The organism is Cyclobacterium plantarum (assembly GCF_011290685.1).
Taxonomy (GTDB): domain Bacteria; phylum Bacteroidota; class Bacteroidia; order Cytophagales; family Cyclobacteriaceae; genus Cyclobacterium; species Cyclobacterium plantarum.
Genome location: NZ_JAANYN010000011.1, coordinates 57,672 through 115,342 on the forward strand (window position 1 = coordinate 57,672; position 57,671 = coordinate 115,342).

Genomic DNA, 57,671 nt, shown 5'->3' on the forward strand with positions numbered 1-57,671 from the left:
TGAAGCGGCAGGTGCTCAATAGGCTGGGAGAAATGCGAATGATTGCCTCCTCAGAAATTAATCAGTCCGAAAAAGAGCTTTCAAGGGCAGAATTGGCCGATTTGATAGTACTGTTCAGGCGATGAAAAAAAGTGCTTCAGCGTTAAAAATAAAGTGAAAAAAGATGATGACGACGGCGATAAATTTCTCTTCTCTAACCCTGTTGGAAGTTGGGTTGATCCTATTCCAGCCCACAACCTCCTACGTTGAAGAGAGCTTTAGCCATTATGCTACCGAGGTTTCTCAGGAAAATGTTCCAAAAGAAACCAATTTGAAACTGGATGAAGACTTGGCAGGCTATATCAATGCCCAGGCCAGGTTGGATGAGGCAGATCAGGTAATCCTCCTTGCAGATTCTATCATCGTTACGGAGCGGATAACCCTAAGGGAAGTGGATGTGATCTTCGTTTCCAATTATTTCAGTACCGATGGAAACCAGGTAAGTGTACTTCCGGCGCCTACCCCTTCAAATCGAAGCGGGGTATCTGGAAAAAGTGGTAAAGAAGTCCAAATAATAGCTAATCATATCGGCGAAGCAGCATTTCACTTGCCCGGTATGGACGGGACCGCTGGCAGGGATGGAAGCAAGGGAAAAAACGGGGATAAAAGTGAAGTCAAGAATCGTGGAGATGTAAGTATGGGAACCGCAGGAGAAGACGGGCAAGACGGAGGAAGTGGTGGTAAAGGAGGCCAATTGATTCTTCATTCCCAGAATACCGATTATCCGGTACAATTGACCGCACCAGGAGGAGACGGTAAGGCAGGAGGATTCGGAGGGACGGGAGGTACCACCTTTATTCGGGTATTTACCCAAACACCCGGGAAACCAAAAAAGCCCGACCCCAACCTACCTGGCCGCGGAGGGAATGTACAGATTCAAAGCCAAAATAACCAACAAAAAATAAAGGCCAGGCAGGAAGAGGATGGCAAAAATGGAAAAAGGGGAAGAAATGGATTGGATGGAGAAAAGGAAACAAAAATACTGTCCGACAGCCAATTTGAGGCCGCGGCTCGAGAACATTACCTCCGAGACTGGCAAAAATTAGACCGGACAGGCTGGCAAATCATTTTCAGGGAAGAATAAAAAATTATCAGCTTTGAGAGAAATGGTAATCCTTCGCTAAAAGGTGTTCTATCCACTGATGTTCTCAATTATTATGGATAACTTATGTCCATGAACAAGTTCCTTTGGCTACCTTTATTGCTTATCCATTGTGCTGTCTATTCTCAGGTAAGCAATGAGGATGTCTTTGTCAAAGGGATTTACGGCAACCCGGAAAGGGTACTCAAAGCAGGCTACGCTTTTGATAAGTTGGGAGTGAATGCCGTATTCGTCAGAAGGGCATCTTTAAATCAGGAATTTTACCAACAGGCCAAAGCTCAGGGATGCCGGATATTTGTGGAATTTCCCACCCTGAATGGAAAGGGCTATATCGAAGCGCATCCCAAAGCCTGGCCCATCAATGAAAAGGGAGAGCAGGCTGCTCCGGCCGATTGGTTTATGGGGGTTTGTCCTACAGATCCGGATTTCCAGGCCTACAGGGCCGAACAGCTCCGGGAAACCCTTGACAGTTATCTGGTGGATGGGGTGTTTTTGGATTACCTGCATTGGCATGCCCAATTTGAAACGGACCAACCGATACTGCCTGAGACGTGTTTTTGCGACCGTTGTACCGGTCAATTTGAAAAGGCCCATAACCTCCAAATTCCAGTGGAGGATATAGCAAACAGGGCCCAATGGATCCTGGCCAATCAGGAAACTGCCTGGAGGAACTGGCGAAACGGTATTTTGAATGGGTGGGTGACCGAAATGGGTAAAATCCTGAAGGAAAACCAACCCGATGCACTTTTAGGAGCTTTTTATTGTGCCTGGTTTCCGGAAGACCATAGAGGGGCTTTGTTCAACACCCTGGGCATTGATGTGTCTTCTTTGGCCAAGCGGGTGGATGTATTGGCTCCCATGCTTTTTCACCAGATGTATGGCAGGCCCGTAAATTGGCTGGGCGAGTACCTGGAATGGCTGGTCAAAGCTATCGATTCATCGGAGGCATTGGTCTGGCCCATTGTCCAGGCCCACGACAAACCCGGATTAGTTAGCCCCGAGGAATTTGGAAAAGCCTTGCAGGAAGGTTCCCGTGCACCTGCTTCTGGCATCATGATGTTTTCTGAGCAGTCGCTTTTGGAAAATCCTGCAAAATTAAAGGTGATGCAGGACTATTACCGGAACAAAGGGTCTCAGTAGGAAGTGAAATTAAAAAAAGTAGGGTTAGACCGGTACTTTTTTGTGACCGTTGTACCGATAACTTGATGAGGAAAATCCTAGGAATTTAAAGCTGAGGAAGAAATTAAACAATGATAAAAATACAAATACCAAACAGGGGTTTTTCGTCATTTTTCCTGTACATTGAACGAAAATTACTTTAAAACACCTAATTTTATTCCACTTTTTTTTATACTTGGAAAATTATTCTAATTATCCGGAGGGCATGAAACGTAGGCCAATCCAATAAACACTTTTCCCTTGTAATGAATGGAACCGATCACTTTTATAGATGCTGAAATTGATCCTGTAACCCATAAAATATTTGATTTGGGGGCAGTTGATGAAAAAGGTGCCTTATTTCATGATCCTTCAATTAATGCCTTTATTTCATTTATTCAAAATTCCAGATTCATCTGTGGCCATAATATCTTCAAACACGACATTGCCTACTTCAAAAAAGCAGGCCGCCTTTTCTGGCTTAAAGAAAATCAGGTAATCGATACCCTTTACTTTTCACCTTTATTATTTCCATCCAGGCCCTATCATGCTTTGCTCAAAGATGATAAGCTGCAGACAGATGAGCTGAACAATCCCTTAAGTGATGCCCTGAAAGCAAAGGACCTGTTTTATGACGAAGTAACTGCCTTCCAAAAACTGGACCCCTTAATTCAGGACTTGTATTATTTACTTTTAAAAGATCAAAAATATTTTGCAGCTTTCTTTCACTTCCTTTCCTTCAGCAAGCAAAATAATGATGTCGAAAAAATAATCCGGCAGGTATGCTATTCAAAAATTTGTGAAAATAGCAGCCTGACAAAGTTAATTTCGGAATACCCTATCGAATTGGCATATTGTCTGGCATTGATACAGGCGAAAAACAGATTTTCGATCACGCCCCCTTGGGTACTCAAAAATTATCCGGAGGTACATCGAATCATGTTCTTACTCAGAAGTAAACCGTGCCTGAGGGGTTGCGCCTACTGCAACCAAACTTTGGATATCCATCGGGGCTTAAAGAGGTACTTTGGTTATGATGCCTATAGAGAGTTCGGGGGGGAGCCCTTGCAGGAAAGGGCTGTTCAAGCAGCAATTGACAATAGGTCCATTCTCGCTGTATTTCCTACAGGTGGGGGAAAATCCATTACTTTTCAGGTTCCTGCACTGATGTCAGGAGAAAGCACCAAGGGCTTAACAGTGGTAATCTCACCCCTGCAATCCCTGATGAAGGATCAGGTGGATAATTTGGATAAATCCGGCATAACCGAAGCAGTGACCATCAATGGTCTATTGGATCCTATCGAAAGGGCCAATTCCTTTGAGCGCGTGGAGGATGGTTCTGCCTCACTTCTGTACATTTCTCCGGAATCCCTTCGCTCCAAAACGATCGAACGGCTACTCCTGGGAAGGAATGTGGTGCGCTTTGTCATAGATGAAGCCCACTGCTTTTCTTCCTGGGGACAGGACTTTCGGGTAGACTATTTGTATATCGGTGATTTTATCAAAAACCTCCAGGACAAAAAACACCTGGAGGATGGTATACCCGTTTCCTGTTTTACGGCTACGGCAAAACGGCAGGTCATTCGGGATATTCGTGACTATTTCCGGGAAAAACTGTCTCTGGACCTCGTTCTGTTTCAATCCCTTTCTTCGCGGACCAATCTTCACTACAAAGTATATCCCAGGCAAAGTGAAGAAGAAAAATACCAAACGCTCAGGGATCTGATCGAAGAAAAAAATTGTCCGACCATTGTCTACGTTGCCCGCACAAGAAGGGCATATTTACTGGCCCAAAGGCTTAGTTATGATGGCCTTTCTGCCCGTCCCTACCATGGGAGGATGGAAAAAACAGAAAAATCAGCCAATCAGGACGCATTCATCAGGGGAGAAATTCCCACAATGGTGGCAACCTCTGCTTTTGGGATGGGGGTAGATAAAAAAGATGTGGGCATGGTGATTCATTACGACATTTCTGATTCCCTGGAAAATTATGTACAGGAAGCCGGTCGGGCGGGAAGGGATGAACAAATAACAGCTGATTGTTATGTTTTATTTGATGAAGATGACTTGAGCAAACATTTCATTCTGCTCAATCAAACAAAACTTAGCCTGAAGGAAATACAGCAAATATGGAAAGCCATCAAGGACATCACCCGGTTCCGTACCGTTGCCTCCCAATCTGCACTGGAAATTGCCAGGAAGGCTGGCTGGGATGATAACATTCGCGAATTGGAAACCAGGGTTACCACTGCCATAGCAGCCCTGGAAGATGCCGGCTATCTCAAAAGGGGCCAAAATATGCCCCGGATATTTGCGAATAGCATCCTTTCCAAAAATGCCAACGAGGCCATTGAAAAAATCAATGCTTCAGACAGATTCCGGGAAAAGGAAAAGGAGGGAGGGATACGCATCATCAAAAAGTTGTTTTCCAGTAAAAGCAGAAAGGAAAGCCAGGACGAAGTAGGTGAATCGAGAGTTGATTATATCTCCGAACATTTGGGTATTGTAAAAGAAGAAGTAATCAATATCATCAACCTGCTTCGGGAAGAAAACATCCTGGCCGATGCCAAGGACCTTCAGGCTTTTATCAAAAAAGGGGAAAATAAAAACCGTTCACTGGACATTTTGGAATCTTTCGGAAAGCTGGAGAATTTCTTGTTGAATGAATTGGAAGAAACCGAAAAAACCTTTCACCTGAAGGCATTGAATGAAGGTGCTGAAGCAGCGGAATGCAAAGATGTTTCTCCTCAGAAAATAAAAACAATTCTGAATTTCTGGGTGATCAAGCACTGGATAAAAAAGAAGCAACACTATACTTCCAAAAATCACCTGGCCCTCATTTGCATACAGTCGGTAGAGGTCCTGAAAGATAAATTGAGACAGCGGCATGAGCTCAGCAGGTTCATTATTGATTACCTGTTTGACAAAAGCAATCTGGTAGTGGAAAAAGGCTCAAAAGAAGGGCAGGAGACACTGGTGGAGTTTTCTGTACAGGAATTGAAAAAGCAATTCGAAACTGCTCCGGGTCTTTTTCATAAAGAGGTTTCCAGTTTGGATGTGGAAGATGCCCTGTTTTATCTTTCCAGAATTGACGCCATAAAGATTGAGGGGGGCTTTTTAGTGATTTACAACCGGCTGAATATCGAACGACTGGAACAGGACAATAAAAGGCGTTATAAAATCGAAGATTATCAAAAACTGCAAAATTTTTACCAAAGTAAAGTAGAGCAAATCCACATTGTAGGCGAGTATGCCAAAAAAATGATTGTGGATTACAAAGATGCGCTACAGTTTGTTGAAGATTATTTTCAACTGAATTACCCCATCTTTTTGCGGAAGTATTTCAAGGGAAGCAGACAGAAGGAGATCAAAAAAAACATCACTCCTGCCAAATTCCGGCAACTTTTTGGACAGCTTTCCCCTGCCCAACTGAGCATTATAAATGACAATAAAAACCAATATATAGCGGTAACCGCTGGCCCCGGAAGCGGCAAAACCAGGGTATTGGTGCACAAACTGGCCTCCCTGGTACTTATGGAAGACATAAAGTACGATCAGCTGTTGATGTTGACTTTTTCAAGAGCAGCAGCCACAGAGTTTAAGCAAAGACTTTTTGACCTGCTCGGAAATGCAGCCAATTATATCGCCATCAAAACCTTCCATTCCTTTTGCTTTGACCTTTTGGGAAAGGTGGGAAACCTGGAAAAATCCGACCAGATCCTCCCATTGACAGTTAATAAAATTAAAAAAGGAGAGGTGGAGCCCAGTGGGATAAGTAAAGCCGTTTTGGTGATTGATGAAGCTCAGGACATGGATAAGGAAGAATTTGCCTTGATTCAGGCCCTGATGGAAGAAAATGAAGAAATGAGGGTGATCGCTGTGGGAGACGATGACCAAAACATCTACGAATTCCGGGGCTCAAGCGGAAAATATCTTGAAAATTTTATCAAGTCCAAAATGGCCGTTCAATATGAATTGATTGAAAACTACCGGAGTAAACCCAATTTGGTGGCATTCACCAATGGTTTTGTCAAAAAAATACAAGCCCGGTTGAAGCAGACACCAATTATTGCGACGCAATCTGATCCCGGGAAAATTCAACTGGTTAAATACCAAAGTGATCAACTGGTACTTCCTTTGGCAAAAACCCTTCAGGAAACGGGATTGTCTGGAAGCACTTGCGTCTTGACAAGGACCAATGAGGAAGCCCTTCAAATAGCGGGCTCACTGACCAACAGCGGAATACCATGCCGGCTTATTCAAAGCAACGACGGCTTTAACTTATTCCAGCTTTTTGAAATCCGGTATTTCTTTGACCTGTTGGATTTAAGGGATGACACTTTTCTTATCGATGATCAGACATGGGGCGAGGCCAAAAGGAGCTGGGATAAAAAATTCAGCTCAAGTGCAAAGTTTTCTATCATAAAGCAACTGTTCCATGATTTTGAAAGAAGCCATCCGGTAAAAAAATACTTATCCGATCTGTTGGTTTTCATCCGGGAATCCAGATTAGAGGATTTCTACAAGGAGTATGGGGATGTAATTTTTGTTTCCACCATTCACAAAGCGAAAGGGAAAGAGTTTGACCATGTATTTTTGATGCTGTCCAATTTTAATCCCCGGACAGACGCCATGAAGCGGCTGCTGTATGTGGGCATGACCCGTGCGAAAAATTTTCTTGGGGTACACCTGAACGCAGACTTTCTGGACGACATTCACGTAGAAAGATTGGAAAAAATCAATGATCCCAGTATTTATGGTCCACCAAAAAAATTGTCCATGCAATTGTCATTCAAAGATGTTTGGCTGGATTATTACCTAAAGCGACAAAATTTTCTGGTAACGCTGCAGAGTGGTGACCCTCTCCGGGTAAATGGGAATCAATGTTTGAATTCCGCAGGGAAACCCGTATTGACCTTTTCCAAATTGTTTGTTGCCCAATTGGAAAACCTGGCCAAAATGGGTTACCTACTGGATTCCGGAAAAGTAAATCACCTGGTTTACTGGAAAAAGGAAGGCTTGGAAAAGGAAGCCCTGATTATTTTACCTGAATTGATTTTGATTAAAGCAAATTAATATTATCCTGTAATTTTCAACCAAGGTCATTTTTTTTGGAAAGATCTTTTTTTACCTTTAATGACGGATTTTATTAATTTGATCATGAATGAGGGATAATTATTGTTTAAAACAACGATTGGATTTTACAATTTCCAGACCAAACAACAGGCGCTATCTTTAGTTGAATTTTGATAACAAGAGCATCAATAAAAATCAAGAAAAAACAATTTGAAAATACTATTAACAGGTGCAACCGGTTACATTGCCCAACGTTTACTGCCCGTACTCCTCCAGGAGGGCCATCAGGTGGTCTGTTGTGTCAGGGACAAAAACAGGTTCAATATCCACCAATTTCCCTCAGCTAACCTTTCGGTAGTGGAAGCCGATTTTTTAGACGAAAAAAGCCTGACAAATATCCCGGATGATATTGACATGGCCTATTACCTCATCCATTCCATGTCTTCTTCAGGTGGCAAGTTTGAAGAAATGGAGGCTACTTGCGCAGAAAACTTTAAAAACCGCATCGAGGAAACCAAAGCCCAACAAGTCATTTATCTCAGTGGCATAGACAATGAGGAAGAATTGTCCAAACACCTTTCTTCCCGAAAGAATGTGGAAAGCATTTTATCGGATGGCAAATTTGCGCTGACCACTTTGAAAGCAGGTATTATTGTAGGTTCTGGCAGTGCATCCTTTGAAATCATCCGGGACCTGGTAGAGAAATTGCCAGTCATGATTGCCCCCCAATGGCTAAAAACCAGGTGTCAGCCCATTGCCATCAGGAATGTGGTGGAATTTCTGAAAGGGGTCATCCTCAGAAAAGAGACCTACAACCAAAGCTTTGATATCGGAGGGCCGGATATCCTGAACTACAAAGAAATGCTATTGCACTTTGCAAGAATCAGGGGCTTGAAGCGTCGCATTATGGTGGTACCGGTCATGACCCCAAGGATTTCATCCTATTGGCTGTATTTTGTGACATCCACCTCCTATGCCCTGGCCCAAAACCTGGTGGATAGCATGAAGATTGAAGTGATCTGTTCGCCCAATGACCTGGCATCCTCACTGGGCATCAAATTGATCGGATATGATGATGCCATCAGGCTGGCTTTCGATAAAATTGAGCAAAACCAGGTTTTATCCAGTTGGAAGGATGCCCAAACTTCCGATCTGCTGCATAAAGGCCTGACGAAGTACATGGAGGTACCGGTAAACGGCTGCTATGTGGAAGTCCGCAGACTTCCCATTGAAAATGAGGAGCAGGTCTTAACGAATATTTGGAAAATCGGCGGTAAGCAGGGTTGGTATTATGGCAACTGGCTCTGGGAGATCAGGGGGTTTTTAGATCAATTGGTGGGTGGTGTAGGGATGCGCAGGGGAAGAAAGAGTGAAACTGAAATTTCAGCGGGAGAATCCCTGGACTTTTGGCGGGTACTCATCGCCAGTAAATCCGAAAAGCGGCTCCTGCTCTATGCAGAAATGAAATTACCTGGGGAAGCCTGGCTGGAATTTAAAATTGAAAAGGGCGAGTTGGTGCAGACAGCCACCTTCAGGCCCCTGGGTTTGTGGGGCAGGGTTTATTGGTATTCGGTTTTTCCCTTTCATGGCTTCATTTTCGGGGGAATGATCAGGAATATTGCAAGTTCACATTCCTGAAACCATAATACATTCTACGTAACGATACCATCAAGAGCACTTTTTTCTTTTCGGGAGCTTAATGGTGCTAATCAATCCTATTCTGTTTTTATAGCCAATAAAAACTTACTTACCGAAAATGTTTGGTTTTGAAATTAAAAGGGTACATTTATTAGGTATCAAATCCTTGATAATCAAAACTTATGAATAAAACAGCCCTGATTACCGGTGCATCCGATGGCATTGGTTTGGAACTCGCAAAAATTCATGCTTCGAAAGGAGATGATCTCGTCCTGGTGGCAAGAACCATATCGAAATTAAATGAACTTAAGTCCGAGTTGGAAACTGGGTTTGGCATCAAGGTCTATACCATCCAAAAAGACCTGTCAGTTCCCAATGCTGCCAGGGAGGTATACGATGAGGTGGCAAAACAAAAAATTTCCATACATTACCTGATCAATAATGCTGGTTTTGGTGATTTTGGGCCCTTCCATGAAAGTGACTGGGACAAACAAGCGCAGATGATCAACCTGAACATCCTGTCCCTGACCCAATTGACAAAATTGTACCTTGAGGATATGATCCGGCAGGGAGGGGGAAAGATTATGAACCTGGCCTCCACAGCTGCTTTTCAGCCTGGTCCCTTGATGGCTGTCTATTTTGCCACTAAGGCCTATGTGCTCCATTTTTCTGAAGCTATAAATAATGAAGTAAAAGAAAAAGGGATAACGGTAACGGCCCTTTGTCCCGGACCTACGGAGAGCGGCTTTAAAGCCGGTGCCAAAATGGAAGAGAGTAGTCTTATGAAAGGCAAGAAACTTCCGAGTTCTAAAGAAGTGGCAGAATTTGCCTATAGGAAAATGATGCAGGGTAAACCAGTGGCCATACACGGCATAAAAAATTATATTCAATCAAATGCCGTGAGATTCGCTCCCAGGGCACTTTCGGTTAAAATAGCCAGGGCTGTGATCAAAAAAAATTAAGGGCTTTAAATTGTTGGTTTGTTAAGCTGCTTTTATTGTTAAGATTATCTAATTAGCATGAATTGGAGACCAATTTATTTGGAAAAAATAGGTTTGTTTTTTTCAGCCGTTTCTTTATGCTAAACGTATATTGCTACAATTTGACAATTGATTTAAATTAAACCTTAAGTTGTCAGAGAAACTTTTAAACAGCCATAAAACAAAAAGATGAAAACAAAAGTCCCTTTGAAAAAGGGCTCAACAGAAAGGACCGGAAAAACCAAGGGCCCAGTAAAAAATTTGGAGTATCACTTGCACCCCGAATGGTGGAAAAGAATTTTTAATGCCACCTATCTGAAAACAGATGCGGATGTAGTGGAAGATGAGAACATCACGAAATCGGAAATTGACCTTTTCCATGAACTGCTGGACATCAGGGAGGGCAATAGCCTACTTGATCTGGCTTGCGGGCAGGGTAGGCACTTGCTGGAACTCAGCAACCGTGGGTCCTTCCAACTTTTTGGCCTTGACCGGTCCAGGTACCTGACCCAAAGGGCGAAATCTATTGCCCGAAAAAAAGGTGTTTCGATTCAATTCAAAGAAGGTGATGCCAGAAAATTGCCCTATGCCAGTGACTCCTTTGATTTCGTCACCATATTGGGAAACAGTTTTGGCTATTTTGAAACGGCTGAAGATGATGTTAAAATTCTCAAGGAAGTATTCAGGGTATTGAAACCCGGAGGTCGCCTGTTGATGGATGTAGCAGACGGATCTTTTCTGAGAGATAACTTTACCCCCAGAAGCTGGGAATGGATCGATAAAAAGCATTTTGTCTGCAGGGAGCGCTCTCTGGCCACAGACAATGAAAGGCTAATTTCCAGAGAAGTAGTCACCAACACAGAAAAAGGAGTGATTGTAGATCAGTTTTATGCTGAAAGACTTTATACCAGGGAAATCCTGGCGGATCTGATAGGTAAAGTAGGGTTTAAGGAACTGAATTTTCATGGGAATATCGAAGTAGCCTCTCTGCGCAACCAGGATCTGGGCATGATGGCCAACCGCTTTATCCTTACCACCACTGCTGTAAAGGAATGGTCGCCCAAGAAAAAGAAAAAAGCAATAAAGAATGTGGTCGTGATCATGGGTGATCCGGCTTTAAATGACATTATCAAACCCGATGCAAAATTTGACGGCGATGATTTTGAAACCATAGAAAAACTCAAAATCGGGCTTAGTAAACTGGAGAATTTTAAATTCAGTTTTCTGAATGGCCACCACACACTGATCAATGATTTACAAAAATTAAAGGACAAAACAGATTTGGTCTTTAACCTTTGCGATGAAGGCTTTGGCAATGATGCCAGAAAGGAATTGCATATTCCAGCATTATTGGAAATGATGAATTTACCCTATACCGGATCCAATCCACAAACGCTGGCCTATTGTTATGATAAATCCCTGATCCGCGGTATTGCCACAGAAATAGGTGTGCCGGTGGCCAATGCCTTTGTCATCACAGCAGAGGACAACCTCTTTGAGCTGAATATTCCTTTTCCAGTTATCGCCAAGCCTAATTTTGGAGATTCCAGTTTTGGGATTACCCAAAAGAACGTGGCCAATACCATTGAAGATTTGGCGGATGCCATTCTCCGGATCCGCGAACAATTCGGGTACGACAAACCCATTCTGGTGGAAGAATTTTTGACAGGTGCCGAAGTATCTGTGGGCATCATCGGCAATTCGGATAACTACCTGGTACTTCCCATCATTGAAGAGGATTATTCTGAATTACCTGAGGGCTTACCGAAAATTTGCGGCTACGAAGCCAAATGGCTGACAGACTCTCCGTATATGCAGACCCTCAGGTCCATACGGGCCTCCCTGCCGCTGTCCCTGGAACAGGAGCTGATCAACCACAGTTTGAAGTTGTTTCAACGCCTGGACTGCAAAGACTATTGCCGTTTCGATTGGCGGCTCAACAGTTTGGATGAACCCAAAATGCTGGAAGTAAACCCCAATCCAGGCTGGTGCTGGGATGGTCACCTGGCCAAAATGAGCAGCATTGGCGGTATGGATTACACCCAGATGCTGGAAGCCATATTGAATGCGGCCGATACCCGATACCATCCCATAAATGAGCCGCAGCTGTCCTAATGATTAAGGTTGCAGGTGTTTGTGGAGAAAGTTTACGGTCGCCTCATTCACCTGCACCATATTCGAAAATTTCATCCAATGGTGCGTATCTCCGGGGATGACCAGATAATCATAGGGTTTTCCCAGTTCATCAAACCTGCGGGCTAAATCAGCACTATGGTAGAACCCCACATTACGATCATCATCAGAATGGATAAACAAAACCGGGGAAGTCCATTGATCCAAATCGGCAATTGGGGATGATTCCCAGGCGATCTGTTTGGCCTCTGCGTAGTCCGGTGCCACTTCAATACCCTCTGGCAGCTCATACCTGTGATCCATATCGTGCACGCCGCTGATGTCTACTCCCACTTTGAATAAACCGGAATCCCTTGCCAAAGCCATGGCAGTAAGGTAGCCCCCGTAAGAACCCCCGTAGATGCCTATCCGCTCCGGGTCTACCAGATCCAGACCGGACAGGTACTCTCCGGCTGCTTTGATGTCCTGGTACTCGGCAGCACCCTGGTAATAGGTGCCGGAGGGGCGGTGGAACTCATAGCCATAGCCAATACCCAACCGATAATTTACCGATAGCACCACAAAACCCATTTCCACCAATTTTTGGTTGATGGCATAGGTATTGGAATAATAATCCATGTAGCTCCAGCCCAGCAACATTTGTCGCTGTGGTCCCCCATGCACAAAGACTACGGCTGGTTTGGTTGATCTGTTTGCTGGCGGTTCAAAAAGTTGTCCATAGACGGTGGTGCCGTCCGCAGCTGTGAATTGCACATGCTTTGGGCTGATCAGCTCAGCCTCTGGAAAATCATCAGGAATCAGTTCTTCTCCCAACAATTTCACCGTCTCTTCCCTCAAAATGGCTGGAAGAAGCGGACGTTTGGGGGTGGCCGAGAAGTAGGCAATTTCATCTTCCCTTCCTGTAAAGACCGGATAGGCTTCAATTCCCTCTCCGGAGGTTTTCCAGGCAAATTTTCCTGTAGTCAAATCAACCGTAGCCAGATGCCTTCTGTCCAGATCATCCGGTAGATCTCCTCCATTGGCGGCAAAGACCAGGCTTTGGCCGTCGGGGTGCAAGCTGAGTTGCTCCACCATAAAATCACCCGGTGTAAGTAAGGTAGACGTATTGTTTCGAAGATCCCGGGAATAAAGGTGGGGCCAGCCGTCTTCATAAGACAGGTACACCAATTGCTCCTGAACGGGCCAATGCAGGTTAAATCCTCCCTGGGTGGAGGGTATGGATCCCCGTAGGGTTTCAGGTGCTTTCCACTGCATGGCTGCTTTTCCGGAGACCACATCTGCTGTCCAAATTTCCCAGGGAGCATGGTGCTTTTCCAATAAGGGCAAAGCTGCCCCGGATCCACCAAGCGTACGCACAAAAGCAATGGATTTTCCATCTGGCGACCAACGTGGAGACTGATCCCGTTGAAAAGAGGGAGCAAGCCATTTCACCGGGGTTTGGGCATCAGTATATATGCCAATCAGGGAATGAGTTCCCCTGTTGGCCACAAAGGCCAGTTGCTTGCCATCAGGAGAATAACGCAACTCCCCGAGGCTGCCCCTGTTCTGGATGATGGCATGTGGTGCTTCTTCTGCATCCAGGTCCTTCCACCAGATAGCTCCATTTTTATTAAATGCCAGTTGATGGCCTGTTCCCCAGACAGGATCATCCCCTTCAGTAAGCATTTCTGTCTTTCCTGTGGCCAGTTCTATTGTCCATATGGCTACATTGGTCATCAGAGGCATATTATTCGTATTTACCGGCCGGGAGGCATTGCCCCCTCCATGGTCACCTCCCCTAACGAATACCAGGTATTCCCCGTCTTCACTGAACTGCAAACTGCTGATTTCCTGACCGTCATCTTCCATAAAATCAGTAATTCGCTCGGGCTGGTAGTCCGGTGCCTCGGCAAAATATACGTTTCGCCTGCCCTGCTCATTCATGGCCCAGGCGATGCTGGATTGGGTAGCGTTGGCAGTCAGTCCGGAGGGAAAGGAGAATTTGGAGACATCCAGGGTACTGAAGTCCTGGGCAAACCCTGGCGATAAGGGGAGCAGCAAACAAATAAGTAAAGCGAATGATGGGAAGAATTTTCGTTTCAACATGGTAAGCTCAGGTTTCAGTAATTTTGATGGATGAAGTAAAGCACTTTTTGCAATTCCTCTTTTTGTACATTGGAGCTGCCGGTATAATTGTTAAAAAAAGTACTGAAGATTAGCGTTTTGCCTGATTTTGTGATCAGGTAGCCACTGAGCGCAGAACTCATGCTCAGGGTACCGGTTTTGGCATAAATATAGGCTGGCTCGCCAGGATCGGCAGGATACCAATTCCGGATGGTACCCGATTCCCCACCAGCGGGGAAGTAGGCCTTAATTTTTTCCATGGGAACCTCTTTCAAGATTTTATCCAGGAGGCGAACCACCGATCTGGGGGTAAACATATTTTGTGGCGACAATCCCGAACCGTCTACCCATTGGGGTTCGTCTGGAAGGTCCTGTAGCAGGCTGTCTTTGGCATAATCGATAGCGGCAGCCATATCAACGGAATCAAAAAGGGCATCCGCAACCATTACCATCAACTGTTCGGCCAGGAAGTTATCACTGATCTTCATCATCTGGGCGTATATGGAATCGGCCTTCGCCGTCGGAAGTTTATGGGGTTTGGCGGCTGGAACGGTCCTTCCATCGATCAGGCTTATTTTGCGGCCCACGGCTTCCTGCAGCAGGTTTCTGGCCAGGTGGGAAGAGGTAATAAAGGGCTTGTCCGTTTCAAAGGATAAATCAGTTGTTTCCGGATTCAGGGCATAAAAATAGATGTTTTTCTCTATGTCTCTTTGAATGGCGTATTTTTCCGGAACCGTTTCGGTTTGCCGGGATAGGGGCAAAAATGTCGTGTTGGGATAAGCTTTGGCCAGCGGGTCTTCTGCTGTTTTGGCGTAACGCAGCACATTGCCATAAATAGGCAATGGTGATCGCTCGGCTGCAAAATAATAGGGGTACCAGTTCCAGGTCCAACCACGTCCATACCGGGAAATCTGATCAAAATTATCCACCATATACAAGTCTTCCGGCCGTTTTTGTAAAAAATGAATGACGGTACTGTCCTGTAAGTCCGGATGCAACAGGGATGGGTCTCCTGTTCCCCAGAACAGCAGAGAATCTCCTTTTTCGATATAGTTCAGTCCGTTTACCCGCTCATCTCCCAGCACCTTGTAGCTGGTATAAAAAGTGAAAATCTTGGTATTGGAGGCCGGAATAAAGTACTTTTTTTCGTTAAGGCTCACCAGGGTTTTTTCCTTTACCGGGTCGTAGAGCATAAAGCCCATATGCCCCTTTTCAAAGACTTCGGAGTCATAGACGGATTTTTTTACTTTTTGTACCGTACAGGAACAAAACAGCAGGAGAAATAGCCAGTAGATTTGCTTCATGGTTTAAATTTAACCTTGGTTGGGGAATAAAAAAGGGATTACCTAAAAAAAGTACACCAAAAATAGCCCAGATTTACACAGAATAAAGAATTGAAACTGGGTGAAGTATGCCACTTCAGCCTCCTATCTTCGGTGCTGTAATCAGTTAATCGTAGGTAAAAAGCCATTTGCAATGGCTAAACCCGTATGTTTTATATTACGATTTTCTTTACTGCATTTCTGTAGGATCCGGCATTTCCATGACCAGTAATGCTTTATTGAGTTATGGTGTTGCTGCAGGTTTGGATGGCAACTGGGTGTAGAATTATTCTACATCCTTTTTATCCAAGTGAAATCTACACCAGGCATTTTCAATGCCGGTTAATCTGAAATGACCGTAGAATCATTCCGCTTCTGTTTACGGGAATCGATTGGCCATTGCAAATGGCCTGATGGGAAGTTTAATCTGTTTGTATCCTGAAAGATAATTGGGCGAAGTTGCAAACTTCGACCAGCCTGTAACTTCGCCCAGCAAAAACCCACATTTTAAATATTCGATCAGGTAGGTATACCAGACATTTGCAATGCTTGTAAATAGGGGAAGAATATAAATCCATCCATGGCTGGACTTATACACTCTTCCCTAAACTTAATCCGGCAAAAATCGGGACAATACTCCTATAACCTTCATTATCTGAATCAAGAAAAAATAGGTAGTTTATCCTACTCCTAAAGAATCCCCTTTCAGGTTTATGATCCTGGAATCTTACTTTTTTGGTTAAAATATAACCCTTTTACCTTGTTTTAAATCGTGGAAAATGACTATTTTTCCTTGATTAAGTTGTTGAAAGCAATGCCAAACCACATAAATATAATCGCCTGCCTATTTATCTTTGTTTTCCTGACACCCCCATGGACACTTTTTGGGCAAGAGAATGACAGGGAATGGCCAGCCTATGGAGGGGATCCGGGAGGCATGCGGCATGCAGCCCTGTCCCGGATAAGTCCCGAGAATGTCAATCGGCTGAAGGTGGCCTGGACCTACCGTACCGGTGAACTGGAATACTACCGGAATAACGATGCGGCAGAAAAAGCCGCTTTTGAAGCCACTCCCCTAATGGTGGAGGGAGTTTTGTACCTGAGTACCCCCAGTAATAGGGTCATTGCGCTGGATGCCGCGACCGGTGCCGAAAAGTGGACATTCGATCCCGAAGTGAACCTGAAAGACGATTATTCAGAAATCACTTCGCGGGGTGTATCCACCTGGCCGGGATCGGATGTAGCAAGGAAAGATTTGGAACGGAGAATATACCTGGCCACCATCGATGGCCGATTGATTGCCTTATCGGCGGCTACCGGCAAGCCCATTTCCGATTTCGGAAAAAATGGCTCCATTGACCTGCGAAAGGGCATCGGTCCCATCAGTGTCACCTCTCCACCTGCAATCATTGGGAACACACTTATCACCGGCTCTTCCATGGGGGATAACCAACGATTGGATTATGAAAGGGGAGTAGTAAGGGCCTTTGATGTTTTGACAGGAAAGCTGAAATGGAGCTGGGACCCTATACCCCGTAGGACGGGAGATCCGGCAAAGGCTACCTGGAAAGGAAAAAAAGCGGCACAGACCGGGGCTGCCAATGCCTGGTCCATTCTTTCGGTTGATCCGGATAGGGATCTGGTGTTTATCCCCACTACAAGTCCCAGTCCGGATTATTACGGGGGAGAACGCATCGGTAAGAACGAATACGCAAATTCAATCGTAGCCCTCCGCGGCAGTACTGGTGAGTTGGTTTGGCATTTCCAGACTGTTCACCACGATCTTTGGGATTACGACAACGCTGCCCAACCGGCTTTGATATCGGTAGAGCGGGATGGTGTGGAGGTTCCGGCAGTGGCGGTCGGTACCAAGATGGGACATATTTTCCTCTTGCATCGGGAGACCGGAAAATCCTTGTTTCCGGTAGAGGAACGGCCAGTTCCCCCAAGTGTGGTGCCCGGAGAGCAAGCCTATCCTACCCAGCCCTTTCCTGTTTTACCACGGCCGGTAGGCCCGCAGCACACTGGTGTATCGGATGCCTGGGGCTTGACCGAAGCTGATAGGAAAATGGCAGAAAAGCGTATGGCTTCCCTACGCAACGAGGGGCCTTTCACCCCTCCCAGCCTGCAAGGTACCATGGTGGCCCCGTCCAATGCCGGTGGAGTGCATTGGGGAGGAGTTTCCTACGATCCTGAACGAAACCTGTTGATCACCAACATCAATCGCCTGGTAGCTGTTGTCCGCCTGATCCCCCGGGAAAAACTTCAGGAAGAAGAAGGAAAGAATGAGGCCCTATTGCGGGCAGAAACCGGACTGCAGGAAGGAACCCCATATGTGCTGAAAAGGGATTACCTGTTTGCGAGAAACGAAAGCGGACTGCAAATGCAGACAAAACCGCCCTGGGGAACCTTGCTGGCCATTGACATGAATTCGGGTGAACTCAAATGGGAGGTGCCGCTTGGCTATATGTACGACCCTCAAACTTATCCGGAATCAGTGAATTGGGGGTCTATAAACTTCGGAGGTGCCTTGACCACGGCTGGCGGGCTAACCTTTGTGGCCGCTTCATTGGATGGTTTTTTCAGGGCTTTCGATACGGAAACGGGTGAACTGCTCTGGCAAAATCAACTTCCTGCAGGTGGCCAATCAACGCCCATGTCCTATCTGCTGGCTGGAAAACAATATGTGGTGATCTCAGCCGGAGGGCATGGCAAGCTGGGTACTCCGCTGGGGGATTATGTAGTGGCTTATGCCTTGGAGTAGGCGGTTTCGTATGTAGGTTTAATCACACCCGGTCGCAAGGAAAAAAAGCGCACCACAGATAGCCCGGATTAGCACAGATAAATCAACGAAAAAAGGACAATCCTGTAGCATAAATTAGCAAAGAGTAGAAAAAATCTGTGGGAAAACCAGCAGTACCACAAAAATGGCCAATAGGGAAAGACCATTAAGTCAGTATCGTTTTTATTTTTGGGATCCGCTTGGCCATTACAAATGGCCCTTTGACAATCATTTTCTGTTTACATCCTCAAAAATAACAGTGGCGAAGTTGCAAACTTCGCCCAGCATCGCCCAGCCTATGCCTAACCCTGTTGGCGCGCATTTTCTGTTTACAGCTTCGAGAATATCTAGGGGTGCACTACAGATAGCGCAGATTAACACAGATAAATATAATGCTACTGGGTGTAGAATTTTTCTACATCCCTTTTATCCAGGTAATACGTACACCAGGCATTTGTAATGCCGGTTTTCCTGGAATAAATGTAATTGATTTACATTTTTATCGGTGAACCGGTATTGCCATTACAAATGGCCTTTTTGTAAGCATTATTTGTTCACACCATCGAAAATAAAAGGGCGAAGTTGCAAACTTCGCCCAGCAAAAAAGAGGAGTTCATTTGTACTACTGATCCCACCAGATCCTGTCCAGCAGGGTCACCTCCGGTACATTTTGGCCATTTCTGCTGACTTCATTGTCCGGATAAGGCAATCTGCGAATAAACTGATTGTTTAAGTCCGTATTGAGATTAGCGGGTAAGGTCATGTCTTTGTAGCCATAATCAAACCGCCTGGCGTCGTTCCAGGTTTCCGGATGCAGGAATAGGGCCACCCATTTTTCTTTCATGATATCATCCAGGGTCAGGGAGCCCGCACCCATGCTTACACCTGGGTCGGATAAATAAGCTTCCTTTTCTGACTCAGGCACTTCCAGCATGTCCATATGGGCTTCAATACCTGCCAAATAGGCCGCATAGGCCCGGTTGGGATCGCTACCCAGGCTCACTTCCGCCTCAATAAACTTTTGCTCTGCAAAAGTAGCGATCAAAAGGGGGGAAAGCTCTGAGGTGTAATACTGACCGGGTATCAAGGTAGAACGGGCTCCTTGTTCCGGCGCATCGCCCCTGCCTGCGCCATTGGGTACACCGATAAATTCCCCATCATCGGTTGTGCCGATCATCAGTGGCAGTCTGGGATCCACTACCGGGTAGGAAGTGCCATCCAAGGCCTCAACAAATTGAGTGGAGATCCAACCGCCCAATAGCAGGCTTTCATTATTGATGGCAATCTGCGCCCAGGGATTAAAACGTTGTTCAAAGAATTCCACATAGGCATCGTCTTCATTTCCTTCAAAACCGTTGTCTATGGCGGAAAGCAATTCATTGGCATTGGCATTTGGAGTATGCAGCATAAACCTGGCTTTGAGTACATTCCCAAATTTTATCCAGCTTTCTACATCCCCTTGAAAAATAAAATCATCATCGCCTATAGAAATAGCAGTGGTTCCAGACAGGTTCTGAATTCCCTGGTCCAGGAGGCTTAGAACTTCCGCATAAAGCTGTTCATCATCATCATAAGCAGGCGTAACAGCACTGAAGTCAAAACCCTCAGAATAAGGCACATCTCCAAAAATATCCACCGTCATTCCCAGGTTCAGGGCCATTAATATTTGGCCGGCGCCCAGGTAATGTCCTGCATCCGACTCTTCAGCTTTGCTGACTAAGTCGGTCAGATCGGTCATGACATTGTACAGGTTAAACCAGGTCCCGCTATAGTTGAGTGGCTCCATGACATCTGACGCACTGGCCGGATTGGGTGAGGCCAGGTACTGTACATAGTTAGAGGTAATGCTTCCGACACGTTGTACATTCAATGCGGTTTCATAAGTGGCATTGGTCATCAGGCCCGTGATAGGGGCATCCTGAGGATTATTTGGGTTTTCGTTCACATCGAGGAAATCTTCACAGGAAGATGCCCCCAGTAGCAGTAAAAGACCAAATATTCGGTTATATATCGATTTCATAATGGCTGAAAATTAAAGTCCAAGATTCAAATTAAAGAATACGCTCTGTACACCCGGGAAGCCCAGACCGGTAAAGCCTACCGCATTGCCTCCCGCACCGGCAGAAAACGATTCCGGATCAAATCCATCCCAGGGTGTATACAGGATGATATTATTGGCTGCTACCGAAACCCTCGCAGACCTGAATGGTGTATTACCCAAAATATTCGGGCTTAAATTATAGGCCAGGGTCAGGTTTCTCAACTTGATAAAGCTGGCATCTGACACAAAGTTCTCACTGGTGGTCCTGTAATGGTTTCTCCAATAGCCTGCTCCGTAGTCCACTCCATCAGGGCCTTCACCTTGCCCAAGCCACACTTCCTGCGTATTTGGCGAACCATCGGCCAGCACGCCTTCAAATACCCTGAAATCTTCCCTGGCCTCGGTGAATTCATTCTTTCCAAAAGCGGAGAGGAAATTGTTAAACTGATTGTATTGCTCTACACCTGTTCGGAAATCTACCAAAAACGATAACTCAAAACCTTTGTAGGTAAAATCATTCCTGATACCACCTATCCATTTCGGAACGGCATTTCCAAGCACCAATTGGGTTCCGGTTCGTACAGGGAAACCATTGGCACCAATGATAACAGGCAGACTTCGGTCCAGAAACAGGTTGTCCGGATCAGCTCCAAACCTTTGGTAGGAGCTGCCGAAAATATTGCCATAAGCTTCTCCTTCTATCAACTTCATAGTTACAGTGGAACCCACATAACCAAACTGGCTGCCGACCACAATCTCATCAATTCCCTCTCTGATGGATTTGATTTCGTTGTCGTTGATGGATAGATTGGCACTGATGTTCCAGGAAAAATCCTGGCTTTGAACCGGAGTACCTCCCAGAATAAACTCAAATCCGCTGTTTTCTATCTCTCCCGCATTGGTAATGTAAGAAGAATAACCTGTGGCATCAGAAATCGGAACCGGAATGATTTGGTCTCTTGCATTTGATTTGTAATAGGTGACATCAAAATTGGCCCGGTTATTCAGGAAGGCTGTCTGCAGGCCAAATTCCAGGGAGGTAGTTTGTTCCGGTCTCAGGTTAGGATCTCCAAATACCGAATTTCTGGTAAATCCCACTTGCCCATTTAGAGGGAAAATATCAGGGGAGGCATAAGTCGCACCCAGGATATGTGGATCGGTATCTTTACCTACCTGTGCCCAGGATGCCCGTAATTTACCAAAAGTGACCCAGGAAGGCAATGTCATGTTTTCACTGAAAACATAGCCCAGGTTTACAGATGGGTAAAAGAAGGAGTTATTGTCCTTGGGTAAGGTAGAGGAAATGTCATTCCTTCCGGTAATATTAAGAAAAAGGAAGTTTTTATAATCCACCATCAGGTCACCGTAAAAGCCAACCAGCCTTCTTAATCGTTTACGTTGACTGGCAAAAATCTGGGTGGTATTGTTCAGGTTATAAAACTCAGGGATCACAAAATTTTCTCCCCGGGCCGTCACTTCGTCAAATCGCCTTTCAAATATATCATTTCCTAACCTCAAGCTGGTATTCCAATCGGAATTGAATTGCTTTTTCAGGGTAATGAAGAAGTTGGAAGTAAGGTCTCTGCTATTGATCCGTGTTTCTTCCAAAAGACCGGTGGAGCTCAATGCCACTTCACCGTCTATTCCCTTTGGTCCGGGAGTGATTTCCGTACGGGTATCGCTGTAGAAATCATTTCCAAGCCGGTAGGAGAATGACAGCCAGTCTGTAGGGTGGTAGTTGAGGTTGATATTACCGATAACCCTGTTCACATCGTCTTCGTAGGTAGCAAAGCGGGCATCGTAAATGGGGTTGGTATTGCCATAGGTACGCATGGTACCATCCTCGTTGATGTAATCACGGACATCGGTTGTTTCGGACCAGTACATCATGCGTTCCATAAAACGGTCATGCGGCACGCGGTTTCCTCCTGTATTGGAGAAATTAATAGAGCCGGAAAAATCAAATTTATCACTTGCTTTTACCGATCCGGAAAGCTTTGCCGTGGTCCTGTCCCAGGTGGAAAAGGGTATGATCCCTTCCTGTGTAAGGTTGCCAAAGGAGCCATAGAAAGTAGCGACTTCATTTCCTCCGGAAATACTCACACTGTTGTCAATCTGCACCCCCGTGTTGAAAGCCCTGTTCCAGTTGTCCTGGTACCTGTGATCAGGTACTGTCTGCTGCACCTCGCTGATGGGTGCCCCCCAGGAGGGCCAGAAACTGTTAGGTTGGTATTCCCCACTAAATCCCTGCCCGTATTCATCCTGAAGTTTAGGAAGGCGGTTTAGTTCTTCAAAGCCCACCGATCCGTTGTAATTGACCCTGATCTGACCTTCTTTCCCCTTTTTGGTGGTAATGATGACTGCACCGTTTGCGGCACGCACCCCGTATAAGGCGGTGGCCGCAGCTCCTTTCAGTACGGACATGGATTCAATGTCATTCGGGTTGACATCAGCCATCCGGTTGGATAGGCCCCTGGGGGTGCCTGAGGATTCAATGGTGGAGTTATCCACTGGGACACCATCCACCACAAAGAGGGGCTGGTTATCCGCACCCGGGTCCAGGGAGTTAATGCCCCTGATGATGATTCGGGCAGATTGGCCCGGGGCACCTCCCGAATTGGTAACCTGAACACCGGCCACCTGGCCTTGCAGCGCATTGACCAGATTGGGCTGCTTCATTTTGGTGATCGCTTCCGAATCTATGCTTTGAGCCGCATATCCCAGGGATTTTTTTTCCTGGGATATACCAAAGGCCGTCACAATGAATTCATCCAAATCCCCGGCCTCAGGGCTCAATGCAACATTCAGGGTTTGATTGTTGCCTACCTGACGGGATTGGGAAGCAAAACCTATAAATGAATACACCAAAACCGCATTGGGGCCGGGAACATCGATGGAATAATTGCCGTCAATGTCCGATACCGTCCCTGTGGTGGTACCCTCTATCACTATGCTGACCCCCGGAAGAATTCCTCCATCCTCCGTGGAAGTCACTTTTCCGCTAACGCTCCTTTGCTGGGCCATTAAAGGCAGTTGCAGCAAAAGCAAACAGATTAGCAATAAATAATGTGTAAAATTTCTATTCATAGGAATATGGTTTATAAGATGAACAATGCTTGATTAAGTTTCTTGAGTTTTATGCTTTACTTGTCTGAAAGACCTTAAAGGACCGGATTTTCAAGTGTTTTTTTAACCCGTATTCCAAGAATTAAAACTATAGTGCCGGTATTTGGTTTTGATTTTCATGAAATTAAAAAATTAAGTTAAACATAAAAAAAATAATTTAGTCCAATTTGATTCAAATTTTTTTCTGTTATTTATAGAAAGCTTCGGTATCAGAAAGTAAAAATCCGAATATTTACTGTAGCTATTGAATTAACACAAAATGTTAATTGGATAATTTAAGGATATTGCATGAAATCGTCAAAGATTCCCCGTCCGACTGGCGTCAGCCGGGCGGGCATGTGGCTTATTAAAAACAAATTATAAACACGTGAAAGAATACCAAAAAATTACACATACCAACACTTTACAGGTTATCCCCTGGAATGATCTGGATGCTAAGCGTAAGGATTTGATCCAACTGGCCACCAAAGCAGTTGACCTGGCTTATGCTCCCTATTCTAATTTTCGGGTTGGTGCAGCAGTAGTTTTGGAAAATGGGCAAACCTTTTGGGCCAACAATCAGGAAAACATCTGTTTTCCGGTGGGGATATGTGCAGAGCGACTTTTGCTGGGTTATACCCATGCCAACCACCCCGATCAGAAACCGGAAATCCTGGCCATTGTGGCAAAAAAAGCGGATAATAGTGGATTAGCCACCGTCACCCCTTGCGGACTTTGCAGGCAAAGCATCAGTGAATACGAAATGAAATTCAAAAAGCCCATCGAAATACTGATGTACCGGCCGGATGGAACGGTACTTCAGGCCGATGGAATAGATGCCTTGCTGCCCTTTAAATTTGAAGACCTGAATCAGTAATGGTCCGGCAAAATATTACCTACCAACAGCAGCACTTGTACCACCTGAGCCATCAGCCATCTGGAGAAGAGAACTCCCTTTGGCTGGTTTTTCATGGATACGGGCAATTGGGGAATTTTTTTCTCAGGAAATTTTCAGCACTATTTCACCCCACGACCCTGATTGCGGCTCCTGAAGGTCTCAACCGCTTTTATCTGAAGGGTTTTTCCGGAAGAGTGGGTGCCAACTGGATGACCAAACATGAGCGGGAGAACGATATGGCGAATGCCAACAACTACCTGAATGCCCTGATGAAAAACCTGCGGCAACAACTTCCCCTACTCCAATCCATACATGTTTTGGGCTTTTCTCAAGGAGCTGCCACCATGAGCCGTTGGATCTGTCAGGCAGGACTGGATTTGGACAAGGTCGTTTTCTGGGGAGGCGCTCCTGCCCATGACCTGGATCCAAATTTACTTCAAAAGACCTTAGCCAATTGCCGGGTAATCGCAGCATTGGGAGAAGAAGATCCATTTCTGAAAACCGAAAATTTTCAGGTGCAAATGAAACAACTTACCGTTCCTGGCATAGCTCAGTTACAAATCAAATATTATCCCGGAGGACATGAACTGGAGACTGGGTTGCTCAAAGAAATATTTTTGATGTAATTTTGCCCCATGAAGATTTTATATCAACTGGGGATGTTGCTGATGGATGGGCTGATGAAGCTGGGCAGCCATTGGTCACCCAGGTTGAAACAGGGGGTATCGGGAAGAGAAGGCTTGTTTGAAAAACTGGAGGCATTTAGAAAAAAACATCCGAGTCCACTGGTCTGGTTTCATGTGGCCTCCCTTGGGGAATACGAACAGGCGAAACCGGTAATTGCTGCCTTCAAGGAGAAATATCCCTTTTGGGCAGTAGCCGTTTCCTTTTTCAGCCCTTCAGGCTATGAACAGGCGATCAGAAAAAAACAGTTGTGGGTGGATCACATTACCTATATTCCCACCGACACCCCTTCCCATGCCAAAAGATTTGTGAAAATCCTTTCACCGGATATGGCTGTTTTTATCAAATATGACCTTTGGGCGAATCATATAAGAGAATTGAAAAAGCAGGCTATTCCGCTCTTTCTGGTGGCGGCAGCTTTCAGAGCGGAACAGGTCTATTTTAAATGGTATGGTGGTTTTTTCCGAAACCTGCTTTGCCAATTCGACCATATTTTTACCCAGAACAGCCTGTCCAAAGATCTTTTGGAAAAAATCAATTGTACCCGGGTAAGTGTCACGGGAGACCCAAGGTTTGATAACGTGGCCCGGATCAGCACTCAGCCCAAGTCTTTTCCGGATATCCGGGAGGGAATCAACGCTCCTGTTATGGTGCTGGGGAGTGTATGGCAGGAAGACATGGACCTGCTGATTCCCTGGATCAACCAGTCGGCCGATATTCAATTTATCCTTGCCCCGCATGACATTCAGGGGCCTATGATTCAGCGTTGGCAACAAGCCATCCAAAAACGCTGCATCAGGTATTCGGCATATAAAAGTGATTGGCAGGTACTGATCATCGATAATATTGGTATGCTTTCCTCCCTCTACCAATTTGGCCGATGGGCATATGTGGGAGGAGCTTTTGGTAAAGGCCTTCACAATATTCTGGAGCCGCTGGCTTTTGGCATACCGGTCATGTTTGGAGAGCTGAAACAAGTATCCAGGTTTCCGGAGGCAGGCATCAGCGAAACATATGGCTGTGGCTTTCCAGTAAAAAATAATGCAATGTTGGCTGAAACCATGAACCAACTGATGCAGCCTGAACCCTATCAAAAGGCCTGCCAGGCTGCCAGAAAGCTACTATTGGCCAACCTGGGCAGTGCAGAAAAAACCATCGAGACCATCAAAGAAACAACATGGAAGGAAGGGTAATCAAAACAACAGGATCCTGGTACGAAGTGCAAACCCCGGAAGGCCTGTTAAAAGCCCGGCTGAGGGGCAAATTCAAGCAGGATGAGCTCAAACTCACCAATCCCATTGCGGTGGGAGATTATGTGCTCCTGCAAAAGGAGAAAGACCAGGAAACAGCAGTCATCAGTGAAATCCTTCCCAGGGAAAACTACATCATCAGGAAATCTACCCGGAAGCAGCACTTCTCGCATATACTGGCTTCCAATGTGGATCAGGCTTACCTGGTAGTGACCGTGAGAAACCCCAGGACCTCACTTGGTTTTATTGACCGGTTTTTGGTAAGCACGGAAAGTTTCCGGATTCCAGCCAGCATCATCATCAATAAGTCTGATGAGATCATCAAGGAAAAGGACAAGGAGTATGCAGCGCTGATAAAAGAAATCTACGAGCCTTTGGGCTATCCGGTAATCCTGGTTTCAGCCCTATATGATGAGGAACTGGTTTTGTCACTGGGTGCACAGCTGGACGGCAAGACCACGCTGATGACCGGACATTCCGGAGTGGGCAAATCTACCCTGCTCAACCGGCTGGTGCCAACTGCCCGGCAAAGCACCCAACCGGTATCAAAATCTACATCTAAAGGGACACATACCACTACCTTTGCCGAAATGTTTTCCTTTGGCAAGGAGGGGTACATCGTGGACACGCCCGGCATCAAGGAATTTGGCATATTGGATATTGGTGATGAAGAGCTCTCTCACTACTTTGTGGAATTGAGAAAATACCTGGGCCAATGCAAATACAATAATTGCCAGCATGTCAATGAACCGGGATGCAAGGTATTGGAAGTACTGGAGGAGGGATACATTCATCCCTATCGCTATGAAAGCTACCTGAAGATTTTGTATGAAGAAGATGACCACCGCTAGTTGACGTGGAATCCGGCGAGACGTCAGGACACCGGAAGCCGTAAAAAATCGGCAATCCTTTGAAATCAGTTTCTTTTGAAGTAATTTTCTTTTTTATTTCATCCGGATACTTCTTCGGGTTAAAATCCTAATTGTCCCATGAGTGAAACAAAAACCCTGGTGCTGAACCACAAGCAAATCCAACAGAAAATCGTGCGGATAGCCTATGAAATTTATGAACGCAATGTGGGAGAAACAGCATTGATATTTGCCGGATTGACGGGCATGGGTCATGTCCTGGCCGGATTGATCGCTGAAAAGCTGAGTGAAATAGCTCCCATAAAGGTGGATCTGATCGCCGTAAGCCTGGATAAATCCAATCCAAAGTTAGGAGAGGTTAGGCTATCGGATAAAGGACCCTTTGGCGGAAAATGCATCATCCTGGTCGACGATGTACTCAATACGGGTAAAACCCTGGCTTATGCCATGGTGCCTTTTTTGGAAGACAATGTCAAACAAATAGAAGTGGCCGTACTGGTGAACAGAAGTCACAAGTTGTTTCCCGTTTCCCCTGACTATACCGGATTCGAACTGGCCACTACCCTTAGCGAACACATTACTGTAGATTTACAACCTGAAGCCTCCACCGTTCACCTGCACTGATATGTCTGTACACCAATCTACCCACTTGAAACGGATTACCACGCATATCCTGCAGGAGATGAAAAAGCGGAATGAAAAGATCTCCATGCTTACCGCCTATGATTTTTCGATGGCCGGAATTGTGGACAGTGCCGGCATAGATATGATTTTGGTGGGCGACTCGGCCTCCAATGTAATGGCCGGCCATGAAACGACGCTTCCCATTACCCTAGATCAGATGATTTACCATGCCACCTCAGTGGTGCGCGCAGTGGAAAGGGCATTGGTAGTGGTAGACATTCCCTTTGGATCCTATCAGGGCAATAGCTCTGAAGCCTTGCGCTCTGCGATCCGCATCATGAAGGAGTCAGGAGCCCATGCCGTAAAGGTGGAGGGGGGAGCGGAGATCAAAGAATCGGTGGTCCGGATTTTAAGTGCGGGTGTCCCGGTAATGGGCCATTTGGGTCTTACTCCCCAATCCATTTATAAATTTGGCACCTATACCGTCAGGGCCAAGGAAAAGGATGAGGCCAACAAATTGCTGGAAGATGCCAAAATTCTGGAAGACTGTGGCTGTTTTGCGCTGGTGCTGGAAAAAATACCTGCCAAACTGGCCAAAAAAGTGGCAGAGCAGGTTTCTATTCCAGTAATCGGAATTGGTGCCGGCCCCGACGTGGACGGGCAGGTGCTGGTATTGCACGATATGCTGGGCATCACCCAGGAGTTTCAGCCCAGGTTTCTCCGGCAATATGCAGACATACGCAGCACCATGCACCAGGCCGTCAGCAATTACATCAAAGATGTAAAAGCAAAGGATTTTCCCAACGAAAAAGAGAGCTACTGACTTTCCAGAAAGGCCAGCAGATCTTTCAGGTCCTGATTGCTTAGCCGCTTTTCCAGGCCTTCGGGCATCAGGGATGTTGCTGACATGCCATATTCCAAAGCATCCGCTTTTTTTACCTGGACAAACCCCTCTGCCTGGGTATACAACTTGATGTCTTCATAGCCCACATCTATCTGCCGGCCATCATATCGGGTACCATCTTTCATTTCAATGAACCAGCCCTGCCATTCCGGACTCATTTCTTCGGATGGCAAAAGGATGGAGCCGATCAGCCCCCTTCTATCCTTTGATTTGCCTACATTGCTCAGGTCGGGTCCCAGGTCCCCGCCGCGGGCACCTACTACATGACAGGTGGAGCAAAGCGAAGTGTTGGAATAAAATACCCTCCTTCCCCGGTCGGGATCGGCCGGGCCTTCAAGTAGGGAGTTCCACGCATCCAATTCCTGAGGATCGGGTCGTTGGCCGGTGTCCTGTGACAAGGCCAGCATCAACTGCTGCCGCAAGCCTTCACTGTCACAAGTGCTTCCGTCATTCAAAACCCGCTCCATGGCTAGCTTTACGGCTTCTTCTCCACTTTTGGCCCGAAGATACCTTGCCGCAGCTATGGCCAGGTTTTCACTGGAAACTTCTAATAGTGGAATAATTTCCCTCCATTCTTTCAGGGGCTGCCTGGAGAGTGCCGACAAGGATTCTGCCCGTAGATTGACGGGTTTATTTGTTGATAAACTGATCTGAAGCAGGACATCCGCCACCTGTGGATCAGGTACATTGGCCAGGGTCTGGATAACTTCCATTAGCAGGTACTCCTCTTTTTCCAGGGATAAAAATTCCAGCAGAAGTTCTTTCTGATCGGCCGGATCTTCGAGATACCGAAGGGCAAAGGCTCTCATTTGAGAAGGATTGGAGGGATCACTGACAATTCCCGCAATGAATTCATCTGGTAATTCTAAAGGGATCCGCTTGGAGATTTCTTCCTGTTTATTCTGGTATGCCTTCTGGAATTGTGGTTCCAGGAGTTTTACCGTTTCCAGATAGGTTTCGAACAATTGGGTCGTAAAATCTCCGGCAGTAAGGGCCCGCTCCAGGTTTTCCCTTTGGGATGCCAGTCCATGACTGCCGATCCAGATCAGTGCCATTCTTCTTATTTCTGGATCAGGATCTTCTAAAAATTGCCGGGCCAGGGCGGCTTCCCTGGGATGATCGGAATGCCGGAGTGCCAAAAGTGCGCTCAACCTTACATCAGCTGATGCGTCCTGCATGGCCTGCTCCAGTTTTTTCCGGTGCACCTCCCTGCTTAAACCCATCACCGCAGTATGTCTTACAAAAGGATCATTGGATTGGAGGTTTTTGAAATGCTGGTCAAAATTAGTCGATTTTGAAAGCAATTGGTTTAACCGCTTCACCTTTTCGTTGGCTATAGGTGGATCGTACAGGCTTCTTTGCGCCAAATGTTCGGTATTTTCTTTTGCCGAAAGCTTCCATATTTTCCCTTTCCCATGGTTGGGATATACTCTTTCCACCCAATCGGTAAAATAAATATTGCCTTTACTGTCAGCGGCAAATGCCACCGGCCGGAAATTTTTGCCCCCCCGTAAAATCACCTCGGTGGATCCGGTCAGGGACAACCCCTTTTCTTCCAGGGCAATCCGGACGATGCTGCTTTCCTCCCAAATGGTACAGAGCATCTGATCATGGTAATCTTGAGGCAGTCTGCCCAGGTTGGCGTTCAGGAGTCCGGAAGGCGATTCTCCCAATGGGGCTGCATAGGGTAGGGTTCCCGGCAATTCACCATTCCAGGCCAGGTAGGGGTGAATCCCGCTACCCCCAAACAAGGATTGGTAGCCAAAGTCGGAGCCTTTTACCGCATGAACCAGTCTGTTTGGACCCCGGCTGTCCGGATCATTGTCGGCTACCAGCAAGCGACCGTAGTTATCAAACTTCAGGTCAAAGGGATTCCAGTATCCCGTAGAAAATATTTCCAGTTCTGTCCCATCCGTTTTGGCACGAAGAATATTGCCGCCATCTCCATAACCCGACACTTCCTTGCCATCACTGCCCTGAAAAATCCAGTGGGCTGCCCCGGTGTTGCCCCTGCCGATATACATATACCCTTCCGTGTCGAAGGCAATGCTCAGGATGGCGGCATGGGCATAGACCTGTCCGGGTTTGGTAAATGCCATCAGTTTTTCGCTTCTTTCGCTGATCCCGTCTCCATCCTCGTCATAAAATTTCCACACCTCTTTAGAGGTAACCGCAAACAAATGTCCTTCCGGAGAAAAAGCGATATTCAAACCCTCAAATAATCCTTCCGCAAAGACGGACTCCCTGTCCCAGTTCCCGTCTCCATTGCCGTCCTCATAAACTTTGATGAGATCATGGTCCGGACCCTGATAGTCTTTTGGTGGCAGATGGGTATGGGATTCCAAGACATATACCCTGTCTTTTTCATCCACGGCAATGCCAATAGGCGTGACAATTTCAGGATCCTGCTTCATCAGGGTCAATTCCAGCCGCTCGTCCAAAACGGTGACGCCGTCCACTACCATGGGCCCATTTTTTACCTCACTGTTTTCACAGGAGAAAATAACAGGTACCCATAAAATGAAATGTGCAAACAGGAACAGGTCTGGTTTTTTTAAATACATAACGGAGTACTTTGTTCTTTTGGAAGTACTTTGATTGGTATTTGAAATTCGGAAACCTGTCAGGTTTTTTTGGTTTTCAGCCAATAATAAACGTTGAGAAGATTAAACCTGACAGGTTTTACGCTTTCTTATTTTTTTGACAGGATTTTATTCATCAAAACGCAACTAAGGTTGGCGGATGATGGAATAATGCAATCACTATTTCTGGTATTTTTCGAATAATTGGTAAGCACGCGTGAGGTCTTTTACCAGGGTAGTTTCATTCAGGGGAGGGGCCATTTCTACCAACAAATAGCCCTCATAGCCATAGTCCAACATTTTCTGAATCACCCCATCGTTGTCGGTTACTCCTTCTCCAAAATTCACTACTTTATGCACGCCCATTTTCTCCGTATCTTTGATGTCGATGTGCAGGATTTTTTCGTGAAATTTATCCACTACCTCCAACAGGTCCACGTTGGAACCATTGAAGTGCGCATTGTCCATACACATCCCTACATGGGTGGAATTGATGGCATCAAATATATTCTCATAATCCTCAATGAATTCGATGTTGTTATTGGCGTGGTTTTCCAGCAGGAGCAGTACATCCATTTCTTCCGCTGCGGGGGCAAGTTCCCGCACGATTTCCACCACCGCCTCCGGACCGCCAGCTTTCCCACGTCCTGCTCCGGTGCATTTGACCCGGCGGCAACCGAGTTTTTTTGCCGCTTCCATCAGCCACAGTTTATGGGCAACATCCTTTACGATGTTTCCTTCTGCCCCAAAGGAACTGCCCTGCACACAGATGGGGGTTAAGCCATGTTCATCGCAGCGTTGCTGTATGCTGCCAATGCCCGAAGGGGTAAGGTTTCTGCCATACCAGCAGTTGAACTCTACATTTTTAAAGGGAAGTTGAGGAATGACCTGAAATGCTTTTTCAAAATTTTCATCCCCAAAACCGTCACAGGTGATGGTGGCAATGGCCAATTCCACATTTTTTGATTGGTTTGTTGAATGCCGGGAATTTGCCAGCGATGCTGCCTGAAAAGATGCCAGGCCTGCCATGCCCAAACCTGCCTTTTTTAGAAATTTGCGTCGGTCATGTGCTGAATCCTGAAGGTTAAAGTGTTTCATGATCTACTTTTTATCGTCTCCTAAAGTACTAAAAATTCAAATCAGGAGAAGTATTTTGCAGCATTAATCCTTCATGGTCTATTAATTTTGGTTCATTGAACGCAGGCTCAAGCCACTAGCTCCCTCCTACTAGACTGGGTGTAGTTTGTAACTACATCCCTTTTATCATTTTTTTAACGTCAGCGAGGCATTTGCAATGCCGGATCTTATCGGAAAGCTATAATGAATTTCGTTCTACAAAACGACCAATTTTAGCCATTGCAAATGGCTTTCGGGCGGCCCCTTTTTGTTTGCGACAGCGATGATACCAGGGTGAAGTGGTATACTTCACCCAGTCTCTATTCTTTTTCCAGGACTGGGTGTAGATTGTATCTACATCCCTTTTATCGTTTTATTTACGCCATCGAGGCATTTGCAATGCCGGGTTCCATGGACCAACCGTAAAGAAAATCGTTCTCGAAAACGTACAAGTCAAGGAATTCAGTTAGAGATCTATATAGTTTATAGTTAAGAAATTTGGAACCATATAAGGAATATAAGGGCATTTAAGGGATCTTCCAATGATATAATTTGGGTGGGCCGCTCTGTTGTTTCACAGCAGAAATTCTGTTGGGTAGAGGTTACCCTTTCATTTCCGGAATCGATCCTGGTCTGCTGCTACTTCGAAAAATCACATCGAAGTTCTACCTTCCCGGGGTCATGTGGGGCCTGCATTTTCAATAAGCATGGTGTAGGTTGTCAAAATCTTTTCTTTTAGGGGTTTTGGAACTGACTTTTTTCATCATGCACATTATTTTGTCTGAAAAAATAATTTTCGATTTATTTAGAGGTCCCTAATGGTAGAAATATTCAGTGGTGGTAATCTGTTGGAACCCAAAATATGGATCAAATTCCTTTTGCCGGATCATTTTACCCGCTGAATCATAAAAATATTGGAACGCATCACGCCTTTCTTCACTGTCAATGGCAGATTTACCTGTTTCCATAGCTTCCAATAAGGAGTTTTTGTATCTATAGTAGTTTCAATCAAAATTAAATCCAAAGGATATGAAAAAGATTTTATGGCTACTTTTTATGTGTATTAATCTGAGCAATCCGGCTTGCCTTCGACAACGGATGTATTTTTTGCGGCCAACTCATATGGCTGAATAAGGACTTCCACTGGCAAACCCAGAAAGGAAGAAAGGTTTCTTATCATCTCAATTGTCAAGGCTCTTTTCCTGTTAAGTACCAGGCTGACTGTTGTCTTACTCCCAATGTATGGGATTAAATCTTTATCCATCAGCCTCTTTCTCTCCATTGTTTCTTTGATGGCATCTATGGGTTCAGGAAGGGAAACAGGGTAGTGCTCCCTTTCATATTTATCGATTAAAGTGACCAGCAATTCAGCCTCCATTCCTTCCCCGCTCCCTGCATCTGCTTCAAAAATTTCAGCAAGCCTGGCAAGTGACATTTTATATTCTTGTTCGGTTGTGATTGGTTTATTCCAATTCATGTTATATTTTTTTTTCTTCGGTTAGACCTGACTGCCGTTCCAGGTATTTAATAATCAATCTACTATGGGATTTTTCCTCATGCCTGAATGCCTCAGGCAGGCTCGGTTTCTTGATACCGATTTGTTTACCCTTTAATAGTGTTCGATAGTGTTTGCATCTACTTTATCATAGGCTGAATGGGTTCCAATAAATTTGATGAAAACCCATTGCCTTTTATAGCTTATCTGAGCAATCAGTCGGTATTTATTTCTTGCTATGTTAAATACCACTCTGTTGTTTTTAACCGGATCAGCATCTGGAAAATCCGCTACCACATCTGAAGGCTTTCGCCAAATTGCGTGCCTTGTAATGGCAATCCATGTTTGTAAGCTTGATTTTGCATCTGGATTTTTTTCGTAAAATTGAACTATATTTTTGAGCGGAATGATGTTTTTCAAAGCTCTTGTTGATTTAACTAAACGCTAAAAGTTACTCATTTGTTTTCAATTTGAAAACAAAAAGGGGTGCCTTTTTTTCACCACGGATTCACACCGATTTTCACAGATTTTTTCTGGTGTTTCTTAGCTTTTGAGTGGGTGATTGCATCTACATCCCTTTTATTCTTTTATTAACGCCAGCGAGGGATTTGCAATGCCGGGTCCCCTGGACAGACCGTTTAAAAAATCATTTCTAAAAGCGTACACATTTAGCCATTTCAAATGGCTTTTTGGCGGGTCTAAATTGTTTGTAATCCCGAAGATAGCAGGGTAAAGTGGCATACTTCACCCTTCAGCTTTATTTCACCACGGATTCACACCGATTTTCACAGATCTTTTTAGACACCGAAATTGTCCTAACCTCTAATAATTACGCTGTGCGAATCTGTGTTATCTTTGATGCAACTTTTTTCACCACCGATGTACATCGATTTATTTCTATTTTTGAGCCGAATTAGCTTTTTATTCAGCTCATATTTTTATTATATTTGAGCCAAATAACGAAAATAATCGGCTCATGCGGTATAATTGGCAACTAAAAGACTGGCCCCGTTTTCACTATCGTTTATGCGAAGTAGAACCACTGCTCTTTAAGTTTTCCGAAAAAGCAGGTCATGTCAGTGGCCTTTTGAAGGGTTTGCCTAAAGAAACGCAAAATGACGCCATTATTGATCTGATGGTATCCGAGGCCATTAAAACATCGGAGATTGAAGGCGAATATTTGAGCCGGCAGGACGTTATTTCTTCTATTCGTAATCAGCTGGGTTTGGGACAGCAGCGGGTGAACGATTTGCGGGCACAAGGTGCAGCCGCACTGATGGTGGATGTGCGCAATACGTATCACGAAGCCTTAACGGAAGAGAAACTTTTCTCCTGGCATCGTATGATTATGAAAGGCAGTAAAGGTATCACCGTTGGTGATTGGAGATCTCATGAAGAGCCAATGCTGGTCGTATCCGGAGCTTTAGGAAAAGAAAAAATTCACTTTGAGGCCCCACCGTCCAGTAATGTACCCAAGGAAATGGCCGGTTTTATCAATTGGTTTAATGAAACAGGACCAGGGGGCAAAAAAGAAATAAAAAAGCCCGTGGTGCGTGCTGCCGTCGCTCATTTATACTTCGAAACCATTCATCCTTTTGAGGATGGAAATGGCCGCATTGGCCGTGCCTTATCAGAAAAAGCCTTATCTCAATATCTCAAGCGACCTGTTCTTTTAAGTCTTTCGCAGGCGATAGAGGCGAACAAAAAAGAATATTACGATGCATTACAGAAAGCACAGCGATCCAATGAAGTGACATCCTGGATTGCCTACTTTCTGTCTATGGCAATGCAAGCGCAGGAGCAGGCGGAAAGGTTAATTGATTTCACCCTAAAGAAAACCCGGTTTTTTGATCGGTATACCCCTTTCCTAAATGAAAGACAGCTAAAAGTAGTACGTCGGATGTTAGAAGAAGGACCAAAGGGATTTGAAGGAGGCATGAGTGCCCGGAAATATACGGCGCTTACCAGGACATCAAAAGCCACCGCAACAAGAGATTTACAGGATTTGGCCGAAAAACGGGTCTTTCTTTCCACCGGAGGAGGCAGAAGCACAAAGTATTCGCTTAACCTGAATGATTCCGGGGAATGGTGAATGCACACAAAATCAACCTGGTATCCATTAACAAACGAAATCTGAGGCATTTGCAATGCCGTATCTTATCGGAAAGCTATAATGATTTCGTTCTCTAAAACGGTCAGTTTTAGCCATTTCAAATGGCTTTTAGTCGGCTTTTTTCTTTTTATGACAGCGAAGATAGCAGGGTGAAGTGGCATACTTCACCCAGTCTCAATTCTTTTTTCAAGACTGGGTGTAGATTGTATCTACATCCCTAATATTGTTTAATTTACGCCAGCGAGGCATTTGCAATGCCGGCTCCTAACGACAGACCGTTTAAAAAATCATTTCTAAAAGCGTGCACATTCAGCCATTGCAAATGGCTTTTTGGCGGGTCTAAATTGTTTATAATCCCGAAGATAGCAGGGTGAAGTGGCATACTTCACCCAGCAGCATACTTCTACCAGTACCATTTTTTTATCTGTGTTAATCTGAGCTATCTGTGGTGCAACTTTTTATTAGGCTTTATGGAATATCCTCCATCTCCCCAAACCAGACCACCGCATATTCTTTATAAATACCCACTCCCATGGCTTTCCAGTTGGCAGCGTTAAAAGGTGGCAAATTGGCCAGGACCGCATGGTGACCCGGACTTTTTTTCCAGACTTCCAGGGCATCTTTCGGTAGGGCAGCGGCGGAATGCCAGTAGGCAATTTCGTATCCGGGGCTGTCGTATCCAGCGATTTCCTTTGGCTTGTCCCACATGCAGTTGGGGTCTTTGTGGTTGTCTTTATAGCAGCAATCCGTCCAGGCACCTTCCTTTGACCACGAATGCATGTTGCAGCGCTTGCTTTGCTGGTAATTGCCCATCAGGTCTTTGGCGTGGATCTGTGCTACTTTTGTCAGGGCTGTTGAAAGGGGAACTGCTTCCTGTCCCCGGCTCAGCCGGTAGGTATTGATCAGCTCAAACAGTTGTTTTTCATTTGGGGAGAGCACTTGGTTTTCAGACGATCCGGCTGCCCCACCGGTCAAAAAAAGCCAGAATAAAATCAGGTAAAGGATCATAGGGGTTATTTATTACTGGTTTTTATACGATAAGCTTTCAATTTTGTTGGCTAGGGGAGAATTTGGGTTATTCTGAAAGTCCGGGCTGCCAATACATTTTTTTTTCGTATTTTAGCCACCGATTTTAAATCGACATTCATTTTTAACGAAAATCAGAAAACAAATAACCATATGAGTGACAAAACCCCAAAAATACTTTATACATTGACTGATGAGGCACCGGCTCTGGCCACCTATTCTTTGTTGCCCATCATCAAAGCTTTTACCGATTCGGCCGGTGTGGTGGTGGAGACCAGGGACATCTCCCTTTCCGGTAGAATCATTGCTACTTTTCCGGAATTTTTAAAAGCAGATCAAAGGATCAATGATGCTTTGGCCGAATTGGGAGACATAGCCAAAACACCCGAAGCCAATATTGTCAAATTGCCCAATATCAGTGCTTCCCTGCCTCAATTGAAGGCAGCGATCAGGGAACTGCAATCCCAGGGGTATCCACTTCCGGACTATCCTGATGATCCCCAAAATGAACAAGAGAAAAACATTCAGGCCAAATACGACAAAGTAAAAGGTTCTGCCGTGAATCCGGTTTTGCGGGAGGGTAATTCAGATCGCAGGGCCCCGCAGGCTGTCAAGCAGTTTGCCAGAAACAATCCACATAGCATGGGCAAATGGGACTCCGGGTCCAAAACCCATGTGGCCAGTATGAGGGAAGGTGATTTTTACGGTAGCGAAAAATCTGTTACCATCCCTGAAGCCACATCGGTTAAAATAGAATTGACCAGCAAAGATGGCAAGAAGCAGGTCCTGAAGGAGAAGCTGGAACTTCAGGCCGGAGAAATCGTGGATGCGGCTGTTTTGAGCAGCCGGGCCCTGAGGAAATTTTTGCAGGAACAAAAAGAAGAGGCCAAAAAGCAAGGCGTATTGTTTTCCCTGCACATGAAGGCCACCATGATGAAGGTTTCTGATCCCATCATATTCGGTCATGCGGTTACCGTCTTTTTTGCCCCTGTTTTTGAAAAGCATGCGGCCACCTTAAAGAATCTTGGCGTAGATCCCAACAATGGTTTTGCAGCGGTGGTAACTGCCCTGGACGAGTTGCCGGCTGATAAGAAGAAAGCCATTGAAGCCGATATTGAGGCTTGCTATGCAGACAGTCCGGACCTGGCCATGGTCAATTCTGACAAAGGCATTACCAATCTCCATGTGCCCAGTGATGTCATCATCGATGCCTCCATGCCGGCCATGATCCGCTCCAGCGGTCAGATGTGGAATAAAAACAATAAATTACAGGATGCCAAAGCCATCATCCCGGACCGTTCTTATGCAGGCGTATATCAGGAAACCATAGATTTCTGCAAGAAGAATGGTGCCTTTGACCCTACCACCATGGGTTCCGTACCCAATGTAGGTCTCATGGCACAAAAGGCTGAGGAATACGGCTCCCATGACAAAACCTTTGAAATCCCTTCGGATGGAACGGTCAAGGTAAGCGATGCAGGCGGAAAAGTGATTTTTGAACATCCTGTTGAAAAGGGCGATATCTGGAGGATGTGTCAGGTGAAGGATGCGCCGGTTCAGGATTGGGTAAAACTGGCCGTTAACAGAGCCAGAGCTACCGGTTCCCCTGCCGTATTTTGGTTGGATAAGGACAGGGCCCACGATGCCCAATTGATCCAAAAAGTAGAAAAATACCTGAAAGACCATGATACCAGTGGGCTGGATATCCGGATCATGTCTCCGGTGGAAGCAACCAGATTCTCTCTGGAAAGGATCAAGGCTGGAAAGGATACCATTTCGGTTACGGGAAATGTGCTTCGGGATTACCTTACCGATTTGTTCCCTATTCTGGAGTTGGGCACCAGTGCCAAGATGCTTTCCATCGTTCCTTTGATGAATGGCGGAGGCTTGTTTGAAACAGGTGCGGGTGGATCTGCTCCAAAGCATGTGCAGCAATTTGTAGAAGAAGGCCATCTCAGGTGGGATTCTCTGGGAGAGTTTCTGGCATTGGCAGTTTCTCTGGACCACCTGGGAGATACATTTGATAACAAGCGGGCAAAGGTCCTTGGTAAAACCCTGGATCAGGCCACAGCCAAATTCCTCGAAAATGGCAAATCCCCTTCCCGAAAAGTCAATGAAATAGACAACAGGGGCAGTCATTTTTACCTGGCCATGTACTGGGCTGAAGCCCTGGCCAATCAGGAAGAAGACGAAGCTTTGAAAAAAATATTTGGCCCGGTAGCCAAAGAGATGGTAGAGAAGGAAAAAGCCATCAATGAGGAGTTGATCGGAGCGCAGGGCAAGCCCATGGATATCGGTGGTTATTACCGTCCCGATGGAAACAAGACTTCCAAACTGATGCGGCCCAGTGCTACGTTGAATAAGATTTTGGAGGCCATTGTAGCTTAATTTATAAAGTTCTTTTAATTGCTTACGCACAGAAAGCCACTGATTACAGTGGCTTTTGGTGTTTATACAGAAAACCCAGGAGTATTGGTGCTGAATGGGTATCGTTATAACGGACTGGACAAAACCTGCGGTAAAACCCTGTCCGTAAATTCTGACGTACTCAAATCCCTCCGCCGCGGCGGAGGGATTCGCTGAAATGCCTGTCTGAGGTTGAATTGGAGCCATTTCAACGGGCTGAGATAGCGCTCCGGTAATAAATTTACCGTAAATCCGAACGAATCCAAATCCCCCTTACTAAAGAGGATTCACTAAAATTTGGATCTGCTGCTGATTTTTATGAGTTTGCCGGGCTACCTAATAGATTAGCAATAATCAAATTAAACCATCAAACTATTTTCTAAATGATCTGAAAAATCCCGATATTGAAGCCAATATGTTAATAATTTATATACTTCTGTCGTTTTCATAAAGGTTGAACTCAAATATATTTTATTGGAAAGGATTTAGAATATGAAAGCCTTCTTTTCCGACATCTTTACCTATCACCACCGCTTCAATCAAAAATTGATTGACCAACTGATTGCACACGAAAAAATATTACCGGATCGAACCATCCCACTTTTTTGCCATACCCTGAATGCCCAGCAAATTTGGAATGCCCGGATTACCAAAAAAGACACCTTAGGTGTGCACCAAATCCATCCACTAGAGGCCTGTAAAAGTTTGGATCGGGAAAATTATCAGGAAACCCTACAGATTTTAGAGGAGAGAGCGCTGGATGAAATGATCGCATATGGCAATTCAAAAGGAACGGAATTTACCAATTCGATTCAGGAGATCTTATTCCACGTGGCCAACCATTTCAGCCACCACAAAGGACAGATCATCTCGGATTTCAGGCAAAGTGGCATTGCGCCAATTAAAACTGACTATATTTTATACAAAAGGTAAAAAAGGTACATCTATTCCATGCACATCAGGGATTCCTTTGAAAATGCATTGGCAAGGATCCCCTCTTTTTTTAACGAAGAATCAAACCCTATTTTCAAAAAACCAGATCCTTCAAAGAAAAAGTTAAACCAAAAAGATATAAATGCGGATTACCTTGTTTTAAATATTCCTATGCCTGTACGGACTTAGAAACAGGTAAAAGCAATACCTGTTTGAATGATATCCCGGAATTGATCATCAAAGGAATATTTGGCTTAAATGGCCTGCAATCAAGGCGGTCAAAAGGAAAACTTTTGTGGCTATTCATTCAAAACCCAAAATTCTTTTGGGGAAACCACTGATGTTAATTTAAGAGAAAAATATGTAAATTCACCATATTGATCCTTGACCGCTCTTAAAATTTAAATGGAGGAACCCCTCGTAAACCAACAATACCTTTTACAGCAATTCCCCAATAAAGGGGGATGGACCTACGCGGAAATTCCGGAAATACCACAGGATAAACACGCACATTTTGGCTGGGTGAAAGTTAAGGGTAGTATCGATGGGTTTGAGATTAAAAATTATCGGTTGCAGGCCATGGGGAATGGAAGGCTGTTTCTACCGGTAAAGGCATCCATAAGAAAAAAAATACAAAAAAAAGCGGGTGATTTTGTTACCATCATTCTGTTCAAAGATGAATCCCCCCTGGAGATACCTGAGGAACTTGTGTCTTGTTTGAAAATGGAACCCAAGGCTTATCAAGGGTTTTTACGATTCACAGAGGGCGAACAGAAGGCCTTTATTGAATGGATTTACGCGGCCAGGACAGACGAGACCAAGGTAAAAAGAATAGCTGCTACATTAGATAAATCCCTTAAAAACCAGAACTAACGACATTCGGTTAAAAGAAATGCTGAAATAATGGACTTCCTGGATTGGCGGTTATTGACATAAGGCCATGGTGGAGCCGAACATAGACATGGGTAGCTTTCTTTTCAATTGAGCCCTAGAAATCCTTTGATGCAATGAATGGGTTTTTTCATAGATTCCAACATATTCTTTTGAAAGGTTGGCTAATCTCATTATTTTTATAGGAAATTTGAATTGCAAACCGACCAAAATAGGTGCCTATTGGTATTAATGATATGGCCCCGAATTTTATTGTATTTCTGTTTTTGCGGGGGAAAATTTATTCCATTAAATTATGAGCAAACAAACCACACTAGTCTTAGGTGCCAGTGGCGCTACAGGAAAGCACCTGGTAAGCCAGCTGCTGCTTCTGGGACAAAGCGTCAAAGTCATCGTTCGTCCCAATGCGAAAATACCCGATTCCTGGTTAATAAATGACAAAGTCTCCGTCTTAAGGACTGAAATATCCAACCTCAGTGAAGGCGAATTAGCTGATCACATTGAAGATTGTCAGGGCCTGGCTTCCTGTCTTGGCCACAATCTTACCTGGAAAGGCATCTATGGTGCTCCACGAAAATTGGTAAGTCAATCCGTTCAGTTGCTCTGCCGGGCTGTTGAAAAGAATAAATCCAAAAACCCTGTCAAATTGGTGCTGATGAATACGGCCGGCAACCAAAACAGGGACTTATCCGAACCTGTTTCTTTCGGAGAAAAATGCCTGATCGCCCTTATCCGACTTCTATTACCGCCCCATACCGACAATGAAGCAGCCGCTGATTTTCTTAGAATTCAAATTGGCCAAAAGCACCCATTTATTGAATGGGTGGTGGTACGACCGGACACATTGATTGACAGAGAAGAAGTCTCCGATTATACCTTGCATGCTTCTCCAAGCAGAAGCGCACTTTTCAATCCGGGTAAAACCAGTCGGATAAATGTAGCGCATGTGATGGCCAAACTGATTGGAGAAAAGGGCCTCTGGGAAGAATGGAAAGGACAAATGCCTGTAATCTACAATAAAGAAATAAAATGAAACGAAACTTGGTACCATCATCTGGCTCAAGGAATCATATCCGGAACAGGAAAGTATAATGGTAAAAAGCAAAGCCCGGAGAGTCGACCGGGCTTCTTAAAATGATTACATCAAAGCAAAAAACTTATCCAGATCCGGAATCAATATGATCCGGGTTCTGCGGTTTTTGGCCATATTTTCCGGGCTGTCATTTTCCACTACAGGGAAAAAACTGCTCCTTCCGGCTGCAATAAGCTGTTCTGGAGCTACGGCATGGTCCTCCACCAGCTTTCTGACAATAGATGTTGCCCGCTTTACACTCAGATCCCAGTTATCCTGAACGGTAGCTGTTGAAATCGATCTGGGATCAGTATGGCCCTCCACCATTACCTCCAGGCTGGGTTCCGAATTGATTACTTCGGAAAGTCTCTCCAGCAATGGGTTGGCTTCCTGATTTACCCGGAAACTTCCAGTGTTGAACAATAGCCGGTCCGAAACCGAAATCATGACCACTGTTTTGTCAATATCAATGACAATGTCTTCCTCCTGTTCGTTTCCTTTTCCACCGATAGCCGTTAAAAGATTATGAGAAATCGCCAGGTTAACGGAGTCCTCAAGGGTCTTTGCCTGAGCCAATTTCTCCGTATCTATCTTGCTAATGGTCTTTTCCAATTGCTTTCTCAATTGGTCAGAAACCAAAATATCTCCGCTTTGAGACATCATCCTGCCATTCTTTTCCAGTAATTGTTCATTATCCCCCCTCAAGGAATTAATTTTGGCGTTGTACTCGGCCACCCTGCTTTGGATTTGGTCGAATTTGGCTTCAAGGGCCTCCTTTTCAGAGCTGGTTTGGGCCAACTCCACCTGAGTGCTGTGCAATTCCCCCTGAAGGGAGGTGTATTTCTTTTTGGACACACAGGAAGCCAGGCCTCCCATGATCAATAATGTGAAAATAAAAGGTAGTTTTTTCATGGTAATTAATCGTTGGTTTTCTTGAAATAGCCCCAATTCAAAAACAGGGCCAATTTTCAAGTTCCCTTCCTTACACCTGGCTATCTATGGGATTTCTTTCCATCAGAGGGCCTATTATTTTATGAAAATATGGGAATTGAGTAAAAATTCGGCTAATTTTAACTTTATCATCTAACATATCCCAAGTAAAATAATGTTGCTACGTTATGTATGCATATTAAGTATCATCCTGGCCACTTCCTGCAAGCCAGACCTGCCGGAAGAAATAGAAATCGCCATGGAGGAATTGCCGGAGGAACTGGATTTCAACATTCATGTGAAGCCCATTCTATCAGACAATTGTTTTTCCTGCCATGGTCCGGATGAAGCAGCCAGAGAAGCCGGAGTCCGGCTGGATCTGCCAGAAGCAGCCTATGCTCCTACCTCAGAAAGTGGCTTGATTCCCATCAAGCCTGGAAAACCCGGAAAAAGCGAAGTTTTCCACCGCATCCTTTCTGAAGATCCCGACTACCTGATGCCCAGCCCGGAATCTCACCTTAGCCTTACCAACCGGGAAAAGGCCATCATTGTCAAATGGATTGCATCCGGTGCGGAGTATAAAAAGCACTGGGCATTTATCCCGCCAATCAAGCCTGAATTGCCCGATCCAAAAATTGAAAATTGGTCCGGAAAGCCAATTGATTTGTTTGTTGCTCAAAAACTGCATCACAATGGTTTAAAACCCAATGAACAAGCGGATAAAGAATTGTTACTCCGAAGACTAAGTTTGGACCTGACCGGTTTGCCCCCAAGCCTGGAAGAACTGGATGCCTTTTTGGCCGATGATTCAGAAAAGGCATACGAAAAACAGGTAGACCGTTTGCTCGCTTCTCCACATTATGGTGAACAAATGGCCATGCATTGGATGGATGTGGCTCGTTTTGCCGACACCCATGGCTATACGGTAGACCGCTTTAGAGACATGTCTCCCTGGAGGGATTGGGTCATTGAAGCATACAACCAAAATATGGGCTATGATCAGTTTATCACCGAGCAGCTCGCAGGGGATCTTCTGCCCAACCCAACAAAAAAACAAATGCTGGCCACGGCATTTAACCGAATCCATCCACAAAACATGGAAGGAGGTATCGTACAAGAAGAATTTAGAGTTGAATATGTCGCAGACAGGACCAATACGGTAGGAAAAGCATTCATGGCATTGAGTTTGGAATGTGCCCGGTGTCATGACCATAAATACGATCCTGTAAGTCAAAAAGAATATTTTCAAATGAGCAGCTTTTTCAATCAGGTGGACGAAGCCGGTCAGATCTCCTGGGACAATGCCATGCCTGTGCCCACCATGCTCTGGACAGATAGTGAAAAAGATGCGCTGCTGGAAATGCTGAAAAAGGAAATAGCTGAAACAGAAAAAGCTCTCAGCGCTATTAAAATAGCTGAAAAAGCTGATTTTGACAGCTGGATCAGCAGTGAAGGGTATAAAAAAACGCGCTTTTACCGTCCTGCTTCTTCCTTGATCGCGCACTTTGATTTTGATAAGGTTCCCTTGCAGGACAAGGTAAATCCTTCCATCGCCGGTAGTATGGAAAGTATAGGAGAGGAAAGCAAACAACCGCCATTGGTGGACGGGTATCGGGGAAAAGCGGCTTCTCTTAACGGTGACTCCTGGCTGAAAATGGGGGGCGTAGGAAGTTTTTCCAAGGACCAACCCTTTAGCGTGGGAATTTGGCTCACTGTTCCCGAAAATCTGGATAATGGGGCCATTTTTCATACCGGAGACGGAGCGGTATTGTACAATCGACGCGGTTATCATTTATACTTGAAAGATAACAAGTTGGAAATGATTCTTGCCCACACGGCTCCTTACAATGTCATTAGCAACCTTACACTGGAAGGTATTCCGAGAGATGAATGGATACACCTTTTGATGACCTATGATGGCTCCTCCCAAGCATCGGGAATAAAAACCTACCTGAACGGAAAACTAATGGCCAGCAAAACGGTCAAAGACAAGCTATACAAAGACATTTTATTTGACCGCAATAACCAACCGGGAATTCAAATTGGCGCCGTTTGGAGAGGTAAGGGGCTGAAAGGGGCCTCAGTAGACGAGTTAAAGGTGTTTGATAAGGAATTGTCGGCAGTGGAGATCATGCAGTGGCTACAACCAGATCTGCTGGCAGCCATGCTGGAAAAATCTCCGGACGATTTGAGTTCAAAGGAAAGAAATGCTATAGAAAGTTTTTACTGGCACAACCTTTCTCCGGCTTACAAAAATCAGCTTAAAAAGTTAGCGGCCGCAAGAAAGAAGCATTCCGAGACGGTAGAACCTATACAGGAGGTCATGATCATGCAAGACATGGAACCCAAAAGACCTACCTTTGTATTGGAAAGAGGGGAATACCATGCCCATGGAGAGGAAGTGCAGGCCGGGACCCCTGAAGCCATATTACCCATGGCAGATGCCTATGAAAAAAACCGGCTGGGACTGGCCAAATGGCTCCTGGATGAGCGTCATCCCCTCACCGCCCGGGTGGCAGTCAACCGGCTTTGGCAGCAATTTTTCGGCAGGGGGCTGGTGGCTACGGCCGCTGACTTTGGCAATCAGGGAGAAATGCCCAGCCATCCTGAATTACTGGATTGGCTGGCAGTAACCTTCCGGGAATCCGGCTGGGATGTGAAAAAGCTTCAGAAAATGATCGTCCTTTCCGAGACCTACAAACAATCGTCCGTGACGAGCCCGGAACTTCTGGAAAAAGACCCTGAAAACATTTTGCTGGCCAGGGGGCCTTCCGGAAGAATGCCCGGAGAAATGATTCGTGACAATGCCTTGCTCGCAAGTGGCATGCTGGGAAAAACCATCGGCGGCCCCAGTGTGAAACCCTACCAACCCGACGGCCTTTGGTCGGTCAATGGCGGCCAATACACAGAAGATACAGGGGAAAATCTTTTCCGGCGCAGTCTGTATACCCTGTGGAAAAGATCTGTACCCCACCCTACCCTACATATTTTTGACAGTCCGGAGCGTTCTGAAACCACGATCAAAAGGCAGGAGACCAATACCCCGCTTCAGGCTTTGGTTTTGATGAATGACCCCATTTACGTAGAAATTGCCAAGGTGCTGGGTGCCGGCATTTCCCGGCATCAGGAAACCCGGCAAGGCATACAGGAGGCATTTCGAAAACTTACCGGAAGAACTGCCCAGCCCCGGGAAATAGAGGTATTATTGGCCCTGAGGACCAATGAAATCAATAAATTCAAAAGCTCACCGGAAAAGATGGAAGGCTGGCTTAATACCGGTTCCTATCCCGTGCAGGAAAAACCGGATCGCCTGGATTGGGCTGCCAATACGGTAGTAGCCAGTGCCATTCTGAATTCCGATGCCACCATAACCAAAAGATAACATGTGCCATCACCATAAAAAACACCGCTTTCAGGGCCTCCCTGAACTCCATGAACTGGAAAAGAAGATGGACAGAAGGGATTTTCTTTCCAGAACTGCCATGGGTATGGGCGCATTGGCGCTGGGCTCTATTTTTACACAGGATGGCCTGATGGCAAAAAGCCTCGGGCCCGGGGGAGGATTACCCGGACTTCCCCATCATCCGCCCAAAGCCAAACGCATTATCTATCTGTTTCAAAGTGGGGGCCCCTCTCAACTTGATCTGTATGATTATAAACCCCAACTAACTGACATGCATGGCAAAGACCTACCGGAATCCATCCGGGGTGGTCAGCGCCTGACGGGCATGAGTGCCAACCAAAGTATTTTCCCCGTGGCCCAATCGGCTTTCAATTTCAAACAATATGGGCAGAGCAGAACCTGGGTAAGCGACCTTATGCCGTATACAGCAGAAGTGGTGGATGATTTGTGTTTTATCAAATCCATGATCACCGAACAGATTAACCACGATCCCGCCATCACCTTTATGCAAACAGGCCACCAATTGCCGGGAAGGCCTTCCATGGGTGCCTGGATGTCTTACGGTTTGGGATCCGAAAACCAAAACCTACCGGGTTTTGTGGTACTGGTCTCCAAAAATGCCGTTAGAGATCAACCTTTGTATGCCCGCCTTTGGGGCAATGGTTTCCTGCCCTCCCAGCATCAGGGGGTACAGTTTCGCTCGGGGAAGGATCCGGTTTTGTACCTGAGTAATCCTGAAAATTATGAAGGACAGGACAGAAAGGAAATGTTGGATTACCTGAAGGAACTCAATGGCTTGCAATACGATACCTATGGGGATCCGGAAATCAATGCACGGATCTCTCAATATGAAATGGCTTTTCGCATGCAAACCTCCGTCCCCGAGGTAAGCGATATGTCAGACGAACCGGATTGGGTTTTCGATCTATATGGGGAAGATAGCCGGGATCCCGGAACTTACGCAGCCAATTGCCTGCTGGCCAGAAAACTGATCGAAAAGGATGTGAAGTTTGTACAACTCTACCACCAGGGCTGGGACCAGCATGGTAACCTTCCGGGAGGAATCCGAAACCAATGTGCCAAAACCGATCAGGGAACAGCCGCTCTGATCAAGGATTTAAAACAAAGGGGCCTTCTGGAAGACACCCTGGTAGTCTGGGGCGGGGAATTTGGCAGGACCGTGTACAGTCAGGGTACCCTCACCGCCGATAATTACGGCAGGGATCACCATCCCCGCTGTTTTACCATGTGGATGGCGGGTGCCGGCGTCAAGCCAGGTTTCACTTATGGTGCTACGGATGAGTTTGGCTACAATGTAACTCAGGATCCCGTGCATGTACATGATTTTCACGCCAGTCTCCTGCATCTGTTTGGGGTGGACCATGAGCAATTGATATTCAAGCATCAGGGAAGAAGATTCCGGCTCACAGATGTGGCCGGAAATGTGGTCAATGATTTGTTTGCCTGATTTATTTCTTTAAAAAGGCGGAATACATCCAAACCAGTTTTTCCTGCTCCCGGATATAGTCGCTCATCAGGGCATTGGTGCCTTCATCGCCGATTTCACCAGACAAGTCCAGCAGTTCCCGCTGCAGGGTAAGAATGCTTTTTAGTGAGGCCAGGATATTTTCCACGGCCTTCATGCCATCGTTCACTTCCTGACTTTCCTGAATGGCAGACGAAGCCTGGTATTTGGAGTACCTGTGCTGAGGAGCATGGCCCAGGGTCAGGATCCTTTCAGCTATGTCATCAATCTTCACCTGCAAGTCTGTGTACAACTCTTCAAATTTGAGATGAAGCTCAAAAAATTTATCCCCTTTGATGTTCCAGTGATATCCTCTGGTATTTTGGTAAAAGATAGAATAATTGGCCAGCAAAACATTTAATTTCTCGGCCAACTCTTCTGAGCGCTGTATGTCCAGGCCTATTGCATTTAAATTTTCCATGGTTTGATCGAATACTGTTGTTTGATAAATACTTTATTATTGTTCTTAAATTTAAATTATTTTGTTAAGTATATTGGGTTAATTGGAAAATAAAAACAGGTTATATTTTCACTGCCAAACCCTTCATTTGGGATTTCTGGCACTAAAGCTATTTCTTCCTTTCAGGACTTAAGGCAAGTCCTCTCAACGAAAGCCATTGATTAAACCCTGCTTACTACAAATGGTTCAGGTAATTTTCAGGGGTTAAAAAGAAAACCATAGAAGGAATATAAGGGCATAGAGGAAGTGGGTAAAACAGCGGTTAAACCAGGCATTTCCCTGCCAAACAAAATTGGGGGTACCTGGATTAACGCCACAATTGGCAGCGGGAAGCTCGCTTTCCCAAAAATGGGGGAATCATCCTATTATCAAAGGATAAAGGTAATCGGCCGAATACCAACAAAACCTGACAGGCTTGATCATTAAAACCGGTAACCCAGCTCCGGTCCCCAATAGCTTCCACGCATCCGGAATTGCTGATCCAAAAAAACGCCTGCCTGCAGGCCCAGGTGCCAGCGAATCCCCAAGGCCTTTCGAACGGCAAATTGTCCGGGAAAAATTATTCCTACCTCGTATTGTTCGACCAGATTAACTCCCCGATAAGCAGCCTGCTCCTCGTCAAACAAGATCGGATGGTAAAATCGGTTTTCATCTATTGCCAGACCCATGCCCAAACCAATTTGTCCCTTCAAGCCAAAGGGTAATATAATATTTCGGCTAAAGATAAAAGAAAAGTGATCGGAGTTGACCTCGGCTCTTGTTGGCAAATTTCCGATAAGTAATGGCGTTTCAGCCATGGATTCCCTAAAATACACATTGTAGGAGCGGTTAAATACCGTGCCCATGGTCCATTCCGGTGTATAATCATAGGTAAGGCCCAGCGAAACATACCAACCGACAGCTGGTCTTTCATAACCGTAATCCCGGTTCAGACTAAAGGACCCAAGACCTAGCCGGATATCAAGGCACTGCGCTGCTATTGCATTTGCCGAGAGAATCAGCAACATTGATAAAATTGTTCTTTTGACGTTCATCATTAAAAAAGAAATCGAATTTCAGGCCCCAAATGGAAGCCCCCAATGGCATAGAAAGGTGTAAAAAACAAACCGGTTTTCAATCCTATGGTCGCAATGGTGCCCAAAGGTTTGTATAAATTCAGCAATAAGGGCATGCTAAAGTCCCGGGTAAACAGCGGCAGACCTGTCTGACTATCCCTTTCATCAGGGTAGCTTGCCAGAAAAAATCCTGGACCAGTACCCGCTGCCAGCTTCCAATCATTTCCCAGGGAAAAATTTCTTTGCAAAGTCCAGTAAATCAGGTGCACGGGTACCGCCGATCTCTCCAGAAAGCCTTGTTGTAACTCCGGGGAGTAGGAAAATTTTCCAAACTGATAATGGGCGCCCAAAGATAGCTTGCCTTGAAACCGGTAATCAAAACTCAGGCCCATGGAATAACCCAATTGGGCATTTGGGTACCTGCTGCCATAATCGATGGGAGTAAACATGCCCGAATGAACACCTATGGTATATTGCTGCGCCTGAACACCAGAAATAAATAAAGCTGACAAAAGCAAAATAAAAATCAGAGCTCTATTAAGAGCAGGGAAGGAAATATAATTTGTAAGCACCTTGTAAATGAAACTGTTAAACTACTCCATTTCGAACAGACCTTTTGCTGATAAAAATGCAATATTACGAAAAATTTCGGTGAGGTTACAATTTCTCCCTAGGGTATTTTTTTATACCGCTTTTCCAAATCTTCCAAATCCCTTTTTTCTTCAAACTGCTGTTTGGCCAGGTTCCAGGTCATTTCTGCATGCTTTTTTATAGCCCCTTTTTGTTCTTCTGTCTTGGCAAATTTACTGAGCGTAATCATGGCTTCCATTAATCTGATGATCACGGGAGGACTGTCCCTGGCATACTGGCGAATGGCATTAAATGCCGCATCCATCATTCCTGCAAAGGTGAGCACGTCAGCCTTAATCCGCAAAGTACCGGACGCATCTACCCGGTAGGGAGATGGAAAGCGAATACTTGTGAGATAGGCCAGACTGCTACACAGGTTATCGATACAAGAAATCGCTGTGTAGGGATCATTTATCCCAGGAGAAAGGGCTCTGGCGGCGATCTCCACCATTTGATGAATGGCATGCTCGGCATCCTGTTGGGGAGTCCTTGTTTTTCCCCCCAAAAAGTGCTGCCGCAAACGGTAGAGTTCATCATTTTTCAGGTTTCTATGTGCATACACCTCGCCCAGTTCAAGATCTTTAACCAGATAGCTTCCCGGCCGGTGGTACAGGTCCAAAAATACATCAAGTTCACTGACATCTTTCATCAAAGCCTCGCTATCGATGTACTGCAGGTAGCCATCAAAATCGCAGGTGAGTTTTTGGGATGAGGAATGACTCTCTTTCACCTTTTCAATATCATGAATCTGCTGGTCCCCCCTATCTCCCATATCCTGGGGAAAAAGTTGGGCCAGGTGGCGGGATAGATTTATGGAGATGTTTCCAATAATATGATCCGCCTGTATGCTGATCGCTACATGGTGGATAAACACGATCAACAATACGATATTGGCAATGGCCATCAGCAAGGCAAATGCCACTGAAAACAAGGGGATAAACTGCATCTCCCCAGTATCCTTCACTGTATTGAGAACGATCAGACAATAAATAAACAGGGAAACATAGGTTCCCAAAACTGTTTGATTAATCCTGTCATACATGAAATTTTTGACAAGCCTCGGACCAAATTGATTACTGGCCAGGGTAAGGGCCACCAGGGTAATAGAAAAAACGGTTCCTGCCACGCCGATCATGGCGCCAGATATAATGGTTAAAATGTCTTTAGCGGAATCCGGACTACCCGGAAAAAAGTATTTAATGGCCCCACTGGGTTCAAATTCCGAATTGCTGTCCCAATACACCAACCCTATGGCCAAAGTTATCCCGCTAATAATAATAAAGACAGGAATAAACCAAAAAGTAGATTTAAGCTCTGACCACCAAAACAATAATTTTTTCATGCTATCAAAGGGATTTACCTGGTGGAAGGTACCCAAAAAAGACAACAATTCTATCCCGGAAGTTGATTTTTGCCCGCCGCTGTGATATTTATTTCTTTCGGGTAAACAAAGCCACGACCGCAGTTGTCAAGATGCCCATTATCGGTGCCCCCACAATGCTTTGAATCATGTAGTTCCCCTGGGAAAAATAGGCTTCGGCGGCTTGCTGTTCCATTATTCCGGATTCCACCGCATAGGAACTGGCATTTTCAAGAAAATCAGGGGTTATTAACGCCAGGGTAAGCCATATTGTCAAAGGTGTCAATAGGGTGACCACTAGTGTGATGATAAGGCCAGCCTTGAAACCCTGACCGTAGGTCATGCTTCCGCCATAGTCCCTGGTTCTCTTTTCCAATAGGCCCAAAACGTAAATAGCAATTGCAGGTATAGCCACAAAATTGGTATAGATGGCATGCTGTTCAATGTGCTGGTCGTGGAGTCCTGCCACCCGCTCCAACACCATCCAAATCAGGCTCATTAGCCCAAAAATTATTCCCCATTTGATTTCTGTTTGGTATTTTTTCATGAGGTATTGCCTATTTCATGGAGTGAAGACCAAAAACATTCCCTTCCGTATCCATGCATATGGAACAATGCCCGTGCTCTCCAATGGGAAATTTGGACTGAACGATTTTTCCACCAGCCTTTTCCACCCTACTTTCTTCCTCTTTACAGTCTTCACAAGTAAAATAAACCAATGTGCCTCCGGCACCAGGCTGCATGCTGTCGGATTTGACCAGGGCACCGCTGGCATTGGGCGCCCCTTCTACCCAGGGGAATGAGACCATTTTCATGCCTCCTTCCGAACCATCCGGTACCTCCATGTCTATCATTTCCTCATTCAATACCGTACCATAAAATTTCTTGGCCCTATCCATATCTCCGACATAGATTTCAAACCAGGTTCCTACGTTTACTTTTCTTGCCATATAACAATCAATTGGGGTTGCATTTGGGACTAATCTTTCACAAAATAAGCATTCCCTTAAAAAAACTACTTGTCATAAGGCAAGAAATCAACGGCCCATTTGGGCAACTTCCTTCCTGATTCTGCTCAGAGAAGAATCAGTCACCCCCAAATAAGAGGCAATGTGTTTCAATGGAGCCACCTGAAGTACCTCCGGTTGTTCTCTTCTCAAACTCAGGTACCTGTTGGTGGCAGAATCAGTGATCATGCTTAAAGACCGTTGCTTATTGGCCAAAAGTGCCCTGGACATCCAGGTTCTTCCCCATTCCGTGAAGCCTTCAATTTTTTCAAAAAGCTCCTGAAAAGCCTCATAGCCAATCATCCAACATTCACAATCACTTAGTGCCTGAATATTTTCCCTGGTAGGCTGCCTTAAAAACAGGGAAGCCACTTCAATGACAATTTCATTTTTACTGAAAAAACCGGTAGTGATGTCTTTACCGTCGATATTTCTGGCAAAGGCCCGGACCAGGCCCTTTTCCAGGCAATAATAGGCATTGGAAAACTGTCCCTCGGTTAATATCAAATCCCCTTTATAGAAAAAAACCTTCACATGAGCCCGAAAAATACTTTCCAGATCCGCATCGCTTATTCCGGGATGTGCATATATATCTGTAATAGTAGAAGGATAGACCATCATCAAAAATATTTTTAATCTATATTTTCTCCCGGAGGAAACAAGCCCATTTTAAGTGCCCGCTCCTTCCATTGCTTTCTGGCCAGCTCCTGCATGTCTGTAACCCCATCCGTTTCGTCTTGAATTTCCAATCCCAACAGTGTTTCCAGGATATCCTCCATGGTCACTATACCTGCCAGTCCCCCATACTCATCGGTTACCATGGCCAGGTGCTCCCTGGCTTGCATCAACTTTTCCAAAACCTCCGGAATTGGATCGTTTACCTCCACTACCAGAATATTTCTTTTCAAGTCCTTGAGCACATATCCGAACTGATCCTGTGCCAACTTTTCAAGTACATCATATTTTAAAATATATCCCGTCACCTGGTCAATAGCATGTTCATAAATGGGAATCCTGGAAAATTTCTTGATCCCCGGATGTAACAGGAATTCCTTTAAACTCATGTTTTCCTCCAAAGCTACCGTAACAGTTCGGGGAGTCATTACATGGTACACCAATATAGACTGGAATCGGATCAGGTTGTAGATAATTTTGGACTCATTTTCTTCCAATACCCCTTCCCGTGTGGCCATGTTGGTCAAGGCAGCCACTTCTTCCCTGCTGGTTTGGTTTGCCCCCTGGTCTTTGAACAAACGGGTCATCCATTCCGATACTTTCACCAAAGGATATATGGACAAAATCATGAAATTAAGTACCTTTCCCATAAAAGGTGCCATTTGTTTCCAGTAAGTAGCGCCGAGTGACTTTGGGAAAATTTCTGAAAGCACCAGAATGGCCAGTGTCAATATTGCTGAAATGATTCCAAAGTAGGCCTCACCAAAAATTTTGGTCGCCTGGGCCCCTACTCCTGCCGCACCTACCGTATGGGCAATGGTATTGTAGCTCAATATGGCTGCAAGCGGCCTGTCTACATTCTCTTTCAGCTTTGCCAGTTCTTTTCCATAGCTTTTCCCTTTTTGCTTCAGGGATTCTATGTAGGAAGGAGTGATGCTGAGTAAAGACGCTTCAAGGGCGGAACAAACAAAAGATACCCCTATGGCCAAAAACAAATAAAAAAACAAGAGTATCATCTGGTTCGGTTAATTTTATACTAAATTTAAAACAGTCAGGAGGGGAAAACAGTCAATAAAGGCATTTTTATTCTTCCGCATCACCAATTCACGTATACTTTTCCGGTACTATTCCCTGATTCAAGCAATTCATGTGCCGCTGCTAAATCTTTGGCTTTAAATGTTGCTCCTACCTGTGGATGGATTTCTTTTTTTTCCCATAAATCCACCAGGGCATGTAAACAATGGCCAATGATATCGATGCGGTGATCGGCAATCCGTAGCATGTTAACCCCGATAATGCCCTGAGATTTCATCATCATAAATAGAGGACTGATAAAGCCGGTTTTCAATAAAAATGCGAGATCGTTGAAGACATGGGCCTTTTGTCCGCTTCTGGCCGCACCTCCAAAACAAAACATGCGCCCGCCATGGGAAAGCAGCTTCAGGTCATCCTTAAAACTTTTCCCAGCCACGGTATTAAAAATAAGGTCCATCTTTCGTTTGCCAAATTCTTTCTCAATGACCTCTGAGTAATTTACATCCTTATAATTGACCCGGAAATCCACCCCCATCTTTTCCAGATATTCCATCTTCCGGGGAGAGCTGCAAAGGCCTACCACCTTAACTCCTCTACGCTTGCACAATTGGGTTAGTGCTGTACCTACTCCTCCGGCACAGGCATGGATCAGGGCAATTTCCCCGGCATGAAGACGGCTCTGATAGTCAGTCATGTAATATGCCGTACAATATTGGGTAGCGAGTGCACAGGCTTCCCCACCCGGAATATCCTCAGGCAATATGGCAATGGCCCTGTGATCGGCCAGGCCAAAATCAGCATATCCCCCAAACCGGGTAAATGCAACCACCCGTTTTCCCAGGAATTTATCCGGTACTCCGGCACCTTTCCCGGTCACCAAACCCACGATTTCGTAGCCTGGAACAAAAGGGATTTTTGGAGCTTCCTTATACAAGCCATTTCTCGCCATAACATCGGCATAGTTCAGGCCAAAACCCTCCACCTTAACCAACACCTGATGTGGTTCAGGTTCAGGCTGTGAAACCTCCTGGAGTTCATAGGCCTCCCTGGCGGCTCCATATTTTACAATGGTTAATTGTTGCATGAAATTATTTTAAGATACCTCAATATAGGCTATTTTCAATGAAGAGAAAACTTTAGGGCTACCCCGGGAAGGAAATTTTCTTCCAAATGAAAGGTATAACTGCCATTCTTTCACCATTTTTATCGGTCACTGGTAAAATCATGATGGCCCATTCAGGTAAAATCATTATTTTTAAAAATCACCAAAACCACTATCCATGACAAATCAATTTAACCGCAGAAAATTCCTTCAGTATACTGGCATGGCAGGCAGTGCCTTTTTTCTTCCCGGAAAAAGTACCGCTGCACCAGCTCCCCTTTTCACATCAGACGAAATCGGGCTTTCTAAATGGGAACTGGAAACCCCATCTCTTTGTCTGGAGTTGGAGGTCATGGAATACAATCTCAAAAAGGTCCATCAAAATCTCCAGGATACGGGTATAGGTGTGCGCCCCCATATCAAGACCCACAAAAGTCCTTTCCTTGCCAAAATGCAAATGGAAGCGGGCGCCGTGGGGGTTTGTGCAGCAAAATTGTCGGAATCGGAAATCATGCTGGAAAATGGCATTTCCAAGGTGCTCATGACGGGTGTTAACGTGACTCCTGAAAAAATCAGGAAGGCCATGGACCTGAGAAAAAAACACGCCGGGTTTATTCAGGCGGTGGACAATCCGGTAAATGCCAGGGACCTTCAGGATGCGGCAAATGCAGCAGGTATCATTGCGGAGGTCGTGGTGGACCTGGATGTGATCCGGAGATCAGGAGTACCTACCGGAATACCCGCTGTTGAATTGGCTCAGCTGGTAGACCGCGCTCCGAATCTTCGTTTTATGGGTATTTTGGCTTATGACGGGGGAGCACAGCACGTCAAAGGCCATGAGGCAAGGAAAGCACGTACAGTACAGACTTTTGAACCTGTAGTAGAAACCTACGAGAGCCTGGTTAAGTCAGGCCTTAATGTGGAAATTTTCAGCGGTGCCGGTACCGGTACCTACGATATGATGGCAGATATTCCTGGCTTTACAGACGTACAGGTAGGCAGTTATTTGTTTATGGATGCCCAGTATATGGCCATAGGAAGCAAGGGCAATGCCGCTCTTTACGATGATTTTGACCCCTCACTAACTGTCATGACCACAATCATCAACACCAACCATCCCAACCGCCTGATCACCGATTCGGGGGCCAAGGCTTTTACCATCAACAAACCCAGCGGAATCGTTATCGGCGAACCGGATTTTACCTACAATGCAGGTTCGGATGAATATGGCACCATTACCTACACAACAGCCAATAAGTCCTACCAGGTAGGAGATAGACTGGAGGTGATCGTTCCCCATTGTGACCCCGCAATCAATTTGTATGACCGCATTTATGGCATCCGCAGGGGTAAGGTGGAAATGATCATCCCCATAATGGCCAGGGGCATGTCCCGGTAGGCCAGCCTGCAAGCTGTATCTTTAATTGACGGATACTGCTTCCTCAAAAGTAAGTAGCTCATAATTTTTCCGGCAAGGCGGGAGAAAATGATTTAGGTCGCTTCGCTGGAAGCTTCCTGTTCTTTAGGCTTTGCGGTCAACATGCCCAGCATCAAGGCGACAGAGGTAAAGATGATTACCTGAATGATCAGGGAATCATTCACAATGTCAATGGCAAGCGAAGCAGGGATGCTGAGATACAACAATATGGTAACTAATCCCCTGGGAGCAATGAACAATAAGGGGAGAATTTTGATCTTGAAAATACGCAAAATCAAAAACCTTAACAGGAGTATACCACCTGTTATGGTCAGTGACCAAATTACTGTCTCTGAATTGAAAAGTTCGCTGGTATTGATCAGAAAGCCAAATACCAGAAAAAACAGGGTCCGGATCAAAAATGTAAGTTCCATGGTCAACTCCTTAAACTTCCTGATTTCCTTTTTGAAACTTTTGGTATGGAGCTTTTTTACAAATAACTGCTGTTTGAGTTGATTGAGGTTGCCAATAAACAAACCAAAAAGCAAAATAAAGATCAGTGCCGGAAGATGGTACAATTCGGAGACTGCGAAAATCAATACTATGACCAGTATAATCGGAGCAAATTTGACGGGATGTTTGATCCTGCTGATTAAAAAAGCCAGAATGATGCTGGCAACAAAAGTGATGATCAGGATCAATATGATTTCTCCGAAAAAATAACCCACCG

At 45.3% G+C, this 57,671-nt stretch carries 43 protein-coding genes (2 of these 43 cut by a window edge); 22 read left to right on the forward strand and 21 right to left on the reverse strand.

Annotated features, from left to right (window positions below; translation table 11 throughout):
* The 7 genes from G9Q97_RS20580 to G9Q97_RS20610 form a co-directional block, all read left to right on the forward strand.
* On the forward strand, positions 1-125 hold the final stretch of the coding sequence (locus G9Q97_RS20580) for a hypothetical protein (RefSeq protein WP_166150380.1). It extends 2,662 nt beyond the left edge of the window; the window shows 125 of its 2,787 coding nt (coding positions 2,663-2,787); its start codon lies beyond the left edge, outside the window; it ends in the stop codon at positions 123-125.
* Between the two features lie 38 nt (positions 126-163).
* Entirely contained in the window at positions 164-1,123 is a 960-nt protein-coding gene (locus G9Q97_RS20585) for a hypothetical protein (protein ID WP_166150382.1), read from the forward strand.
* A 90-nt stretch (positions 1,124-1,213) separates the two neighbouring features.
* Positions 1,214-2,281 (forward strand): glycoside hydrolase family 10 protein, encoded by a 1,068-nt coding sequence (locus G9Q97_RS20590; protein ID WP_166150384.1) that lies wholly within the window; start codon positions 1,214-1,216, stop codon positions 2,279-2,281.
* Between the two features lie 288 nt (positions 2,282-2,569).
* Complete coding sequence (locus G9Q97_RS20595) at positions 2,570-7,375, forward strand: RecQ family ATP-dependent DNA helicase (RefSeq protein WP_166150386.1); 4,806 nt, start codon at positions 2,570-2,572, stop codon at positions 7,373-7,375.
* A 210-nt stretch (positions 7,376-7,585) separates the two neighbouring features.
* Positions 7,586-9,013 carry an SDR family oxidoreductase gene (locus G9Q97_RS20600; RefSeq protein ID WP_166150388.1) on the forward strand — a complete coding sequence of 476 codons (1,428 nt, stop codon included), beginning with the start codon at positions 7,586-7,588 and terminating at the stop codon, positions 9,011-9,013.
* A 182-nt stretch (positions 9,014-9,195) separates the two neighbouring features.
* The gene (locus G9Q97_RS20605) at positions 9,196-9,975 is read left to right on the forward strand and encodes an SDR family NAD(P)-dependent oxidoreductase (RefSeq protein ID WP_166150390.1); all 780 of its coding nucleotides are present in this window, start codon (positions 9,196-9,198) and stop codon (positions 9,973-9,975) included.
* Between the two features lie 207 nt (positions 9,976-10,182).
* Positions 10,183-12,108: a methyltransferase domain-containing protein gene (locus G9Q97_RS20610; RefSeq protein ID WP_166150392.1), complete on the forward strand. Its 1,926-nt coding sequence runs from the start codon at positions 10,183-10,185 to the stop codon at positions 12,106-12,108.
* Positions 12,109-12,111: 3 nt separating this feature from the next.
* Here G9Q97_RS20610 and G9Q97_RS20615 read toward each other — a convergent pair whose 3' ends face one another.
* Together G9Q97_RS20615 and G9Q97_RS20620 are read right to left on the reverse strand one after the other, a co-directional pair.
* Positions 12,112-14,211: a S9 family peptidase gene (locus G9Q97_RS20615; protein ID WP_166150394.1), complete on the reverse strand. Its 2,100-nt coding sequence runs from the start codon at positions 14,209-14,211 to the stop codon at positions 12,112-12,114.
* Positions 14,212-14,225: 14 nt separating this feature from the next.
* Entirely contained in the window at positions 14,226-15,533 is a 1,308-nt protein-coding gene (locus G9Q97_RS20620; protein WP_166150396.1) for a D-alanyl-D-alanine carboxypeptidase, read from the reverse strand.
* Positions 15,534-16,365: 832 nt separating this feature from the next.
* Here G9Q97_RS20620 and G9Q97_RS20625 point away from each other — a divergent pair.
* Entirely contained in the window at positions 16,366-18,315 is a 1,950-nt protein-coding gene (locus G9Q97_RS20625) for a pyrroloquinoline quinone-dependent dehydrogenase (RefSeq protein ID WP_166150398.1), read from the forward strand.
* 640 nt (positions 18,316-18,955) lie between these two features.
* On the opposite strand, the gene G9Q97_RS20630 is transcribed toward G9Q97_RS20625, so the two are convergent.
* Positions 18,956-20,353, reverse strand: a complete 1,398-nt coding sequence (locus G9Q97_RS20630) for a SusD/RagB family nutrient-binding outer membrane lipoprotein (RefSeq protein ID WP_166150400.1) — start codon at positions 20,351-20,353, stop codon at positions 18,956-18,958.
* Between the two features lie 12 nt (positions 20,354-20,365).
* Positions 20,366-23,461 (reverse strand): SusC/RagA family TonB-linked outer membrane protein, encoded by a 3,096-nt coding sequence (locus G9Q97_RS20635; RefSeq protein WP_166150402.1) that lies wholly within the window; start codon positions 23,459-23,461, stop codon positions 20,366-20,368.
* Between the two features lie 406 nt (positions 23,462-23,867).
* Here G9Q97_RS20635 and G9Q97_RS20640 point away from each other — a divergent pair, with 406 nt between their 5' ends.
* The 6 genes from G9Q97_RS20640 to panB all read left to right on the forward strand — a co-directional run bounded on the left by G9Q97_RS20640 (position 23,868) and on the right by panB (position 28,627).
* Complete coding sequence (locus G9Q97_RS20640) at positions 23,868-24,356, forward strand: cytidine deaminase (RefSeq protein WP_166150404.1); 489 nt, start codon at positions 23,868-23,870, stop codon at positions 24,354-24,356.
* Complete coding sequence (locus tag G9Q97_RS20645; protein WP_166150406.1) at positions 24,356-25,003, forward strand: alpha/beta hydrolase; 648 nt, start codon at positions 24,356-24,358, stop codon at positions 25,001-25,003. Before G9Q97_RS20640 ends, G9Q97_RS20645 begins: the two co-directional genes overlap by 1 nt.
* Before the next feature lie 9 nt (positions 25,004-25,012).
* Positions 25,013-26,254 (forward strand): 3-deoxy-D-manno-octulosonic acid transferase, encoded by a 1,242-nt coding sequence (locus tag G9Q97_RS20650; protein WP_166150408.1) that lies wholly within the window; start codon positions 25,013-25,015, stop codon positions 26,252-26,254.
* Positions 26,239-27,162 carry a ribosome small subunit-dependent GTPase A gene (rsgA, locus tag G9Q97_RS20655; protein ID WP_166150410.1) on the forward strand — a complete coding sequence of 308 codons (924 nt, stop codon included), beginning with the start codon at positions 26,239-26,241 and terminating at the stop codon, positions 27,160-27,162. The genes G9Q97_RS20650 and rsgA overlap by 16 nt, the downstream gene beginning before the upstream one ends.
* A 138-nt stretch (positions 27,163-27,300) precedes the next feature.
* Positions 27,301-27,804 carry a phosphoribosyltransferase family protein gene (locus G9Q97_RS20660; protein ID WP_166150412.1) on the forward strand — a complete coding sequence of 168 codons (504 nt, stop codon included), beginning with the start codon at positions 27,301-27,303 and terminating at the stop codon, positions 27,802-27,804.
* Position 27,805: 1 nt separating this feature from the next.
* Positions 27,806-28,627, forward strand: a complete 822-nt coding sequence (gene panB / locus G9Q97_RS20665; RefSeq protein WP_166150414.1) for a 3-methyl-2-oxobutanoate hydroxymethyltransferase — start codon at positions 27,806-27,808, stop codon at positions 28,625-28,627.
* Here panB and G9Q97_RS20670 read toward each other — a convergent pair.
* The 5 genes from G9Q97_RS20670 to G9Q97_RS20690 form a co-directional block, all read right to left on the reverse strand.
* Positions 28,621-31,272 (reverse strand): PVC-type heme-binding CxxCH protein, encoded by a 2,652-nt coding sequence (locus G9Q97_RS20670; protein ID WP_246255799.1) that lies wholly within the window; start codon positions 31,270-31,272, stop codon positions 28,621-28,623. The two genes, panB and G9Q97_RS20670, sit on opposite strands and share 7 nt — an antisense overlap.
* A 198-nt stretch (positions 31,273-31,470) precedes the next feature.
* Positions 31,471-32,388, reverse strand: coding sequence for a sugar phosphate isomerase/epimerase family protein (locus G9Q97_RS20675; RefSeq protein WP_246255800.1), 918 nt, complete (start codon positions 32,386-32,388; stop codon positions 31,471-31,473).
* 833 nt (positions 32,389-33,221) lie between these two features.
* Complete coding sequence (locus G9Q97_RS20680; protein ID WP_166150416.1) at positions 33,222-33,374, reverse strand: hypothetical protein; 153 nt, start codon at positions 33,372-33,374, stop codon at positions 33,222-33,224.
* Between the two features lie 95 nt (positions 33,375-33,469).
* Positions 33,470-33,883, reverse strand: coding sequence for a helix-turn-helix domain-containing protein (locus tag G9Q97_RS20685; protein WP_166150418.1), 414 nt, complete (start codon positions 33,881-33,883; stop codon positions 33,470-33,472).
* Positions 33,884-34,015: 132 nt separating this feature from the next.
* Positions 34,016-34,321 carry a type II toxin-antitoxin system HigB family toxin gene (locus G9Q97_RS20690; protein ID WP_166150420.1) on the reverse strand — a complete coding sequence of 102 codons (306 nt, stop codon included), beginning with the start codon at positions 34,319-34,321 and terminating at the stop codon, positions 34,016-34,018.
* 556 nt (positions 34,322-34,877) lie between these two features.
* Between G9Q97_RS20690 and G9Q97_RS20695 the strand changes: the two genes are divergently transcribed.
* Positions 34,878-35,993 (forward strand): Fic family protein, encoded by a 1,116-nt coding sequence (locus tag G9Q97_RS20695; RefSeq protein WP_166150422.1) that lies wholly within the window; start codon positions 34,878-34,880, stop codon positions 35,991-35,993.
* A 489-nt stretch (positions 35,994-36,482) separates the two neighbouring features.
* On the opposite strand, the gene G9Q97_RS20700 is transcribed toward G9Q97_RS20695, so the two are convergent.
* Positions 36,483-37,022 carry a CAP domain-containing protein gene (locus G9Q97_RS20700; protein ID WP_166150424.1) on the reverse strand — a complete coding sequence of 180 codons (540 nt, stop codon included), beginning with the start codon at positions 37,020-37,022 and terminating at the stop codon, positions 36,483-36,485.
* Between the two features lie 171 nt (positions 37,023-37,193).
* Between G9Q97_RS20700 and G9Q97_RS20705 the strand changes: the two genes are divergently transcribed.
* The 4 genes from G9Q97_RS20705 to G9Q97_RS20725 all read left to right on the forward strand — a co-directional run bounded on the left by G9Q97_RS20705 (position 37,194) and on the right by G9Q97_RS20725 (position 42,303).
* On the forward strand, positions 37,194-39,428 hold the full coding sequence (locus G9Q97_RS20705; protein WP_166150426.1) for an NADP-dependent isocitrate dehydrogenase: 2,235 nt from the start codon (positions 37,194-37,196) through the stop codon (positions 39,426-39,428).
* Positions 39,429-39,938: 510 nt separating this feature from the next.
* Positions 39,939-40,379 carry a DinB family protein gene (locus tag G9Q97_RS20715; RefSeq protein ID WP_166150430.1) on the forward strand — a complete coding sequence of 147 codons (441 nt, stop codon included), beginning with the start codon at positions 39,939-39,941 and terminating at the stop codon, positions 40,377-40,379.
* Between the two features lie 405 nt (positions 40,380-40,784).
* On the forward strand, positions 40,785-41,252 hold the full coding sequence (locus G9Q97_RS20720; protein ID WP_166150432.1) for a YdeI/OmpD-associated family protein: 468 nt from the start codon (positions 40,785-40,787) through the stop codon (positions 41,250-41,252).
* A gap of 313 nt (positions 41,253-41,565) precedes the next feature.
* The gene (locus G9Q97_RS20725; RefSeq protein ID WP_166150434.1) at positions 41,566-42,303 is read left to right on the forward strand and encodes an NAD(P)-dependent oxidoreductase; all 738 of its coding nucleotides are present in this window, start codon (positions 41,566-41,568) and stop codon (positions 42,301-42,303) included.
* A gap of 105 nt (positions 42,304-42,408) precedes the next feature.
* On the opposite strand, the gene G9Q97_RS20730 is transcribed toward G9Q97_RS20725, so the two are convergent.
* A complete protein-coding gene (locus tag G9Q97_RS20730; RefSeq protein WP_166150436.1) occupies positions 42,409-43,254 on the reverse strand; it encodes an OmpA family protein in 846 nt (281 codons plus the stop codon).
* A gap of 193 nt (positions 43,255-43,447) precedes the next feature.
* On the opposite strand from G9Q97_RS20730, the gene G9Q97_RS20735 reads away from it, so the two are divergent.
* Together G9Q97_RS20735 and G9Q97_RS20740 are read left to right on the forward strand one after the other, a co-directional pair.
* Complete coding sequence (locus G9Q97_RS20735) at positions 43,448-46,654, forward strand: DUF1553 domain-containing protein (protein ID WP_166150438.1); 3,207 nt, start codon at positions 43,448-43,450, stop codon at positions 46,652-46,654.
* A 1-nt stretch (position 46,655) separates the two neighbouring features.
* Complete coding sequence (locus G9Q97_RS20740; protein WP_166150440.1) at positions 46,656-48,143, forward strand: DUF1501 domain-containing protein; 1,488 nt, start codon at positions 46,656-46,658, stop codon at positions 48,141-48,143.
* 1 nt (position 48,144) lies between these two features.
* Here the strand turns inward: G9Q97_RS20740 and G9Q97_RS20745 are convergent, their stop codons facing one another.
* From G9Q97_RS20745 to G9Q97_RS20785, 9 genes are all read right to left on the reverse strand, one after another.
* The gene (locus G9Q97_RS20745; RefSeq protein WP_166150442.1) at positions 48,145-48,621 is read right to left on the reverse strand and encodes a Dps family protein; all 477 of its coding nucleotides are present in this window, start codon (positions 48,619-48,621) and stop codon (positions 48,145-48,147) included.
* A gap of 461 nt (positions 48,622-49,082) precedes the next feature.
* A complete protein-coding gene (locus G9Q97_RS20750; protein ID WP_166150444.1) occupies positions 49,083-49,667 on the reverse strand; it encodes a hypothetical protein in 585 nt (194 codons plus the stop codon).
* Between the two features lie 29 nt (positions 49,668-49,696).
* Entirely contained in the window at positions 49,697-50,227 is a 531-nt protein-coding gene (locus G9Q97_RS20755; RefSeq protein WP_166150446.1) for an outer membrane beta-barrel protein, read from the reverse strand.
* A gap of 158 nt (positions 50,228-50,385) precedes the next feature.
* Positions 50,386-51,687, reverse strand: a complete 1,302-nt coding sequence (locus tag G9Q97_RS20760) for a DUF2254 domain-containing protein (RefSeq protein ID WP_166150448.1) — start codon at positions 51,685-51,687, stop codon at positions 50,386-50,388.
* 88 nt (positions 51,688-51,775) lie between these two features.
* A complete protein-coding gene (locus G9Q97_RS20765; RefSeq protein ID WP_166150450.1) occupies positions 51,776-52,252 on the reverse strand; it encodes a DUF4199 domain-containing protein in 477 nt (158 codons plus the stop codon).
* 10 nt (positions 52,253-52,262) lie between these two features.
* Complete coding sequence (locus G9Q97_RS20770) at positions 52,263-52,655, reverse strand: VOC family protein (RefSeq protein ID WP_166150452.1); 393 nt, start codon at positions 52,653-52,655, stop codon at positions 52,263-52,265.
* Positions 52,656-52,742: 87 nt separating this feature from the next.
* Positions 52,743-53,333: a Crp/Fnr family transcriptional regulator gene (locus tag G9Q97_RS20775; protein ID WP_246255801.1), complete on the reverse strand. Its 591-nt coding sequence runs from the start codon at positions 53,331-53,333 to the stop codon at positions 52,743-52,745.
* An 11-nt stretch (positions 53,334-53,344) separates the two neighbouring features.
* Positions 53,345-54,403, reverse strand: coding sequence for a CNNM domain-containing protein (locus G9Q97_RS20780; RefSeq protein ID WP_166150454.1), 1,059 nt, complete (start codon positions 54,401-54,403; stop codon positions 53,345-53,347).
* An 80-nt stretch (positions 54,404-54,483) separates the two neighbouring features.
* Positions 54,484-55,506 carry a quinone oxidoreductase family protein gene (locus G9Q97_RS20785; RefSeq protein WP_166150456.1) on the reverse strand — a complete coding sequence of 341 codons (1,023 nt, stop codon included), beginning with the start codon at positions 55,504-55,506 and terminating at the stop codon, positions 54,484-54,486.
* 196 nt (positions 55,507-55,702) lie between these two features.
* Here G9Q97_RS20785 and G9Q97_RS20790 point away from each other — a divergent pair, with 196 nt between their 5' ends.
* Complete coding sequence (locus G9Q97_RS20790; RefSeq protein WP_166150458.1) at positions 55,703-56,923, forward strand: DSD1 family PLP-dependent enzyme; 1,221 nt, start codon at positions 55,703-55,705, stop codon at positions 56,921-56,923.
* A 92-nt stretch (positions 56,924-57,015) separates the two neighbouring features.
* Here G9Q97_RS20790 and G9Q97_RS20795 read toward each other — a convergent pair whose 3' ends face one another.
* Positions 57,016-57,671, reverse strand: the 3' portion of a protein-coding gene (locus tag G9Q97_RS20795; RefSeq protein WP_166150460.1) for a cation:proton antiporter. The gene runs 535 nt beyond the window's last position; the window shows 656 of its 1,191 coding nt (coding positions 536-1,191); its start codon lies off the right edge, out of view; it ends in the stop codon at positions 57,016-57,018.

Coding starts and splice junctions, on each gene's coding strand:
- G9Q97_RS20585 (WP_166150382.1), top strand. CDS start 164: ATGATGACGACGGCGATAAATTTCTCTTCTCTAACCCTGTTGGAAGTT.
- G9Q97_RS20590 (WP_166150384.1), top strand. CDS start 1,214: ATGAACAAGTTCCTTTGGCTACCTTTATTGCTTATCCATTGTGCTGTC.
- G9Q97_RS20595 (WP_166150386.1), top strand. CDS start 2,570: ATGGAACCGATCACTTTTATAGATGCTGAAATTGATCCTGTAACCCAT.
- G9Q97_RS20605 (WP_166150390.1), top strand. CDS start 9,196: ATGAATAAAACAGCCCTGATTACCGGTGCATCCGATGGCATTGGTTTG.
- G9Q97_RS20610 (WP_166150392.1), top strand. CDS start 10,183: ATGAAAACAAAAGTCCCTTTGAAAAAGGGCTCAACAGAAAGGACCGGA.
- G9Q97_RS20615 (WP_166150394.1), bottom strand. CDS start 14,211: ATGTTGAAACGAAAATTCTTCCCATCATTCGCTTTACTTATTTGTTTG.
- G9Q97_RS20620 (WP_166150396.1), bottom strand. CDS start 15,533: ATGAAGCAAATCTACTGGCTATTTCTCCTGCTGTTTTGTTCCTGTACG.
- G9Q97_RS20625 (WP_166150398.1), top strand. CDS start 16,366: ATGCCAAACCACATAAATATAATCGCCTGCCTATTTATCTTTGTTTTC.
- G9Q97_RS20630 (WP_166150400.1), bottom strand. CDS start 20,353: ATGAAATCGATATATAACCGAATATTTGGTCTTTTACTGCTACTGGGG.
- G9Q97_RS20635 (WP_166150402.1), bottom strand. CDS start 23,461: ATGAATAGAAATTTTACACATTATTTATTGCTAATCTGTTTGCTTTTG.
- G9Q97_RS20645 (WP_166150406.1), top strand. CDS start 24,356: ATGGTCCGGCAAAATATTACCTACCAACAGCAGCACTTGTACCACCTG.
- G9Q97_RS20650 (WP_166150408.1), top strand. CDS start 25,013: ATGAAGATTTTATATCAACTGGGGATGTTGCTGATGGATGGGCTGATG.
- rsgA (WP_166150410.1), top strand. CDS start 26,239: ATGGAAGGAAGGGTAATCAAAACAACAGGATCCTGGTACGAAGTGCAA.
- G9Q97_RS20660 (WP_166150412.1), top strand. CDS start 27,301: ATGAGTGAAACAAAAACCCTGGTGCTGAACCACAAGCAAATCCAACAG.
- panB (WP_166150414.1), top strand. CDS start 27,806: ATGTCTGTACACCAATCTACCCACTTGAAACGGATTACCACGCATATC.
- G9Q97_RS20670 (WP_246255799.1), bottom strand. CDS start 31,272: ATGTATTTAAAAAAACCAGACCTGTTCCTGTTTGCACATTTCATTTTA.
- G9Q97_RS20675 (WP_246255800.1), bottom strand. CDS start 32,388: ATGAAACACTTTAACCTTCAGGATTCAGCACATGACCGACGCAAATTT.
- G9Q97_RS20680 (WP_166150416.1), bottom strand. CDS start 33,374: ATGGAAACAGGTAAATCTGCCATTGACAGTGAAGAAAGGCGTGATGCG.
- G9Q97_RS20685 (WP_166150418.1), bottom strand. CDS start 33,883: ATGAATTGGAATAAACCAATCACAACCGAACAAGAATATAAAATGTCA.
- G9Q97_RS20695 (WP_166150422.1), top strand. CDS start 34,878: ATGCGGTATAATTGGCAACTAAAAGACTGGCCCCGTTTTCACTATCGT.
- G9Q97_RS20700 (WP_166150424.1), bottom strand. CDS start 37,022: ATGATCCTTTACCTGATTTTATTCTGGCTTTTTTTGACCGGTGGGGCA.
- G9Q97_RS20705 (WP_166150426.1), top strand. CDS start 37,194: ATGAGTGACAAAACCCCAAAAATACTTTATACATTGACTGATGAGGCA.
- G9Q97_RS20715 (WP_166150430.1), top strand. CDS start 39,939: ATGAAAGCCTTCTTTTCCGACATCTTTACCTATCACCACCGCTTCAAT.
- G9Q97_RS20720 (WP_166150432.1), top strand. CDS start 40,785: ATGGAGGAACCCCTCGTAAACCAACAATACCTTTTACAGCAATTCCCC.
- G9Q97_RS20725 (WP_166150434.1), top strand. CDS start 41,566: ATGAGCAAACAAACCACACTAGTCTTAGGTGCCAGTGGCGCTACAGGA.
- G9Q97_RS20730 (WP_166150436.1), bottom strand. CDS start 43,254: ATGAAAAAACTACCTTTTATTTTCACATTATTGATCATGGGAGGCCTG.
- G9Q97_RS20735 (WP_166150438.1), top strand. CDS start 43,448: ATGTTGCTACGTTATGTATGCATATTAAGTATCATCCTGGCCACTTCC.
- G9Q97_RS20740 (WP_166150440.1), top strand. CDS start 46,656: ATGTGCCATCACCATAAAAAACACCGCTTTCAGGGCCTCCCTGAACTC.
- G9Q97_RS20745 (WP_166150442.1), bottom strand. CDS start 48,621: ATGGAAAATTTAAATGCAATAGGCCTGGACATACAGCGCTCAGAAGAG.
- G9Q97_RS20750 (WP_166150444.1), bottom strand. CDS start 49,667: ATGTTGCTGATTCTCTCGGCAAATGCAATAGCAGCGCAGTGCCTTGAT.
- G9Q97_RS20760 (WP_166150448.1), bottom strand. CDS start 51,687: ATGAAAAAATTATTGTTTTGGTGGTCAGAGCTTAAATCTACTTTTTGG.
- G9Q97_RS20765 (WP_166150450.1), bottom strand. CDS start 52,252: ATGAAAAAATACCAAACAGAAATCAAATGGGGAATAATTTTTGGGCTA.
- G9Q97_RS20770 (WP_166150452.1), bottom strand. CDS start 52,655: ATGGCAAGAAAAGTAAACGTAGGAACCTGGTTTGAAATCTATGTCGGA.
- G9Q97_RS20775 (WP_246255801.1), bottom strand. CDS start 53,333: ATGATGGTCTATCCTTCTACTATTACAGATATATATGCACATCCCGGA.
- G9Q97_RS20780 (WP_166150454.1), bottom strand. CDS start 54,403: ATGATACTCTTGTTTTTTTATTTGTTTTTGGCCATAGGGGTATCTTTT.
- G9Q97_RS20785 (WP_166150456.1), bottom strand. CDS start 55,506: ATGCAACAATTAACCATTGTAAAATATGGAGCCGCCAGGGAGGCCTAT.
- G9Q97_RS20790 (WP_166150458.1), top strand. CDS start 55,703: ATGACAAATCAATTTAACCGCAGAAAATTCCTTCAGTATACTGGCATG.